Below are 57671 nucleotides of genomic sequence, written 5' to 3'. Positions count from 1 at the left end.
GCCAAGGCAAAAGCAGAGGAGATCGTGTCGGAAGCGCAGGAACGGGCCGACAACCTCTTGGCGACAGCACGTGCTGAGGCCGCAAAGGAAAAGGCTGCGACGGAAGACGGGCTTAAAGTCGCCGCACGTGATCTGGTCCTCAGCCTCAGAAATGAGCTGGGTGACCGCATTCAACAGGAAGCTGGAAGGTTGGTAGGCACCACCCTTGCCGATGAGGCTTTCTTACAAAAACTCATTCTCGCGATGGCCGGCAATGCCCGTGACAATGCGTCTGTCAGCGACACGGAACCGATGGAAATCGTGTTGCCTGAAAAGGTTGTCAGTTTTGAGGAGTTGAAGCAGTCACCCGAGGCGGTCGAGCCAGGAACGCTGACGCATTTTGTTCTGGTGCTTGCGGGCGATGCACTGCGTGCAGGCGTGACGTTTTCCACGGCACCTGGCTTCGACGGCATAAGAGTTAAGCTGACTGATCGCGATGTTTCCATTGACCTGACTGAAGAAGCGATTGCAACGCTGCTAAAACGTCACCTACAGCCGCGACTGCGGGCCGTGATGGAAGGGGTGCTGCGCTGACAATGACGTCCAATCCGCACCAATATATCTCGCTTGTCACCAGCTTTCCGCATCTCGGGAAACTGTTCTCGCTCAAGGACCTGCCGATTTCGGATTTCCGGCTGAAACAGCGCCTGACGATGCTGGAGCCGCAGCATGCGGCGTTATTGAAGGAAATGGTCGAGGTGACTGCCTGGGCAGGTGTCGCCAAATACGATCAGGATGCAGAAGTCATTCGCCGAGCAAATCGGATCATTGCGGACCTGAAAGACTATCCCGATCTGCAGCATCTTGTTGGTGCGCGTATGGAGACGCGGACATTGATTGCCGCTTTGCGCCGCCGCCGGAATGGACAGGAAAGCGCCGGAGATATCGAAAACTGGGGCATGGGTCGCTGGTGCATGTCAATAAAGTCGAACTGGAGCGACCCGGCTTTTGGTCTCGGACACTTCATGCCGTGGGTTTCCGAAGCCTATCGATTGATGCAGTCCGGCGACCATATTTCGATGGAGCGTCTGGTTCTAACAGAGGTGGTCCGGCAGCTCGATCACTATGGAACGATGCATGATTTCGACTTCGAAGCAGTCGGAATTTATGTGCTGCGCTGGGTAATTGTGGAACGGTGGTCACGCTACAACGAAGCCGATGCCCGTGATCGTCTGGAGGCTCTGGTCTCATTGGCTCTTGAAGGGCCAGACGCAAATATCAGCCCTCCGAAGCCGCAGGGATTTTTCTCCGACACTTTTTCACCTCTTGAGGGATCTTCGTCGTGACCAGTCATGTTCAACTCCCTGATCCGACAGCTGAGATCGTCGCGGTGCAAGACGATCTTGTGACACTGTCACCGATCGGAAACGCGCCTCTGATCAAGAATGAAGTCGTTTACATCGTTCCGCACGGTCCTGAACGGGATGGAAAACCGCGTGAGTATCTAAAAGCTGAGGTTCTGCGCGTTCGCGGCAAATCCGCCGAAGCACAGGTTTTTGAAAGCACATCCGGAGTTCGGGTTGGCGACAAGGTGATCCAGAGCGGTGAGATGCTGTCCGTTGCGCTCGGGCCTGGTCTTCTCAGCACCGTATTTGACGGATTGCAGAACCCGCTTGCCGATATTGCTGCCGAACATGGTTTTTTTCTGCCACGCGGTGTCCTGACAAACGCGCTTGATCAAAACCGAAAGTGGTCTTTTGAGCCCGCGGTCAAATCGGGAGACAAGGTCAAGGCTGGCGACACAATTGGAACAGTTCCAGAGGGACGTTTCCAACACAAGATAATGGCCCCTTTTACGCTTACCGGTACCTGGACGATTGATCGGATCCGGGAAGGTACTTTCACGATCAACGAAGTGATCGCAACCATCAAGAATGACAGAGGCGACACCCGGGACCTTCCCATGGTCCAGCATTGGCCGGTTCGGCGGGCGTTGCCTGAAGGTCTCGTGAAGGCAGGGCAAAGCGAAAGGCTTTATCCGAGTGAACCGCTGATCACCACCTTGCGCTTGATCGACACGTTCTTTCCGATTGCGCGTGGAGGAATGGGCTGCATTCCCGGGCCGTTCGGAGCCGGTAAAACGGTGCTTCAATCTCTGATTTCGCGGTTTTCAGCCGTCAATATCGTGATTGTCGTCGCCTGCGGCGAGCGTGCCGGCGAGGTCGTTGAAACCATTACCGAATTTCCGCATCAACCTGATCCCTCCGGTGACGGCACGCTGATGGACCGAACTGTCATCATCTGCAACACCTCCTCCATGCCGGTCGCTGCGCGTGAGGCATCGATTTATACCGGCATCACTCTTGGCGAATACTACCGCCAGATGGGCTATGATGTACTGTTGATTGCCGACAGCACCTCGCGCTGGGCGCAGGCAATGCGAGAGACTTCAGGTCGGTTGGAGGAGATCCCGGGTGAAGAAGCCTTTCCAGCTTACCTGGATTCTTCGATCAAGGGCGTCTATGAGCGCGCAGGCGTTTTGAAAACAGCCGCTGGCGAAACGGGCAGTCTCACCATGATCGGCACGGTTTCGCCTGCCGGCGGCAACTTTGAAGAACCGGTGACCCAGTCGACGCTCGGAACGGTAAAAACCTTCCTCGGATTGTCTTCCGAGCGCGCCTACAAACGGTTCTATCCGGCTGTCGACCCGCTTCTGTCATGGTCTCGCTATCACGTGCAGCTGGGCGACTGGTACCAGACCAATATCGGTCCGAACTGGGTGCCGCGCGTCGAAGAGATGATCGACCTGCTGCGCAAAGGTGATGAAATCACGCGTATGATGCAGGTAACCGGTGAAGAAGGGGTCTCCACCGAGGATTTTATCCTTCAGCAAAAGGCGCTCTTTCTCGACATGGTCTATTTGCAGCAAGATGCTTTCGATGATGTCGATGTGTCCGCCCCGCTTGACCGCCAGCAAGAGACTTTCGAACTGGTCTACAAGATCGCCAACACGGATTTTGCCTTCGAGGACAAGGACACGGTGCGCAAATTCTTCACCGAGCAGACGTCCCTCTTCAAGAACCTCAACTATTCAGCCGATGGCAGTCAGGAACGTAAGGACCTTGTTGAGAAGATAAAAAACAATGTCGCCGCTGCGCCGAGCCATATGACCGGTTAAGTCATTCCTAGTCGTCAAAGACGCTGAGGATCTGGTCCAAGGGTTTCTTCAGTTTTGCCGCAGCGGGCACGGTCGCATCTTCTGCAGGATGTCCGGCCGCAAGGATCATGACTGGTTTTTCAGCCTCGGGTCGTTGGAGAATTTCATTCAGGAACTTCATTGGGTTGGGCGTGTGGGTCAATGTCGACAATCCGGCATGATGAAGCGCCGTGATCAGAACGCCGGTCGCAATGCCGACGCTTTCTGGCACGTAGTAGTGCTTGTACCGGGTGCCATCGTCATAGGTTCCCCAACGCTGTGCAAAAACAACAATCAGCCAGGGAGCAATCTCCAGGTGAGGTTTGTCAGCATTGGTTCCGATCGGCTCAAGCGCCTTGATCCATTCATCCCCGGCACCGCCGGCATAAAACTTCTTCTCTTCTTCTTCGGCAGCTTCGCGGATCTTGCGCTTCAAGGCAGGATTGGCAATTGCAACGAAATGCCAGGGTTGATGGTTCGCACCACTTGGCGCGGTTCCGGCAGCGCGGATGCAGGTTTCAATGACGGCTCGTTCGACCGGACGGTCGGAAAAATGCCGGATCGTGTGACGCGTGCGCACATCTTCAAGAAACGCATCAGCCCTTGCCTGCATTTCTGCATCGGTGAACTGCCGCCGGTCGGGCAAGGGAAGCGGTCGATAATTAAGTGCAGATTTGGCAATCATGTAGCGTCTATCCGGTTTCGCCGCCGAGACCACGCTGAATTGCGTTTGTTTCCGGCAGTCGGTCCTGTCAAAAGCGAACAATGGATCGTCTTCCGGTGCGTTAGGCAACCAAAAATCCCATTTTTCGGCTCCGCAACCTGAATACGCGCTCAAATTGGCGCTTATGTCTGCTTGATTAAAAAATAACCTTGACCAGAGACGGGGCAGCTTTCTAGATTTTCTTGACCAAATGGTCAGTGACCTGTGGACGAGAAGGTAAGCGCCCCGTCGCAGACAACACGGCCAGATTGCTGGCACCCAATTAGGCGGCTTTAAAACACTCGCCGGTTGGTTCAGCATAGAGTGGTGAATTCCAGAGAAGGGACCCGTCCATGTGACGAGGCCCGTAACCAGTAGGGGAATGGCAATGAAGGCATTGAAGAATCTGGCGCTTGTGTCCGTCTTGGGCGCGAGCCTGGTTTCGGGCGCGGCACATGCCGCGGACGAACTGACGTTGCAGTTGAAATGGGTCACACAGGGACAATTCGCCGGCTACTACGTCGCCAAGGACAAGGGCTTTTATGAAGAAGAAGGCCTGGATGTAACGATCAAGCCGGGTGGTCCAGACATCGCACCGCCTCAGGTTATTGCCGGTGGTGGTGCTGACGTGATCATCGACTGGATGCCGTCCGCTTTGGCGTCCCGCGAAAAAGGTGTGCCGCTGGTCAACATTGCACAGCCTTTCAAGAAGTCCGGAATGATGCTGACTTGCCGCAAGGACACCGGCATCACTTCGCCGGAAGACTTCAAGGGCAAGACACTGGGCGTATGGTTCTTCGGCAACGAATACCCGTTTCTGTCCTGGATGAGCCAGTTGGGCATTCCAACGGATGGTAGCGACGGCGGAGTGACGGTTCTCAAGCAGGGCTTCAACGTTGATCCGCTGCTCCAGAAGCAGGCCGATTGCATCTCCACCATGACTTACAATGAATATTGGCAGGTCATAGACGCAGGCATTCCGGAAGATGAACTGATTGTCTTCAAATATGAAGACCAGGGTGTCGCAACCCTCGAGGACGGTCTCTACGTACTGGAGTCCAGCCTGGATGATCCGGCCATGGTCGACAAACTGGCACGGTTCGTCAAAGCAACCATGAAAGGCTGGGAGTATTCCGCAGCAAACCCGGAAGAAGCTGCTGAAATCGTGCTTGAAAACGACGCCACGGGCGCACAGACGGAAAAGCACCAGATCCGCATGGTTGGCGAGATCAACAAGCTGGTTGATGGAGCCGATGGCAAGCTCGACATGGAAGCTTACAATCGTACGGTCAAGTCGCTGCTTTCAGGTGGTTCAGACCCGGTTATCACGAAAGAACCGGAAGGTGCCACTTCAACTGCGGTAACAGACAAGCTCTAGAGCTTCAACTGCTCTTAAATTGGCATACGGAAAGGCCGCCCATCGGGCGGCCTTTTTTAGTCAGCCAAGACCTCCCCACAGATTTCTGTGGTCTGAGATGTGAAGCTGAAACCTGACTTTTTCCAGACACTTTCCGGGTCGCCGCTGGAGAGGGAATTTTTGTCGTTTTGCGCCACGAAAAACGTTCTTTTCGGTAGAATCCCGACATATGCCGCCGCACCGAAGACGTTGATTGACGCCAACGCATCCTACAAATACATACTTAAGCACATAAGACTTGCTGCACAGGAGCGGTTTTTAGAAAAAATTTCTAAAGGCCAGAGGAGGGGACTTGGGCAGACACCAGCAGCCATCTGTGGAGACATCTCCACTTGTATCTGACGAAATTCGTCAGACCACCTGCTACATGTGCGCCTGCAGGTGCGGCATCAACGTCCACATGAAAGACGGCAAGGTTGCCTATATCGAGGGCAACAGAGATCACCCGGTCAACAAGGGCGTGCTGTGCGCCAAGGGTTCGTCCGGCATCATGCAGGTGAATGCGCCGTCGCGCCTGCGTGCACCCCTCAAGCGTAAGGGGCCAAGAGGGTCGGGTGAATTTGAGGAAATCAGCTGGGATGAGGCACTGGAAATTGCCACTGGCTGGCTGGCGCCCATCCGCAAGTCCGCACCTGAAAAACTTGCCTTTTTCACCGGGCGGGACCAGTCCCAGAGCTTTACCAGTTTCTGGGCGCAAAATTTCGGCACTCCCAACTATGCGGCGCATGGCGGTTTCTGTTCGGTGAACATGGCCGCAGGTGGCATCTACACAATGGGTGGTGCCTTTTGGGAATTCGGCCAACCCGATTGGGACAGGACAAAACTGTTTCTGTTGTTCGGTGTTGCCGAAGACCATGATTCCAATCCCATCAAAATGGGGCTTGGCAAGCTCAAGGCACATGGCGGCAAGGTCATAGGCATCAATCCGGTTCGGTCCGGCTACAACGCGATCGCCGACGAATGGGTCGGGATAACCCCGGGCACCGATGGTCTGTTCATCCTGTCGTTGGTTCACACGCTTCTTCAAAGCGGCAAGATCGATCTGGCATACCTGTCCCGCTTCACCAATGCGCCATGCCTGGTGAACAACGACCCGGCCTCACCTGAATTCGGGCTGCTGTTGCGGGATGAGGCCGGCAAAACACTTGTCATTGACCGCAACAGCGGCCAGCCGACGGCATTCGACCAAAGAGGCGTCAAACCGGATCTTGCGGCCCAGTATGAAAAGGATGGTCTGACACACAGGACAGTGTTCCAGCTACTTGCTGAGAAATATCTGGATGATGCCTACAGCCCTGAAGCTGTGGCCGAAAAATGTGGTGTGTCGGCACAGCGCATCCGCGCGATTGCTGCCGAATTGGCCCGCGTTGCCTTTGAAGAGGCGTTTGAGTTGGACCAGCCGTGGACAGACTTTCGTGGAGACCGTCACGAAAAGATGCCCGGCCGTCCGGTCAGTTTTCATGCCATGCGGGGGATCTCCGCTCATTCGAACGGTTTCCAGACTTGTCGGTCGCTGCATTTCCTACAGATCCTGCTCGGGACTGTGGAAGTGCCCGGTGGTTTCCGGTTCAAGCCGCCTTACCCGAAGCCGGTTACGGCACACCCGACGCCTCATTGCCATTCCAAACCGGATTGTCCGCTGGACGGGCCGCATCTGGGTTTTGTTCGGGGACCGGGTGATCTGGCGCTGAAGGAAGACGGCACGCCTGCGCGCATCGACAAGGCTTTTTCCTGGGAGAACCCGATGTCGGCCCACGGGCTGATGCACATGGTGATTTCCAACGCCCATGCGGGAGATCCTTATAGGATCGATACCCTGTTTCTTTATATGGCGAACATGTCCTGGAATTCCTCCATGAACACCAAGGGTGTCATGGAGATGCTGACCGACAAGGATGAGGACGGCAACTACGTTATCCCGCGGATAATCTATTCCGATGCCTATTCATCGGAAATGGTTGCCTATGCGGATCTCATTCTCCCGGACACGACCTATCTGGAACGCCACGACTGCATCAGCCTGCTGGATCGACCGATTTGTGAAGCCGACGCGGCTGCTGACGCCATCCGCTGGCCGGTGATTGAGCCGGACAGGGATGTCAGAGGTTTCCAGTCTGTGCTGGTCGACCTTGGTGTGCGGCTGAAACTTCCCGGCTTTGTCGAAGAAGATGGCAGTGCCAAATATCGCGACTATGCCGACTATATGGTCAATCACCAACGCCGGCCGGGCATTGGTCCATTGGCGGGATTCCGGGGTGATGGATCTGACAAAGGCAGAGGCGACGTCAATCCGGAACAACTTGACCGATACATCGAAAACGGTGGTTTTTTTGTCGAGCATGTTCCAGACGAAGCAGCCTTCTACAAACCCTGGAACGCGGCATATCAGGATTGGGCAGTCGAACTCGGTTTTTACGACAAACCTCAGCCCTATCTTTTTGAACTCTACTCCGAGCCCATGCGCCGCTTTCAGCTGGCAGCGGAGGGGCACGGTGACCGTCAACCGCCCGATCACCTGCGCGAGCGCATCAAGGAAACGTTCGAGCCGTTGCCTGTGTGGTATCCGCCGCTGGAAGATGTCCACGTGGATGAAGCTGATTACCCGGTCCATGCGCTCACGCAACGGCCAATGGCCATGTACCACTCCTGGGGCAGCCAAAATGCTTGGCTGAGACAAATCCATGGTCACAATCCGTTGTATGTGCCAACGAAAATCTGGGAAGAGCATGGCTTTCAGGATGGCGACTGGGCGCGGGTCACCTCGCTCCACGGCGAGATAGTGGTTCCAGTCGCCTTGATGGCGGCTCTAAACGAAAACACCGTCTGGACATGGAACGCCATTGGCAAACGCAAAGGCGCATGGGCGCTGGATGGCGATGCGCCTGAGGCCACCAAGGGTTTCTTGCTCAATCATCTCATCAATGAGCTGCTGCCGCCAAAGGGTGACGGACTGAGGTGGTCCAATTCGGATCCCATCACGGGACAGGCCGCCTGGTTTGACCTGCGGGTCCGAATTGAAAAAACAGGCCCACCGGACGAATGCAGCCCGGCGTTCCCTGAACTACGGTCGCCGGTTGGAAAAGGCCCGAAAACCGTTCGTCAGAAGGTGCGCCCATGACCACGTTGCCTGATCACACGGAAAAGAAACTCGGCCTTGTCATCGATCTCGACACATGCGTCGGCTGCCATGCTTGCGTAACGGCCTGCAAAGGCTGGAACACAGAAAACTATGGCGTCGCGTTGAGTGACAACGATGCTTATGGCGGCGATCCCGTCGGAACTTTTCTGAACCGTGTGCACGCCTTTGAGGTTCAACCGTCAAACGGTGCTGCGCAGACCATTCATTTTCCGAAATCCTGCCTTCATTGCGACGATGCGCCTTGCGTCACGGTCTGTCCGACAGGTGCCAGTTACAAGCGGGTGGAAGACGGGATCGTCCTTGTTGACGAAGATGCCTGTATTGGCTGCGGGTTGTGTGCTTGGGCTTGTCCCTATGGCGCGCGCGAGCTGGACCAGTCCGCTGGTGTAATGAAAAAATGCACCCTGTGTGTCGACCGGATCTACAATGAGAACTTGCCCGAGGAAGACCGGGTGCCTGCGTGTGTCAGAACCTGTCCGGCCGGGGCACGCCATTTCGGAGACTTCAGCGATCCTGAGAGCAATGTATCCCGCCTTACAGCAGAACGCGGGGGAATGGATCTGATGCCGGAGCAGGGCACCAAGCCGGTCAACAAGTACTTGCCGCCTCGGGCAAAAGACCGCCTGACCGCCGACACGACAGCTCCACAATTGAAACCAGTTGCCGACTCGCCCAAAGGGTTTTTGGCCTGGCTCGACAAGACCCTGGAGGCGCTCTGATGCATCCGGCACCCTCAGTTATCGTTTTTACCGTATTGTCGGGCCTTGGTTTTGGGTATCTTGCCTGGCTCGGGATCGGTCAACCCGCCGTAACGGGATGGACCGCGTTCTTTTGTTTTGCCATTGCGTATGCGCTTGCTGTTGGTGGATTGGTCGCGTCGACCTTTCACCTCGGCAATCCGCAGCGGGCGCTGAAAGCGTTTTCGCAGTGGCGCAGCAGTTGGCTGTCGCGTGAAGCCTGGCTCTCTGTTTCTGCACTTCTGGTGATGGGTCTTTATGGGTTTGCCGCGGTCTTTTTCGACCGATTGCTTGTCCCTGTGGGAATTCTTGGAGCTGCTTTGAGCTTAGCAACTGTCTATGCGACCAGCATGATCTACGCTCAGCTGGCCACAGTGCCGCGCTGGAACCACTGGCTGACACCTCTTCACATGGTAACTCTCTCATTGGCTGGAGGGGCCGTTCTGGCCGCCCAGTCGATGGCAGCACTGGTTCTGCTCGCCGTTGCGGGCGGCGTGCAGTTTTTATATTGGGTGCTTGGAGATCGCCGTTTTGCAGAACGTGGACACACGACTGAAACCGCAACGGGTCTAGGCGACCGTGGCAAGGTTCGCCTCTTCGAACCACCCCATACCGGCACCAATTACCTCCTGAAAGAAATGGTCTATGTGGTCGGTCGCAAGCATGCCCAGAAGCTGCGCGCAATCGCATTTCTTCTGAATTGCCTTTTACCGATTGTAATCATTGCGCTTTTGCCTGCCGGAGTTTTAAGCGCCGGGCTTGCAGTCCTTGCCTATCTTGCAGGAACGTTCGCATCCCGTTGGCTGTTCTTTGCCGAGGCTGAACACGTGGTTGGTCTTTACTACAGCCAGCGCTAAAGCGCCTTTTCGGTTTTACTTGCCCGTTGCACCGGCCTAAAACGCTAAACCGCGGTTCGGGAAAGGTGTGCAGATGAAAAAGGCGGTCGTCCTCGGCGCTTACGGCTTTATCGGTGCGGCTTGCGTCAGGGCCTTGCAGGCAGACGGTTATGCGGTCTGTGGTGTCGGGCGTTCTTTGGAAAGCGCAAAAAAGATCTTTCCTGACCTCGTCTGGATAATTCGAGATATTTCCCAAACGCTGGAATCCGATTGGAAAGAATTGCTGGGTGATGCCGATGTCGTCGTGAACGCCTCCGGTGCACTGCAGGATGGAACACGTGACAATCTCAATGCAATCCACGTAGGCGCGGTGGAACGGATCGTTTCAGCGCTCTCAGGAACGCATGCGACATTTGTCCAGATCTCCGCAGCGGGCGTTTCTGACGACGCGCCGACGGCGTTTTTCCGAACCAAAGCCCACGGTGATGCAGTTGTCATGGCCTCTGCAACAAACTGGATCATTTTGCGGCCCGTTCTGGTGCTCGGTTCTGAAGCGTATGGCGGGTCCGCTTTGCTGCGCGCATCAGCAGCAACACCTTGCATCGGTGGCCGGGTCTTTGCCGATGCGCCTATCCAGACCATTCATGTCGACGATTTGGCGGCCGCGGTTGCTCACGCTGCCGGTGGTAAACTGGGAACCCATTTTGTTGCGGATCTGGGCGAAACAGAAACCCACACCTTTGCGGAACTGACGCACAGGATCAGGTCCTGGCTTGGCTACCCAAAGTGGTCAGCGGAAATCGAAATACCTGAATGGCTGCTCAGGCTGGTTGGAACAGGTGCCGACCTGCTTGGCTGGCTTGGCTGGCGTTCGCCGCTTAGAACCAACGCCCTTCGTTCCTTGAAATCAGGCATCACCGGAGATCCGTCGCATTGGCAGGAACGAGGTGGATTGGCAGTTAGAAGCCTTGAAGAGACCCTTGCAGCAATACCCGCAACGGCGCAGGAAAGAACCTTTTCGCGGATGTATCTTCTGCTGCCTCTGGCGATTGGCTGTTTGTCCGTTTTCTGGTTGTTGTCCGGACTGATCGGGATCTTGTCTTTCGAAAATGCGAAGTCCGTCCTGACAGAGCGCAATGTGTCATCCGGCATCGCCGCGGTTGCTGTGATCGGCGGCATTGTTGCGGATCTGGTGCTTGGTGCGGCTGTTCTTGTCAGGCGTTGGAGCCGGAAGGCATGTGCTGGCATGATACTGGTGTCAGGTGCTTATCTCTTATTCGGGTCATGGCTTGCCGCCGATTTATGGTCAGACCCTCTTGGCCCCTTTGTCAAAGTACTTCCGGCAATTTTGCTGGCAGTGTTCGTTGCGTTCCTTCTGGAGGACCGCTGATGTGGTACGAACTGCTGCGATACGCGCATGTGATGGGAGCTTGCGTGCTACTTGGCACTGGTGCCGGCATTGCGTTTTTCATGGTCATTTCCAACCGGTCGCGAGACCCTCGCCTGATTGCCCACGTTTCCGGCATCGTTGTGCTGGCAGATACGGTGTTTACGGCGACAGCTGCCGTGGCGCAGCCGATTACCGGATATCTGCTGACGCGCGAGGTCGGCTGGTCTCTGCTTGAAGGCTGGGTGCTGGTTTCACTCTGTCTTTATGTTTTTGTCGGCCTGTTCTGGTTGCCGGTGGTCTGGATCCAGATCAGAATGCACAGACTTGCAGTTGCCGCCGCTGAAGCCGGCACGAAATTGCCTGAGAGGTATCACCGGCTCTACCGGGTCTGGTTTGCATTTGGGTTTCCGGCCTTCTTCGCAGTAATGGCAATCGTGTGGCTCATGCTCACCAGGCCTGACCTTTCCCTGTAGCGCAGGCCGAAGTCTATTTTTCGGTGTCGTCAGGGCTTTTCCGCATCATCAACCAGACGATGAAGCCGATAAACGCAAATGTGCCGAGATTCAGAACGGTATCGAGAGGATCACCTGTCAGCATGTGTCTGTTCCTTTCGGCTGTCCTGCAACAGCGCCCGGATCAGGCAGGCAAGCAGAATGACAGTGATGAAGACAAAAGGCAGTGCGCCAAGTGCAATCAGGGTCCTGACCGCCGCCATCGAACCTGAAAGGATCATGGCTGCTCCTAGAACGCCCAGAAGCATGCCCCAGATAACCCGAACCTTTGCACTGGGATTCGGGTTTCCACCGGTCGAGAAAGTGCCCAGGACAAAGGCTGCGCTGACCACACTCGTTACGATGAACAGGAACGCCGCCAGGACTGTCGCAAGCGTTGTCAGCGTGGAAAAAGGCAAGCGGTCAAGCAGTGCGAAAGTCATGCGCTCAACGTTGGTCTGAGTGAGCGCCAGCAAGTTGCCCTGTCCATTGAGCGCATCGTAAATACCGATGCCTCCAAAAGCTCCGAACCATATGGTGGAAAAGAGTGTTGGGCCGATCAGAACACCGAGCACAAATTCCCTTATGGTGCGGCCCTTGGAAATTCTCGCGACAAAGACGCCGACAAACGGGCCCCAGGCAATCCACCAGACCATGTAGGTCAGTGTCCAGTCCCGGAACCATTTACTGGCTTCGTCCCCGTAGAACGTGAAGGTTTCCAGGCCACGGGGGATAACGACGGCGACATAGCTGCCGATCCCGCTGACAATCGAATTGAGCAGGAATTCCGAGGGACCCAGAACAATGGTGTAGACCACCAACCCGATCGCGAGCGCCATGGCAATGTTGGAAAGCCTCGCCATGCCGGCCCCAAGATCAACGAGCAGGGGCGGTATGTAAGCAGCGATCATCAGTACAAACACCGTGCCGATCATCAGCGGTGTAGCCGTATCATTTCCCATGAGCACGGTTGCGCCGTCGGCAACCTGAAAAACGCCCATAGCGACCGATCCCGCGACACCTATTGCGATCGCGGCAATGGCCATGAAGTCGGAAAACCAGCCAAGTGCACTCGCCCAGAATTCGCCCGGGAACAGGTTTTTCAGCGGGGCACTGACCATCATTGGCGTTCCGCGCCGATAGCTGAAATAGGCAATGGCAAGGGCTGTCGTGCCGTAGATGGCCCAGGCGTGAATTCCCCAGTTGAAATTGGCGGCAAGGAGCGCCTGCTCGGCGGCTATCGGTTGGGGTAAGACGTCTTTCACGAAATAGAAGTGGGTCAGCGGCTCAGCCACGGCCCAAAATAGAAGCCCGACACCCATTCCGGCTGCAAACAGCATGGCGATCCATGTGGGTGTTGAGTATTCCGGCCGGTCGGTGTCGGCCCCTAACCGGATGTCACCGAATTTCGTCAGCGTAAGCGCCAGGCAGAACAGCAGCATGATCGTCACTGACAGCATGACAAACCAGCCACGGCTGATGAAATACTGATTGACGATGCTTTCGGCGAAGACCAACAGGCTGTCGGGCGAGATAACGCCCCATATTCCGACGAATGCACAAAGGCTGATGGAAGTTGCCAGTAATATGCGGGAGTTTTTCATGCCGATTCCTCGCCTTGCGCTAACCTGCAAGCTAAACGGCTAACACCCGGAACGCAAAAGCGAATCGGCAAAAGCAAAGCGCAGGCAAGGGAGGAGCCTGCCTGCGCTTCGATTTGCCGCCTGGGACGATGTCCTATTCGGCGGCTTCTGTGACCGCCATCGGATTGTTCGGATGGGTGGTCCAGTTGGCGTAGTCCTTTTCGACCTTTTTCTTTGTGCGCGGATCAATGCTGCCGGGTTTCATCGCTTCCATGGTGATGCAGTCCTCGACGGGGCACACACTGACGCACAGATTACATCCGACGCATTCCTCGTCGATCACTTCAAACCTGCGCTCACCATTGACCATGTTTGTAATCGCCTGGTGGGAGGTGTCCTCGCAGGCAATGTGACAACGACCGCATTGGATACACAGATCCTGATCGATCTTGGCCTTGGCAATGTAGTTGAGGTTGAGATACTGCCAGTCGGAAACATTCGGCACCGCGCTGCCGATAAACTGATCGACGGATGTATATCCTTTTTGGTCCATCCAGTCGCTCAAACCGTCAATCATGTCTTCTACGACTTTGAAGCCGTAGGTCATGGCCGCTGTGCAAACTTGAACCGATCCGGCTCCAAGCGCCATAAACTCAGCAGCGTCACGCCAGGTCGTGACACCGCCGATCCCGGAAATCGGCAGGCCATGTGTGGACGGGTCTCGCGCGATTTCGGCAACCATGTTCAGAGCAATGGGTTTGACCGCCGGGCCGCAATAGCCGCCATGTGCGCCTTTGCCGTCGACAGTCGGTGCTGGCGACATCACATCAAGGTCCACGCCCATGATCGAATTGATGGTGTTGATCAGCGAGACGGCATCTGCGCCCCCGGCCTTGGCCGCCTGCGCAGGTTTGCGGATATCGGTGATGTTGGGCGTCAGCTTGACGATGCAGGGCATTCTGGAATGCTGCTTCACCCACCGGGTCACCATCTCGATATACTCAGGCACCTGGCCAACCGCCGAGCCCATACCACGCTCGCTCATGCCGTGCGGACAGCCGAAGTTGAGCTCAACACCATCCGCGCCGGTGTCCTCGACCTGCTTCAGGATGCTGATCCAGTTCTGCTCTTCGCAAGGAACCATCAACGACACGACAAGAGCCCTGTCGGGCCAGTCACGCTTTACCTGCTTGATTTCCCGCAGGTTGACCTCCAGCGGTCGGTCGGTGATCAGCTCGATGTTGTTCAATCCGATGAGCTGCCTGTCCTTGCCGTGAATGGCACCGTAGCGTGGGCCGTTGACATTGACGACGGCAGGGTCTTCGCCGAGCGTTTTCCAGACAACGCCACCCCATCCGGCCTTGAAAGCCCGGACAACGTTGTATTCCTTGTCGGTTGGTGGCGCTGATGCCAGCCAGAACGGGTTCGGCGATTTGATACCGATAAAGTCTGTACGCAAGTCAGCCATAATGGCTCTCCCTCAAATATGCGAATGCCGGCGCCGTTCAGGCGCTCAGGGCAGCGTTGATGCTTTCAGCAGCGATTTTGCCGTCTTCAACGGCCGTGACCGTGAGGTCTTCGCCGCCAGAGATGCAGTCACCCCCTGCCCACACATCCGCCAGACTCGTCTGTCGGTCGTCACCGACAACGATCCGGCCCTTCTCAAGGGTTATTGATCCGCCCAGATCCGTTTGAACCAATGTCTGTCCGACGGCCTTGAAAACCATGTCGGCGGGCAACGTGATTGTTTCGCCGGTGCCACCGAAGGAACCGTTCTGGTCCTGGGTCCGCTCCAGTTCGATAGCCGTGATCGCACCATTGGCACCGACTAGGGCCTTGGGTTGGGCCCAGGTCATGATCTTGACGCCGCTTGTCTGCGCAAGATGTTGCTCATATTCAGAGGCGTTCATCCGGTCCTGACCACGGCGATAAGCGATGGTCACGTCCTCAGCGCCAAGCAGCTTGGTCTGCACCGCGATATCGACAGCTGTCATTCCGCCGCCAATGACAACGACCCGGCGTCCAACGGGTAGTTTGGAGAGATCCTTGGCCTGACGAAGGTCCGCAATGTAGCTGACCGCGTCCATTGAACCGGATTTGTCTTCACCTTCAAGACCAAGAGAATTAACGCCGCCAAGGCCGATGCCCAGGAACACGGCATCATAGGAGGCGCGTAGTTCCGAAAGCTCGAGGTTCTCGCCGAGGCGCATCCCGGTCTTTAACTCGATACCGCCGATCGACAGAATGAATTCGACCTCCCGCGCGGCAAAGTTATCGACCGACTTATAGGAGGCGATGCCGAATTCGTTCAGGCCGCCTGCCTTTTCTCGCGCATCGAAAAGGGTCACATCGTGACCGTGAACCGCAAGCCTGTGGGCACAAGAAAGTCCGGCTGGACCAGCACCCACGACGGCGACTTTTTTTCCGGTGGCAGCGCCGCGGGTAAATGGCGTTGTGTCATTTTCAGCCATGTAGTGGTCGGTTGCGTAGCGCTGAAGCTGGCCGATCTTGACCGGCTTGCCTTCTGCGACTTCGCGCACACAAACTTGTTCACACAGCGTTTCAGTCGGACAAACGCGCGCGCACATGCCACCAAGGATATTCTGGTCGAAAATGGTTTTCGCCGAACCCGTCGGATTTCCGGTGGAAATCTGTCGAATGAATTGCGGAATGTCGATGCTAGTCGGACAGGCCTGCATGCAGGGGGCATCGTAGCAAAAATAGCAGCGATCGGCTTCGACCTGGGCTTCATGCGGTTCCAGCAGCGGATGCAGGTCGCTGAAGTTTTCTGCGTAAACGTCCTCAGGCAAGCGCCCGGTGGTGATGTCCGGGCCGGCTTTGGTCTGGGTCATGGAGATCTCCGGAAGGTTGGCGATCAAATTTCAAAGGGGCCTTCTTCGTTGTTTGAGAAGGCTTAGAACTCCATTGGAAAAAAATTTGAACAATTAGTCAAATATTTTTAGAACGATTAAAAACTTGAAGATAAAATTCAGCAATAAAGTTGCCGAAATTACAGTATCTTAGATCAAATTCAGTGCATGACTAAAAATGCGTCATTTGGCCTCTTGGTGCCAAGATGCACGTTTATTGTTTGGGGATTTTGGAAAAAGCGTGCCCAAAACCGCACGGCACAACAGATTTGTCTGCAGCAAAGGGGTCAATTTTCAAAGGACAAGATCCAGGCTGCAAAGCGCTGCTGCCTCAATCGGACAAGTCGAATTTCGCTATCGCTTCAGTTCAGCTCTTGGGAAGCACCGAACGGTCCTTGCCATTCGATACTTTTGAGCTGCTTGTTCAGCGTCGTGGCCAGACTGGTGAAGCCGAGGACGACCAGTGTGATTGGCCAGAACACGGAAGTCACCAGAACGCCGAGAAGGCGACTGGGAGTGCTCAGTCTATTGCCCAGAAGCTCAGCTGAAGAAACAATCAGAAACAGCAGTGTGACGGCACCATATAAAATGGTTCCGGCGAAAAACCCGACCATCATTTGCAAGTCCCACCTTTAGCTATGCAATACCGCGTCCCATGCCCTGTCGCGATATCCTACCCAAACTCATCACACGCGCAATATTTGGTGTAAATGTGGCAGTCTCGCCTAAAGGTTGGATAAGTCGAATACCTTTGGTTCGCTCTGGTTTGCGGGGATAACTGCCCCCAGATGACGCTAGCGCCAATGCCAAACGGGAAAGCGGAAGATCTCAAAGCACGTCAAAAGGTCTATTCCGGATACCATAACTTGGCCTTCTCGGCGCCACGCTCGATGATGACGTGCCCGTTGGCGAAGACCCGATAACCGTGGCTCCAATCACCATCCGGCCATTTGATCCGGACATTGGCGCGTTCTGCAACACCAAGCCCAAAATGTACAAAGCCCATCTGGCCAGATGCATGACCTGCCCCGATCTGTATATCTTTGACCACAGTCCGGTTGCCGGTCTTGACACTGATCTTGGCACCAACGGCCCTTGCGTTCGGCTGCCCGGGCTGCCGAATGTCGACGGCGAGCCAGTTTCCAAGCGGCTTGGGAGTGTCGACTGAGCCCTGACCCAGATTGCGGAACAAGCTAACGGGTGCCGCACGGTTCACGACAATCAGGTCGAGCAAGCCGTCGGAATTGAAATCGGCCAGGCCTGCCCCGCGGCCTCTTCGGTCAAGGCCGATGCCCGCTTGATCGCCGACCTCGGTGAATTTGCCGTCCCATTGGCCAATCAGCAGATTGTCCGGGTCATAGGCAGCGAAGTCAGGCATGGCCTCGACGTTGCCCTTGGCAATGTAAAGATCCCAGAGCCCGTCATTGTTGACGTCCTGAAACTCCGAATGCCAACCGGTAGATGGTTTCAGGTCGTCTCCCGCATAGGGCCTGTGGGCAGTCACCCCAAGGTCGAAGGCGATATCCTGGTAAACGGGAACGGTTTCGTCGTCTTCGCCATCGAGTTTCTGCAGCTTGGTGTCACCCATGCTTGTCAGGGCATATTCCGGGAACCCATCTACGTCCAGGTCGATGGACGCAATGCCCATGCCCCAGATTTTCAGATGCTGCCATCCGTCTGCCCGCCGGAACGGCCGTGGAGGCCGTCCGGGAGGCACCGACCAGAGCTGCTCTTCACCGCCTCGGTAATAGTGTCGGTCGTTCGATATTCTCAACGCGGGTTCGCCGGATCGGTTCCAGTCGGTAAAGAGAATTGAAAGTGTGCAGAAGCCGGGCGAAAGGCGATTGGCCTCAGAGTATTTCACGCTGCCATCAGCTGCGCTTTCCGGTCGAAAGAGAAAGTTGTCGTGGCAGGTTCCCCAGGGCGACCCCGGAGCAGACCGATCCACATAGTTGCCAAAAGCAAGAGTTGGAAAGTCCTGTTCTGCTTCGTAGGTGGCCGAGAAGGCAGTTGTCCATTCGCGCCCACCGTCAAAACCAAGGGCCCTGTTTGCAACCTCGAACCGGCAGTCGCCCTTGCCCTCCAGGAGCAGGTTTTCACCAAGTCGAAGCAGGACAAGGTCCAAAGTGTCGTCATTGTTGAAATCGAGCGGATAGGCACCGAGCACTTTGCTCGCCTGCTTGGCGGTCAAGCCGCTTTTAACCGGAACAAACTTCAAGGCTCCGGCGGTCTGACTTTCATTTCGAAACAGTGCAGCTGGATTTTTGCCCCCGGCGATAAATAGATCAGGGCTACGGTCACCGTTGCAGTCGAAAATGGCCGTGCCGCCACCGACAAAAAACTCCCACGCGCCGTCATAGGTGTGGTCGATACCGGCCGACTGTGCTTCTTCTGAAAAGACTGGAACGGGCGCAAGAGATGATGGGCGTTCTTCTGCGCCAGCTCCGATGAATGATCCGGAAGCCGCGTTTGCCAGAGCGCAGAGCGCAAGAGAAAGGCTCAATCGGGTCATTCGGCGATCTCCAGACTGCGCAGGAATGCAATTACAGCCTGCCGCTCGGCCTCCTCAAGGGTCTCATAGCTCTTCCGGCTTTCTGTGGCCTCGCCGCCATGGGCGCGGATCACTTCGTTCAGCGTCGTCAGATCACCGCGGTGTCCATATGGTGCCGTGCTGCCTATGCCCCAAAGTTCGGCGGTAATGAAGACATCCCGCGCAACGAAACGCTGCGCAAGAAGTTCGTTGCCAAACGTGTCGTTGGCCGCGTCCGCGATCTTATGACGTTTCAAATCGCCGTAAAGTGGCACCAGAACACGACCGTTTTCATCCCTTGGCAACGCCTGAACCCAGTCCAGAGTGGCCAGATCAAGCGCAAGCGGCGTCGCCATATCGCTTTGTCTCAGTGTCCCGGCAGTATCGATTGGTCCCGGATCATGAAATACAAGGCTATCGAGCGGTAAAGCGGGAATATGGCAGGAGGCACATCCGATATCTGCAAAGACCTTTTCACCTTTGTCGGCTGCCTCTTGCCAGACATCCGGCAGGTTTTCCTTGCGAGTTGGTGCTGGCAGCGTTGCCTGGAAAGCAACCAGGGCTGATATCTGTCCAGGCGACATTTCGTCAGCAAAGCCGTCCAGGTCGTGATCGTCCGTGCCCGTCCAGGTGCTACCGAAACGCTCACTTGGCTGTATCCCGTGGTGAGCGTTCATGGCGTTCACCGTAAACTGCCGGAGAGACGAGAATACCCCCTTCTGGCTGAAGGGCCGAAGGGTCAGATCATCGTCGATGCCTTCAAGGCCGGAAACATCCAGTGTGCCGTCAGGAAATGCGGTCAACGTGCCGAAGGTGACGCCCTTGGATACAAGGTCGATCTCCTCGGCTTGCCCGCTTTTGCGGGCCTCTGCCAGAACAGACTTTCTTTGAGCCCGCAATTCTGCGGTCATTTCACGCGCAAGCAGCTCAATCAGTCCCGCACCCTGCAACGCATTGGTGTTGCGTTCGTTGGAAAACTGCGGGTCGATCGTATCGAAGTCAGCGCTTTCAAAGCCCTCCGATACAAAGACATTTGCGGTAAATGACCCGGCACCGCCCGTCACCGGCTCATTGTGGCAGGAGGCACAGGCATTGGCGTCGGGCCCAGCCAAACGCTGAAACGCCAAATGCGAGCGCCTGCGCACCTTGGTTGGAACAATCGCGCCGGTGGCGTCCGGGCGTCCTGCGCCGTCAAGCGTGGTGAATTTGGCGGAAAACAGGCTTTCACCCAGGGGCAGCAGTATCTCAAGAGGATCCCGACCGGATGCGGCCAGTGCATCGATATCGACATCCTCCTGAATTGCCCTTTCGCTCCACGGCAGAACATCGGGGTCCGCGACCGCAGTGCTGGCCATCATGGTCGTCAGAACGGTTGCCGGTAGTGTGAGCTTTTTGGCGTACGTCATGCGGACACCTTCTTCCCAGAACTTGCCGCACGCTCTCCTGGCAGCGAATCTGTCCCCAGAAAGTCCTTGTCGAGCCGTTCCATGGACTGAGCGATAAGGCCACTGCGGATAAAATCTTCATTCCAGGGCATGACGTCGAGCGAAAAGTTGTTCCTCAGATCGGCCACAAGTGCTTCCTCGAGCCCTTCCCACATGCCCTTTTCCATGAATGAAAACGCACGCATTGCCGCACCGGTCAGAACCACCCGTTTCGGATCGATCATGGCAATCACCCGGGCAAGACCGTAACCCAGAACGCGGCCAGCCTCATGAAAGGCTGTGCGGGCGTCGTCGTCTCCAGAACTTGCGAGCTCTATCAGCCTTGCAAGACCACTGACGCCTGCATCAATGGTGATCGGATCGGTGGTTTCCGGCATGTGGGACGCTGCGCGAACCAGCGCATAGTCGGAAAGGTAGGCCTCAAGGCATCCCCTTTTGCCGCACCGGCAAAGAGCACCGCCCGGAATGTGGTTGGCGTGGCCGAATTCGGCCGCGGTGCCGCTTGCGCCGGAAAACAGCTGATTGTTGAGGTAGAGCCCCATTCCGACACCGTAGTCCAGCATGATCACCGCAAATGTGCCGCTATAGCGGTTGGGATCGGACCAGTGGAGCGCTTCGGTGATCATGTTGGTGTCGTTGGAGATGTAGCAGTCGGCACCAAAGGCTGTGCGCAGGGGGTCGACCACGGGGATTTTTCTACCCGCGAATGCAGGGCTCCACGACACAATTCCGCTTTCTGTTTCCACAACCCCTTGGGCGGCAACTCCGATTTCCCTGACACGCGACGGGCCGACACCGGCCTCCTGCAGAAAATCTCTGATGGCATCCACAAGCGTCTTGGGGAAACTCTGCGCGTCTGCGGTCTCACTGTCGAAATAGGCACGTTTGTCTTGCGTGACTTCTCCGGCAAAATTGACCAGAGACATGTCGATATGGTTCACCGACAAGCGCACGCCTACGGTGTAAACCGCATCGGGATTGAGTTTCAGCAAGGTGCGTGGACGGCCACGCGCCTGATGTGTTTTGGGCTCCTCACTTTCCAGACTGAGGATCAATCCCTGGTCCAGCAAGTCAGAGGTAATGGCCGTGACAGTCGCCGGACTGAGGCGTGTCATATGGCCGAGATCGATCCGTGCCATGGGACCGTTCCGGCGCAGGGCCTGAAGTACAATACTACGATTTTGCCGCCGGATCTGATCCCGGTCCGCCTTGCGTGTCATGCTCGCTCAGCTCTTCCCAAGGTGTTTCCTCTGCCCGGGTTTCTCCCGGTTTTTCTGCCCTCATGCGTCATTTTTTGATCTCTCGGAGCAGAGTTTTGCAAAACCATGTTGACAGGAGCGGCGCTTTACTGCAACTTTTTTTCGGACACCAAAAAAAATAACAACAAGGTTGTCCTAAATGAAGACGCCACAATCGGCGTTAGCGACATTGACGCATTTTAGGCGTGGCCGACCGACGTGGGCCGTGCCAACTGGAGGAAACATCGCGATGCGTAAAATCACCACTTTGCTGGCGGGCGCTCTGCTGTCCGCGACCGCTCTGACTGCCGCCAATGCAGACGACGTTGTTGTCGGCGTGAGCTGGTCCAACTTCCAGGAAGAGCGCTGGAAAACAGACGAAGCAGCCATCAAGGGCGCTTTGGATGCTGCTGGCGCGAAATACATCTCCGCCGATGCGCAGAGCTCTTCCGCAAAGCAGCTGTCTGACGTTGAAGCCCTGATTGCTCAGGGCGCGACCGCACTGATCATCCTGGCTCAGGATGCGCAGGCGATCGGCCCGGCTGTTCAGGCTGCAGCTGACGAAGGTATCCCGGTCGTGGGCTATGACCGCCTGATCGACGACCCGCGCGCTTTTTATCTGACTTTCGACAACGTCGAAGTTGGCCGTATGCAGGCTGCTGAAGTTCTGGCTGCTGCGCCGAAAGGCAACTACGTCATGATCAAGGGCTCCCCGACTGACCCGAATGCAGACTTCCTCCGCGGTGGTCAGCAGGAAGTTCTGCAGGCAGCTATCGACTCCGGCGACGTGAAGATCGTTGGCGAGGCCTACACCGACGGTTGGCTTCCGGCGAATGCTCAGCGGAACATGGAACAGATCCTAACGGCAAACGACAACAAGGTTGACGCCGTTGTTGCTTCCAATGACGGCACCGCAGGTGGTGTTGTCGCAGCTCTGACAGCTCAGGGCATGGAAGGCATCCCGGTCTCCGGTCAGGACGGCGACCACGCTGCACTGAACCGTGTTGCCAAGGGCACTCAAACGGTTTCCGTTTGGAAAGACGCTCGTGAGCTCGGCAAGGCTGCCGGTGAAATCGCAGTGTCGCTCGCAAACGGCACCGAAATGAGCGGTGTTGACGGTGCTGCCGCTTGGTCGTCTCCGTCCGGTTCCGAGCTGACAGCCAAATTCCTGGCTCCGCTGCCGATCACCAAGGACAACTTGAGCGCTGTTGTAGATGCAGGCTGGATCACCAAGGACGACCTCTGCCAGGGCGTTTCCGGTGGCCCGGCACCTTGTAACTAATAACAGTACGCCAAACGCGCGGCCCCGGTTAAACTAACCGGGGCCTCTTCACAGGGATCGCTTGAAACAGAGCATTCCACGGGATGGGCCACCCGATGCGAAAGCGTAATGGGCTCCAAGCAGGAGTAACCTCTATGTCCGACACTGCACTGTCGGGGTCCAAAGGCCCGACAGCACGAAACATCTTTGCCGCGTTGCAGCTCGATACTCGGCTGCTTGGCATGATCGGCGCGTTCATTGTCCTTTGTTTAGCGTTCAATGTGTTCACGGACGGCCGGTTTCTTACACCGCGTAACATCTTCAACCTGACGATCCAGACCGTATCCGTGGCCATCATGGCAACCGGCATGGTGTTCGTCATCGTCACCCGACACATCGATTTGTCCGTCGGCTCCCTGCTTGCAACCGTCGCGGCGGTCATGGCGGTCGTGCAGACAGACATCCTGCCGCCAATCCTCGGGCTGGGTCATCCAGGTATCTGGATCCTGGCGATCCTGATCGGCGTGGTCGTCGGTGCCACCATCGGTGCCTTTCAGGGATGGATGATCGGTTATCTGGGCATCCCGGCTTTCATCGTCACGCTCGGCGGCCTTCTGGTCTGGCGAAATGTGGCATGGTTCATCACCTCCGGCCAGACAATCGGTCCGCTCGATGAAACCTTCACGATGATCGGCGGCATCGGCGGCACGATGGGCGAAACCGCATCGTGGATCTTCGGACTGTTGGCCGTTGCTGCTGCAATTTGGCTGCAGGTGGCATCCAGGCGCCGCAAGTCCGCGCACGGATTTCCGGTGAAGCCCGCATGGGCCGAAGCCACGATGGGGGCGATCACAACGATTGCGATCCTCGGGTTCGTCTGGATCCTGAATTCCTACGACATTCCAAAGGCGCGCCTGAAGCGGATCTTCGAAGCCAATGGCGAGACCCTCCCTGAAGGGCTCACAATGGGCTACGGCATCCCCTATTCGGTGCTGCTTTTGATCGTGGTTGCGGTGGTGATGACCATCGTTGCGCGTCGAACCCGGCTCGGACGCTATATCTTTGCAACGGGTGGAAACCCGGATGCAGCCGAGTTGTCGGGCATCAACACCCGGTTCCTGACAGTCAAGGTCTTCGCACTTATGGGCGGTCTTGCTGCTCTGGCAGGTGCGGTTGCAGCAGCACGCCTCGGCTTTTCGACCAACGATATCGGCACGCTCGATGAGCTTCGTGTCATTGCAGCAGCCGTAATTGGTGGAACCGCGCTGGCGGGTGGTGTCGGGACGATCTACGGCGCGATCCTGGGGGCATTGATCATGCAATCATTGCAATCTGGAATGGCCATGGTCGGCGTCGATGCACCGCTTCAGAACATCGTGGTCGGAACCGTCCTGGTTCTCGCGGTTCTGGTCGACATCATCTATCGCAAGCGCACGGGGGACTGATCAATGGACGCACCTCTCGTAGAACTGAAAGACATGTGCATCTCCTTTGGCGGTGTGCGCGCTGTGGACCATGTGTCTGTCGATCTTTACCCGGGCGAAGTCGTTGGTCTTCTGGGCCACAACGGCGCCGGCAAGTCCACACTGATCAAGATGCTGTCGGGTGCTTACAAGTCCGACAGCGGCGAGATCCGCATCAATGGCAAGGAAGTTCATATTCATTCGCCGCGGGACGCGCGCGCGCAAAACATCGAGACCATCTACCAGACGCTGGCTTTGGCGGACAATCTCGATGCAGCGTCGAACATGTTCCTCGGCCGTGAACTGACATCGCCGCTCGGCTTTGTCGATGACGATGCGATGGAAGCCGAAACCCGCAAGATCATGGGGCGTCTCAACCCGAATTTCAAAAAGTTCCATGCGCCGGTGAAGGCTCTTTCTGGCGGTCAGCGTCAGTCTGTGGCAATTGCCCGTGCGGTCTACTTCAACGCCAAGATCCTGATCATGGACGAACCGACGGCAGCGCTCGGTGTTCATGAAACGCAAATGGTTGCGGAGTTGATCCAGGAACTGAAGAAGCAGGGTCTGGGCATCTTCCTGATCAGCCACGACATTCATGATGTCTTTCAGCTGTGTGACCGGATTGCCGTCATGAAAAACGGCCAACTGGTCGGGACAGCCAAAACGACGGATGTCACCGATGACGACGTGCTTGGCATGATCATCCTCGGCAAATGCCCCTCCGGCGCGACACCGGGCCCTGGTGCCCTTGTCGATGACACGGTGGTCGGATAAACCAACAGGACCCGCGATCATTGTGTCGCGGGTCCATGGTCTTCGCGCATGCGCCGGTCACTCCGGTCGGCCAGGCGCGAGATACGTCGTGCCGATACCCGGTCCGGGGATTCGGCCTTCTTTTTGATGCAGTTTGAGGAACGCACCTCATGTATATCGGTCTCGATATCGGCACAAGCTCGGTCAAAGCCATTCTTCTTGATGAGGACCAGTCTCTGGTTGCCTCGGCAACGTCGGACCTGACCGTTGGGCGTCCGCATCCCGGTTGGTCGGAGCAGGACCCGGACAGCTGGTGGACAGCGTGTGAAAACGTTCTTGATGCTTTGAAGGCTGAAGCTCCAGGGGCGCTGGCTGCAGTGAAGGGCATCGGCCTTTCCGGTCATATGCACGGGGCAACTTTGCTGGATGACGCCGGCAAACCGCTCAGGCCCTGCATCCTCTGGAACGATGGCCGTTCAAGCAAGCAGTGTGCAGAACTGCAGGACGCTGAGCCGAAATTTTTGTCGCTTGGCGGCAACCTGGTCATGCCGGGCTTTACCGCACCGAAACTTCAATGGGTGCGTGAAAACGAACCTGAGATCTTTGCACGAACCGCCAAAGTGCTGCTGCCGAAAGACTATGTCCGGTTCAGGCTGACCGGTGAATACGCGGGGGACATGTCGGACAGCGCAGGGACGCTTTGGCTGGATGTTGCAAAGCGGGATTGGAGCGACGACCTTCTTGCAGCAACAGGTCTGACACGCGCTCACATGCCACGGCTTGTGGAAGGCTCATCACCATCCGGCGTGCTGAAGCCGGATCTTTGCGCCCGCTGGGGTATTGAAAAAGCTCCTGTCGTCGCGGGCGGTGGTGGCGACAACGCAGCCTCCGCATGTGGAGTAGGGGCCGTCGAACCAGGGTCGGCCTTTGTATCGCTGGGGACGTCGGGCGTTCTCTTCGTTACAAATGACCGGTTTTCACCAAATGTTGCAGGCGCAGTTCACGCGTTTTGCCACGCCGTACCGGACACGTGGCACCAGATGGGGGTGATCCTGTCGGCAACCGACAGTCTGAATTGGCTGGCGGGTGTCTTGAAAAAGACACCAGCGGCACTGACCGGTGAACTTTCGAAAGTGTCGGCGCCTTCGGCGGTTTCATTCCTGCCCTATTTGGGCGGTGAGCGGACGCCGCACAATGACGTCGACATCCGCGCGGGGTTTTTCGGGATCTCGCATGACACCGGCGATGCAGAACTGACCCATGCAGTGCTCGATGGTGTTGCCTTCGCTTTGAAGGATTGCCTTGAGGCCTTGAGTGTCGCTGGCACGCGTGTCGACCGGCTGCTGGCGGTGGGCGGTGGATCGCGCTCCGACACCTGGCTGGAAATCATTGCCAGCCTGTTGAACGTGACCGTGGACGTTCCGGTCGACGGAGATTTTGGCGGATCGCTCGGGGCTGCACGCCTTGGCCAAGCAGCTGCTCTTGGGACGACGGAGGGTATTTTTTCAAAACCATCCATCAAGGCCAGCATAGAGCCCCGACCCGCGCTGACAGAATCATACGCTGAGGCCTACGGGCGCTGGCGCAAGCTTTATCCGGCTCTGAAGCAGTCCGGTTTCTGAAATTCCAAGGAGATTAGATTATGAGCACTGGGTTTTTTGGCGATTTGCAGCCGATTCAATATGCCGGTCCGTCGAGCCGCGATCCGCTGACATACCGCCATTACAACAAGGACGAAATTGTTCTGGGCAAGCGCATGGAAGACCATTTGCGCCTCGCGGTTTGCTACTGGCACAATTTCTGTTGGCCCGGGTCCGATCCATTCGGCGGCGAAACCTTCATGAGATCCTGGATGGCTGCCGGCGGCGACCCGATGGATCAGGCCCGGCTGAAGGCTGATGTTGCGTTTGAGATGTTCCAGATCCTGGGCATGCCGTTCTTCACATTCCATGACCGGGATATCGCTCCTGAAGGCAAGACGCTCGCCGAGAGCAATGCCAACGTAAACGCGATTGCCGATATCTTTGAAAAGAAAATGGCCGATACCGGCATCGGCCTGTTGTGGGGAACGGCGAACATGTTCTCCAACCGCAGGTTCATGAGCGGCGCTGCCACGAACCCGGACCCGGATGTCTTCGCTTACGCGGCGGCGCAGGTGAAGAACGCCATGGACGTAACCCAACGCCTCAACGGTGCCAACTATGTCCTTTGGGGTGGGCGCGAGGGCTATGAAACCCTGCTCAACACCAACATCAAGCAAGAGCTTGATCAGCTCGGCCGGTTCCTCAACATGGTGGTCGAGTACAAACACAAGATCGGCTTCAAAGGCGCTATCCTGATTGAACCAAAACCTCAGGAACCGTCCAAACACCAGTACGACTATGATGTCGCGACCGTCTATGGCTTCCTGAAGGCCTATGGGCTGGAAAACGAAGTCAAGATGAACATCGAACAGGGCCATGCGATTCTGGCCGGTCATTCCTTCGAACACGAACTGCATATGGCGCGTTCTCTCGGCATTTTCGGATCCGTGGATATGAACCGGAACGATTATCAGTGTGGCTGGGACACCGATCATTTCGGCATGAACGTTCCTGAGCTGGCACTGGCCTATTATGAAATCCTGTTGGCCGGCGGGTTTACCAGCGGCGGTACGAATTTCGATGCCAAACTGCGACGTCAGTCGCTTGATCCGGTTGATTTGATCCAGGCGCATGTCGGCTCTGCAGACGCAATTGCGCGTGGCTTGAAGGCGGCAGCCGAAATGATCGAGGACGGCCGGATGAAAGGCTTCGTCGATGACCGCTATGCCGGTTGGCAAAAGCCGGAAAACGCCGAAATACTTAAGGGCGGTTCTTCTCTTGAAACTCTGGCTGAAAGGGTGCACACCAGCGATCTGGAACCTCAGCCGAAATCCGGCAAGCAGGAATATCTGGAAAGCCTCGCCAATCTGTTTGTCTAAGAGGACGGCACATTTCTGCGCTGGTCAGTCGGTCCGGCCAGCGCAGTCTTCAACAGGCGACCGCTGACGGCGGCAACGTTCGGAACAATATCGAACGTCTTCCCACGTCTTCACCCATTTTCTGCGCCACGAGAACGGACGACCGCAGAAAGCGCATAGCTTTTCGGGCAGGTCGCCTTTCCTGCGCATCTTCATGCACCGTCTCCAAAGAGGTCCGATTGCCTCGGATCCTTCCGGCGGGTGTTGCGGCGGCGCGCACTCTGTCCGCGCATTGGAATGCCGCTTTTTCGACTGCCATGTTTCGATTGGATATCGGCGGCCTTTCCCCGAAAGGCATAGCCCTTGCGAACGGCCCAGACTTTTTCCCGTGCTTCCTTTGCTGCGCTCAGGTGATCAACCACAGGAAACGGATATGTTTTGTCGAGCACCTTGGATGCGTTGTCCGCTTTCCAGGGCTCATGAACAAAGGCTGGGTCAATTTGGGCCAGTTCAGGCACCCAGCGTCGAACAAAGTCGCCGGTGGGATCCTGATCTTGTCCCTGTTTCACCGGATTGTAGATCCTGATCGTATTGATGCCGGTCGTCCCGGATTGCATCTGCACTTGCGGCCAGTGGATGCCCGGCTCGTAGTCTGTAAACAGTCTGGCGAGATGGAGCCCCGGAGCTCTCCAGTCAAGCCAAAGATGATAACTGGCAACTGCCATCAGCATGGCTCGCATGCGGAAATTCATCCAGCCGGTTTGATGAAGCGCACGCATGCATGCGTCGACAAAAGGTAGGCCGGTTTCACCGGTTTGCCAGGCCCTCAGACGTGTCTGGTCCGGCTCCCTTGACCTCAGTCCGTCATAGGCGCGATGCAGGTTGTCAAATTCCAGACGCGGCTCGTCTTCCAGTTTCTGCATGAAGTGGCAATGCCAGTGGAGGCGTCCGGAAAAGGAGCGCATGGCACCCTGCCACGTGCTTTTGCCAGGTTCGTTTGAGTGCTTCAGGTTGCGCTGTCGATCCCATGTTGCCTGTGCGACTTCACGCATGGAAAGCGTTCCGAACGCAAGGTGCGGGGACAGGCGGGAGCAAGCATCAAAGGCCTTGACCGGTGTCGCCATTGCAGCGCGATAGGGTTTTCCGCGCTTGAAAAGGAAGCTCTCCAGTGTGTCCAGAGCAGCCTTTCTACCGCCAATTTGTCGTCCTTTGCACGGGTCTGGCGAAAGGCCTATCTCACTTGCTGTCGGCACATGTCCGGGATCAATGCCGGACAAGGTTTTGAGACAGGGCGTTTCAATAGGCTCGACGGCCATGAAAGTGTCCCAGCGATTTGCCCATCCGTCTCTGGACTCAAGGCGGCGAATGACACCGGTTTGTCGACATTCAGTCCAGACGATCCCGTTTGTGCGGCACCAGTCAGCAACCTGTTTATCCCTCTGATAGGTCCAGCCGTTTCCCGTCTCCTCGTGAGACCAAAGACCCGCGATTGATGTCTGTTGCAAAAGTCGGTTCAAAACATCAGTCACGGCGCCAACGCGAACGATCAACGGCTGGCCTTGCAACGCAAGATCTTCCTTAAGGCCTTCAAGGCATTCCTGTAGAAATGAATACTGCCGTGCGGAAAAATCCGGCTGGGTCCAAAGTGAAGGCTCAACGACATATAGCGGCAGGACCTGGCCTCTCAGCGCAGCACGTTTTAGCGGTTCATGATCCAGTATTCGCAGATCTCTTTTGAACCAGACAACTTGAACTGAAGGTGACACTGTTGAGCAGACCCGACGATTGACCTTGTTATCTTTACGCCGCGCACTGCATTCGGATTTGCGGAGCGTGTCCCTACATCCGGTCGAGCATCTGAGTGCCGTCGGGGTCCGACAGGGAATGCAGGCGATTGGCAGCATGGCGTGCAAATCTGTGAGTGACTGATTTACGCGTCGCGGCAGCGAGTTTGTGTTCAGGCGCATTGCGCAGGATTTCGGCGCCATAGCCGTCGGAAACAATCAGCCCCGCTTCATCCGGAAAAATGTCCAGCGGGACGTCAGGATGAGTTGCGAAAAAAAGACGGTCGCAGTGCTCCCGATAGTCTGGCCATTTGCTGTCTGCTCGGAAGTCGGCGATCGAGGATTTGACTTCGACAATCCATATTTCGTGTTTTGGTCCGAGCGCAATCAGATCAGCGCGACGGGAAGAGGCAAGCGTGACTTCTGCAAGCGAAGCGAAGTTGAGCTGCCGGAGCAAACGCGCCGTCCCGCGCCAAACCTTTAGCGCTGTGTCGGACTGACGCCCGTCTTTCAATGGATCGTCGAGTTGTAGCCTGCCTGGGGATTGCCCAATATCGTTATTCATTCTAATTTTGTTCCATGTTTGTTCGATTTTTTCAAGGGTCATTGAGAAGTTGCACAAACGATGGAGTTGACCTGACGTGAGAAATTGCGTGTCCTAGAAGTCGTTTCGGGCGGCACACACACGGAGGTGTCGACCGATTGGATATGCCAAACCGGGAGGGAACTGGCGCTTGCGAAAACTATTGAATGTTGTCTTTCTGGCGAGCCTGTTTGCTGCCCTCTCGTCTGCAGCGCATGCAGGCAAGGGAGATCGTCTTTTCCAGGTGCCCAAATCCGCCCCGCTTTTGCAGGGCAAGACGCTTGACTTGAGATTTGCTGAATTTGCCCAGGGGATCTGGGTTCGTGAACTGGAAAATTGCCCTGTGCCGCGTGTTGACCGAAGCGAACCGGGATCCGCCCTGGTGATCTATCGGGGATTGCTGGAAACGCCGGGCAGGATTTGCCAGGTCTATGGGGCCGAGCGCGCCGGTCGCATGACACAACGTGCCGCAATCAACTGCCTTTTGAACGATGGTGGTGAATCCATCGAGCTGGTGACCGTCCAGCCACGTGGCACGGATGGGTTGCTCGTACAGGAAGGCGAAAAAGTGCCTGTTCACTTCAGATTTTGCCGTAAGATCATCCCGATCCTGCAGTCTCAAAAAAGCAACTGACCCTGAAACTAGATCTCGGGTCCCGACCAGACGGCTGATCGAGCCGGTTTCTTGGGCGTGCGCGATTCCGCGATATGAGCCGTCAAAGGATCGAGCGCGCACAGGGCGTCGTATTGGCTCAAGAACACCTGACCAGTCAGGTGATCCAGAAAATCGGTGCGCTTCAATCGATCCATGACCGGACCTTTGACTTCCGACAGATGAAACGTGACGTCCGAATCCGAGAGCCTGAGGTTGATTTCTTCAAGGCTTTCAAGCGCGCTGGCATCAACGGCATTTACTGCGGGACACATCAGAACCACATGATCGATATCCGGGTTTTCTGCCACAAGGGCATAGACCCGATCCTCCAGATACCGTGAATTGGCGAAAAAGAGGCTTTCATCGACCCGCAATGTCAGAACGCTGTCTCCGGTAATCACCTTGTGTCGGTCAACATTGCGAAAGTGTTCGGTGCCTGGAACGATTCCGACAATCGCAGTGTGGGGCCGGCTGGAACGATAAAGATAAAGCGCTATCGACAGGCCGACGCCTGTCACCACGCCCTGTTCGACACCAAAAAACAGAGTGACAAGGATGGTGGCCGCCATGGCTGCGAAGTCGCTCTTGGAATAGGCGTAGGTGCGTCGAATGGCACCAAAATCAACAAGCGATAGAACGGCGACGATGATTGTGGCTGCAAGCGTGGCCTGTGGCAGAAAGGTCAAAAGCGGCGTCAGAAACAGCGTCGCAAGCGCGATGCCGACGGCCGTGAATGCGCCGGCTGCAGGTGTTGCGGCACCAGCATCGAAATTGACCACCGAGCGCGCGAAACCGCCGGTGACCGGGTAGCCGCCGGAGACCGCTGAAGCAATGTTGGACGCACCAAGGCCGACCAGTTCCTGATCCGGTTCGATACGTTGGCGTTTCTTGGCCGCAAGGGTCTGTGCGACAGAAACCGACTCCACGAAACCGATGACCGAAATCAGGAGCGCAGGCCCGGCCATGGCCAGCCAAAGGTCGCTGTCAAAGGATGGCAGTTGCGGTACCGGCAAACCGGAGGGAATATCGCCAACAATCCTGACACCGCGCTCACCCAATTCAAACGCCGCAGATAGGATCGTCGTTGCAGCAACCGCTGCCACTGGCCCGGCCTTGGTCAGGATGTCGGCCAGAAAAGGCTTCAGCCCAATACCGAGCAACATCTTTTTCAGGCTTTTCCTGACCCAGAACAGAAACCCAGTCGCGCTGAACCCGATGGCGAAAGTGATCCAGTTGACCTCATTGAGGTGAGACACAATCGACAGAACAATGTCGTATAACGTGTGGCCATGTGCTGGAACACCGAGAAGATGTTTCAGCTGGCTGGAAGCAATCAGAAGGCCTGAGGCGGTTATGAAGCCCGAGATGACCGGGTGACTGAGGAGGTTGGCCAGAAATCCGAGGCGAAACAGCCCCATGAGCACAAGCATCAGACCCGAGACAAACGCCAGCACGATAGCCGCGCCCAGATATTCCGGCGTACCCTGCTGAGCAAATTCACCCACCGCGGAAGCAGTCATGAGCGACACGACGGCAACGGGGCCGACGGCCAATGCCCGGCTGGTGCCGAAAATTGCATAGGCGACCAAAGGAAGAATGGAAGCGTAGAGCCCGACCTCCGGCGGAAGTCCCGCGAGCAGCGCATAGGCCAACGACTGCGGGATCAGCATGATCGTCACGATCACCGCGGCAACCAAGTCGCTGGTCGCCGTCTCCCTGTCGTAGCGGCTGCCCCAGTCAAGTATGGGCAAATAACGCTGAAACCGGATCATCTTGTGCCTTTTCGAGTGCAAAACGAGCCGGAAATCCGGCTCGAAGGAGGTTGGGAAAGAACTCTTCGACTGCGGTCAGGCAGCACTGACCTTTTCAGGTTTTGCCATCCATTCCTTGCCACGCAACATGGCGCGCCAATAGACGGGTGGCAAAATGCGTTCTTTCAAGAGCCATGCAGTCCGCGTTGGCCTGGTCCCGTCCACCAGCCAACGCGGAAAGCTCGGCAACAGCGTTCCGCCATAACCGAACTCGGCAAGTACAATCTTGCCGCGCTCAACCGTTAGCGGACAGGATCCATAACCGTCATACTGTGCCGTGGCGCTATGGCCTTGTATGTCGGAAACGATGTTCTCCGCCACAACGGGTGCCTGCTTGCGCGCAGCTGCAGCGGTTTTGGCATTTGGTGCATTCATGACATCACCCAGAGACCAGATATTCTCAAACGTCTTGTGCCTGAGTGTCGACTGGTCGACGTCAATCCAGCCTGCCGCGTCGGCGAGAGGTGATACCCGGACAAAATCCGGTGCGACTTGGGGTGGGGTCACATGGATCATGTCAAACTCGACATCAATCTGCCTGGGCACCGCATCGGGGACCTTGACCTCGAAAACAGCTTTCTTGGAGGGTCCGTCGATGGCAATCAGGTTGTGAAAGAAATTCAGGTCAGCGCCGTAAAGCTCTATGTATTCCATCAAGGCGGGAACGTAGTCTTTGACCCCGAACAGTGCACCACCGGCATTCATGAACTGAATATCGATCTTGCCGAGCCGTCCTGACTTGTTCCAGTGATCTGCTGACAGATACATCGCCTTTTGCGGCGCACCGGCACATTTGATCGGCATGGGTGGCTGTGTGAAGACGGCACGGCCTTCCTTCATTTTTTGAACCAGTTGCCAGGTGTAAGGGGCCATGTCGTAGCGATAATTCGATGTGACACCGTTCTTGCCGAGCGTGTCGACCAGCCCTTCGACCTTGTGCCAATCGAGTTTGAGTCCTGGGCAAACCACAAGGCGGCCGTATTTCACAACGCGGCAACCATCGAGAAGGATGGCATTGTCTTTCGGTTCGAAAGCGGCAACCGCCGACTTGATCCAGTGCACGCCTTTCGGAATGAGTGAGCCCATGGTCCGGGCCGTATCGGAAGCGTGAAAAATACCGCCACCGACCATGGTCCATCCGGGCTGGTAATAGTGCACATCAGCCGGATCAATTATGGCGATGTCCAGATCGGATTTTCTGGAGAGGAGGCTGGAAGCAACCGAAATGCCCGCCGCTCCGCCGCCGACAACCACGACATCGAACCTGGCATCTTCCACTGCATCCGTCGGCGTCCGTCCGCCATTGGCGATCCGACGCACAACACCCGCCATGTCGTAACCGGCTGCCTTTGTCTGGGCCAGAATATCGGCCAATGGCAGCGTTTCAGCCTGCGACAAGGACCAAAGTGTTGCCGAGCGGGTCCCCGTGCGGCAATAGGCCAGAATCGGCTTTGGCAATTCCTCCATCAATTTGCCGAAGTCGTCCGCATCCTCGTCTCGCACCTTGCCCGCAACAATAGGCAGATAACGTGCCTCGAGACCGAGCTTCATCGCGGCGGCCTCGATTTCCTCAAAGACCGGTTGATCCGCGCCTTCCCCGTCGGGTCTGTTACAGATAACGGATCGAAATCCCTGCTGTGCGATTTCTGCCAGGTCTTGCGGGCGGATTTGCGGTGCTACCGAAATACGTTCATTGATGGGGTTCATGGATTGCCGCCTCCTGCCGGCACCGACTGAAAATCGTCAGCTCACATCAGCCCGCATCCCCACGTTCCGGGGAAGCAGGCTGGCACTTTGTTCTTTTCCGGTTTTCAAAGACCGTTTACGGGCACCTTCAGGAAGGTTTTGCCATTGTCTTCCGACGGGGGAAGCTGTCCGGCACGCATATTCACCTGAAGTGAGGGAATAATAAGCTTCGGCATGTCCAATACGGCGTCGCGTTCCGTCCGGAACTTGACGAATTCGGATTTCGACTTGCCGCCACCGACATGAATGTTGTGTTCTTTTTCGTCTCCAACGGTCGTTTCCCACTGGATGTCCCGGCCATTCGGGCCGTAGTCGTGACACATGAACAAACGCATCGCGTCCGGCAGAGCCAGCAGCTTTTGAATGGAATCGTAAAGCATTGCGGCATCGCCGCCGGGAAAGTCAGCGCGAGCGGATCCACCATCCGGCATGAACAGCGTGTCGCCAACAAAGGCCGCGTCGCCCATGACGTGAACCATGCAGGCGGGCGTATGGCCGGGCGTGTAAATCACGAACGCAGTAAGTTCACCGATCTGATAGGTATCGCCGTCCTTGAACAGCTTGTCGAACTGGCTTCCGTCACGCTGGAACTCGGTGCCTTCGTTGAACACCTTTCCGAAGGTTTCCTGAACCACCGTGATTTTTTCACCGATACCCAACTTTCCGCCGAGCTTTTGCTGAATGTAGGGAGCGGCTGAAAGATGATCCGCGTGTACGTGCGTCTCGATCAACCATTCCAGTTTCAGGTCTTTTTCCTGGATATAGGCGATGATCTCGTCGGCATGATCGTATGTGATGCGCCCCGCCGCGTAGTCGATATCCATAACGCTGTCGACAACGGCGCAGGCATTGGTGGCCGGGTCCTTGACCACATAGCTGATCGTATTTGTGGCCGGGTCAAAGAAAGCTTTGACTTCCGGTTTGCTGGTCATGTCGACCGGGTAATTCGATGTGCTCATCTTCATCTCCCTATATCTTGGTGCTGCCTGGATCAGGCTTGCGCCGTGTCTGATCGATAACGTGTTGAGATTGCCCATCTTGCTGCCAGCATGCCTGCGATGATCGCAGCGAATGTCAGCAAGGGTTCCATCAGTCCAATTCCCAGGACCGGCACCAGACCGCCGGGGCAGAATCCGCTCAATCCCCAGCCAATTCCGAAAATTGCCGAGCCACCGACAAGTCTGGTGTCCAGATCCTGGTTTGTTGGAAGCGCGAATGCCTGGGCCAGAAGCGGTTGTTGCATGCGGAAAATCAGCCGATAGCCGATAGCTGTCACAAGCAGGGCGCCCCCCATCACGAAGGCAAGGCTCGGATCCCAGGTTCCGGCGACATCGAAGAAGTTCAGAACCTTGGCCGGGTTGCCCATCCCGGAAATCAGAATGCCGCATCCGAAGAGGAGGCCGAAAGCGAATGCAAAGAGAAGTCTCATTTCGTCAGCCTCCGAAAACGTGTCTGGTCAGATAAACGGTGATTGCTGCTGTCATCATGAAGGTCATGGTCGCAACGATTGAACGGCCGGACAGCCTGGACATTCCGCACACACCGTGCCCGCTGGTGCACCCGGAACCGAATGTTGTGCCGACACCTGTCAGAAAGCCGCCGACGACCAAAAGCAGCGGAGAGGACGGTATTGAGATTTCCGGAAGCTGACCGCTGAGACCAAGAAAGATCAGAGGGCTTGCAACCATGCCCGCCAGAAAGGCCGCTCGCCACGCCCAATCCTGGTTGAGCTGCGTTGTCAGGAAACCGCTGACGATGCCATTGATGCCGGCAATTCGGCCGTGAACTGCCATAAGAGCAACAGCGGCAAGACCAATCAGGACGCCGCCGCCGAAGCTGAGTAGGGGTGTGAATTCGGTCATGATGAGCCTTTTGTTACTATATGTTCGAATATATGAATATAATAAGAAAGTAGCAAGGGCTTTCGGTATCAACCAACTGCGGACCTGGCGAAAAAGAACAATCTGGCGAGATGCAGGATTTTGCGGCAACCTACCGTGAATGCTGTTTAACGGCTGATGGACGACCTGGGGAAGGGGCGCAAATGAAGATCAATCTGGCTTTGTCAGCCGCATATATTCTTGTCTTGAGCTTGGCCGGTGGCAACATGGCCTTGGCCGCGGATGATGACATCAAGGTCTCTTTGAAGCTCTTCGGCAAGGAAGATATCGAACAGGGAATTGATCGTTGCCGTTTTTCGCTTTGGCAAGATGACAGGGACCCGGAAACTGACCGATACGCATTTCTGTTTCATGCCAACGCGATAAATGATGGATATCAGGGCCCGGCCCGTATCAAGGTAGGAGAAACTGTTCACGCGCTCTACCAGCTGGCAAAGGGTGGTGAGAGCATCAACGGTCTTTCTTCGCACTACCTCTATGCCACCGAAGACCGGGAAATCCGCGTGCATGTCGAGATTGGTGACGCGGGACTTTCTGGTGAACTTTATCGAATCAAAGATGCCGATATGACCGTCATTCAGAAAGGCAAGGTCCCGTTTGTTGCCAGCGCAAAAGGTCATCTGGGGTGTTTGCAGCCGCGCACGCAATCGGCCAAGGCAACGCCGGTTCGCGAACCTGAAACGCGCGTGCCGGGACCGCCGAATGGCATTCCGATCGGGCGTCAGACAATTCTGGATGACATGTCTCAATTGCCACCGGAAGCTGTTCAGCTTGTGCGTGAAAATGCCGGTGATGAATGCGATGTCGACGGGTTTCACGCCTGGGGTGGAGCACGGTATGTCATCAATGATTACTATCTACTCTGGGAAGTGCCCTGCATCTCGGCTGCCTATCAAGCCGCGACAGCGCTCGTGATCACGCAAAACCCGCCACAAGGCTGGGGCAATCTTCTGACCCTGCCCAATCCGCCTGGTGAAAACGGCGAAATCTATCAGGCCATGAATGCGGATATTCTCGGTCCGAAGGGGTTCATCCGCACGACCAGCCTCAATCGTGGTGTTGGCGATTGCGGCAGCTATCGTGTCCACCGGTTGATAGATGCACCGGGTGAGGTTCTGGAGCTCGAGCTTTTGGAATTCAGAGAGAAGTCCGACTGCGACGGTATAGAAATGGCTCCGAAGGACTGGCCGCTTATTTTTCAGGCGTACTGACACGCTTGGCCGAACCGGCTGGTTGTTCAGCCAGCACGACTTCGGTTCCGTCCACACGTTTGCGGGTCATTGCGCCCGACACCAGGAGCGCGGGATTGTCGGCAGGGTCCGGGATATGTAGATCGGTCCTAGGGCCTGAAAACTCACCCATCGGCCGCAAAATGTCTTCATGCACGACACTGCCGACGAACAACGGGCTGATTTGGCCTGCATCAAGAATTTCGTAGCGGCTTGGCCAGAGGCGAAGCACCCACCGGCCGCTTTCTGTTCCCGTGTCGTCATTGCGTATCAGAACAAGATCAGGCTGACGCCCATTCTGGGTCCGCGGCAGAATAGGGAGTGAGTCGGGTGGCGTCTTGCCTTCAACGAAACCGCCTGCGGTTGTCAGGGACCATTTTGGCGGTTGCTGCCAGCCATGCTTTTCTGCAGCAGTTGCGAAGGATCCCAGCGGACCCGAATACTGGATGACCAAGGGCTCTTCCCTGTCGCCGTTCAATTCGATCCGATTGGCTGGCAGGGCCATCCAGCCACCCTCACGCCAACTGGTGGCGGTCATGATTTCCTTGTGGTCGCGCGGTTGATAGGTAACAAGCGCCTGATCGAAGCTTGTCGACAGATGCCAACCGCCAAAAACCGTCAGTGTGAGAACCACGAGGGAGCCTATCGTCAACTGGCCGATTTTCTCATTGTGAATTGGTCCGAATACAAACGCGAACGCAGACACCATGGCTGTTCCGAACAGCAGGCCCGCCAACACATCGGACATCCAATGCGCGCCGAGATAGACGCGTGAAAAGCCGATCGTGATGACGAAGGCGGCGGTAATGGTGAATATGGCGGCTTTTGCCCATCGATTGAGGTCATGAGCGGCCAGGACGGCGCAAATGCCGAATAGAACGGCGTTGAGCGTGGCATGGCCGCTTGGAAAGCTGTAGGCGTCGGCCCCACTGTAGAGTTCGATCGGTCTTGAACGGTGCAAAAGCAGTTTGAACAAAGGCACGAACATCGCGGTGCCCGCCATTGCGATGACAAAACCGATGCCGCGCCGCCAGGCTTTTCGAACAAAGAGATATCCTGCGACGACAACCGCGACAGCTGTCACCACGATCCCGTCGCCGAGCGTCGTCATGAACACCATGATCTTGTCGCCGGCAGGCGTGCGTAGGCTGTCGAATAGGTTCAAAATCGCCAGGTCTGCGCGCACCAACGGCTCGCCTGGAGCAACTTCGCTCACGACCCAGAAAAATGCCGGCATGCTGATCAGCAGCAACAAGGCCGAAGCAAGCATGCCGCTTGACCGTGGGTGCGCTGGGTCAAAGTTTCGTGCGATCCATTGTGACACCGGGTTCCCGTGCCTTGCGAACCAGTTGACGATTGCCGCATGGGCATTGGGAAAAAGGGGCAGGATAATCAGGATCAACCAACGGCCCAGCATGACGGCCAGGAAAATGATCACCAGCAGGACACCGAGCACGAGCGCAAGACGACCGCTGATTTCACCGATCGCACTCAGAGCGGACCCTGCAATGATGCCGGGTCCCAGATGTGCTGCTGCCCAGGCAAATGCAGACGTGACGTTCACGACTGTAAAGCGGGAGAAATTCATGCCTGCCATTCCGGCAATGCCGGGAACCACCGATTTTACGCCCGGCACGAAGCGGCCGATGAAGACACTTTTGCCGCCATGCTGTTTGAAGAACGCCTCACCGCTGTCGAGCATGTGGGTATAATTTCGAAGCGGCCACATGCTTCTGATCTTGTCTTTGAACTTCCAGCCAATCCAATATGAAATGGCATCGCCTGCCGTCGCGCCGAGTGTTGTCCATATGAAGATCGGCACCGGATCCAGGTTGCCGAGCCCTATCAGCGTTCCAGCTCCCACCAGTACGACAGTCGTCGGCACGAACAAACCGATGATGAACAGCGCTTCACCCATGGCGGCCAGAAAACAGATTATGCCAGCCAGAGATGGGTTTTCAGCTATGAACGTCAGAACTGGATCAAGAAATTCGGTCACAGAAATCTGTCTGTTGGATCAGGTATCAAAATCAATTGCAGAAACTGCCCGACCTTGCTTTTCAGGCAGCATCAACTGTTGCTTCATATAAGCGCACATGCGTTCATCCAATAGCGAAAAATCGGTTTGTCATGTCGCGCGGCTGCTCTGACATGAAACAAAGTTATATACTTTCAGGTGCTCAACGATGCGTGCGCCATGCTTTTTCTGGAGGCTTTGATGTTTGAATCGGCACGTTTACCGCAGAAAATGACAAAGAAGACTTTCAAGAAAATGGAGCCGGAGATTCGCGAGGCCTTGCTGTCAGCTCAGCTGCCGGTTGTTGAAAAGCAGTCTTTTTCCACGCTGATTCTGGTCGATGGTCTGGACGGCGCAGGTAAGGGTGAGGCGGTCGCCAGGCTCTATGGTTGGATGGACGCACGTCACCTTGTTTGCAATGCTTACGGTGAGCCGATGGACGAAGCGCGATTGCGTCCGCCTCTTTGGCGGTACTGGCGCGATCTTCCGGCTAAGGGTGAAACAGCCATCGTCTTCGGCAGCTGGTACCAGTCGATCCTGCGCGATCTGATTTACAAGAAGATCGACGAAGACGCTTTCGAAAAGGCGCTGGTGCGAATCCGCCGCTTTGAAGAGATGCTGTCAAACGAAGATGTGCTCATCCTCAAATTCTGGTTCTACCTGCCGAAAAAAGAGCAGGAAAAACGTCTCTCTTCGATTCCGAAAAAGCATGCTGCCCGTCATGTTCTCGCTGATTGGGCAGCGCTCAAGCACCACAAGAAAGCCAGTGAAGCAGGTGAAAAGATCATCCTTGAAACCTCTAAGGGATATGCACCCTGGTTCGTGATCCCCTCCCAAGATCCCGAATATCGGGATGTCGCCTTGGCTCAAACCGTTGCCCGGTCAATGAAGCTGAAAATCGAAGACGGTGAGCCCCGATCTGTGGCAGCTCCGCCGGTCGTCGGCGGCCTGACACGCGAAACAGCAGTCGACACAATTGACCTGACCGAATCGCTCGAAAAGGCCGAATATGTAGAACAGCGGGAACGCTACCAGAAGATCCTGTCGGAGCTTTCGGACCGCAAGGCAATGACCAAAACGGGCGTGGTTCTTGTCTTTCAAGGCAACGATGCAGCCGGCAAGGGCGGGGCCATCCGTCGTGTGATCCGTCCGCTGGACCCGCGTATCTACAAAGTCCATCCTATTTCGGCTCCCACCGATGAGGAAAAGGCGCGTCCTTATCTTTGGCGGTTCTGGCGTCGCTTGCCGCGCAAGGGTCATTTCGCGATCTTTGACCGGTCCTGGTACGAGCGCGTTCTGGTTGAACGCGTCGAGGGATTTGCCGGTCATGAGGACTGGTTGCGGGCCTACAATGAAATCAATGAATTCGAACAGGAGCTGACGGATTTCGGGTTTATCGTCTGCAAATTCTGGCTGGCGATCTCTGAGGATGAGCAGTTGCGCCGTTTCAAGGCGCGGGAAGATACGGCCTACAAGCAGCACAAGATCACCGACGAGGATTGGCGCAACAGATTGAAATGGGATCAATATGCGATTGCGGCAGGTGATATGGTCGACCGGACGTCCACGCACTATGCCCCTTGGACACTTGTCTCATCAGAAGACAAGCGCCACGCCCGGGTTAAAGTTCTCAAGACAATTTGTGAACGGCTGGAAGACCGGCTTGAGGCCTGACCAGCTGGGCGTGCGTTGCATTTGGGAATTTTGGTAGACCAGCAGGGGAACGATCGAACTGCACGAATAGGGTCAAAGCGACTGCGCCAGATAGTCCATGGCTGCCTGTGCGCCACCTTTGCCGTGCGGCATTCCAAGTCTTTGGAAACCGAGTTCCACAGCCGAAAGTGTGCCAAGCAGCATGACCGCATTGACATGACCCATATGCGCGATCCGGATGCCTTTCCCGGACAAGTCTCCTATGGTGCCGCCAACAGTCACACCGCAGACCTCCTTGGTGAAATCGCGCAACGCGGCTGCATTTCCTTCACCAATCTTCAGCACCGTGACGCTGTTGGAGCGGGCATGCGGCTCGCTGACGTTGAAGCTGACGACGCCACCTTCCGACCACACCTCAATCGCTCGGCGCGTCGCTTCACCTAGAAGTGCATGCCTGCGCCAGGCTTTTTCCAGACCTTCTTCAAAAAGGAGCTCCAGAGCCTTTCGGAATCCGAACAGGAGGTGCTCTGGTGGGGTGCCGCAGTATTTCTGGTAGTGTTCTGCTCCCTGACGGAATGTCCAGTCAGTGTAGTTTGTCCTTAGGTCCGCGGTCTTGTGCGCCTCGTCTGCTTTCGGACCAGCGGCAACAAAGGAGAGCCCGGGAGGGCACATCAGACCTTTTTGGGATCCGGTGAGTGCCACATCGACGCCCCAGGCATCCATTTCAAACGGCATGCAGCCAAGCGATGCAATGGTATCGACCATGAAAAGAGCGGGGTGTCCGGCGGCATCAATTGCTTGCCTCAGTGCCGCGATGTCATTCCAGACACCAGACGCTGTGTCGACTTGCACCACCAGTACGGCCCGAATTTCGTGCGACTTGTCCATGGCAAGACGGTCCTCAAGGCGTTTGGGATCGACGCTCTTCTCCCAAGACCCCGGCAGGACTTCGACATTCAGCCCATTGATCTGCCCGGCCTCGCCCCAGCCGAGTGCAAAACGGCCGGACTCCAGAACCAATACCTTGTCGCCCCGACGAAGTGTGTTGCACAGGGCAGCATCCCAGGCTCCATGGCCGTTGGAAGCGTAAATGTAGGTCTTGCCATTGGTTCGGAATGTTTCCTTGAGCTTGGCAAGGCAATAATCTGTGGTTTCCAACAGAGGACCTTCGTAAATGTCCACGGCGGGGCGGTGCATGGCGCGCAGCACCTCGTCGGGCACATTCGTTGGACCGGGGATCATCAAAAACTCTTTGCCATTGCGCAGCGTCACGGGGAGATCCTTGTTTTTCCAGTGGAGATCAGAACGGACTTGTCGGAGGGATTGGTATGTAGCCGGATGCCAAAATTGTCGCTACGGACCGATCCGTCAAGACTGCAACACCTCTGGGACTGAACGTCGAATGTCGGCTCAATCGCTACCTTGCTGCAATTGCGAACAAGAGGATGGAGCAATTGTGATAGGAGCATCTCGACGGAGCAATTTGCGTCCGCGAGCGCCGCCAGGGGTTAACACACTGAAAAAACAATTGATTAGATAGCTGGTTGAAATAATGAAAGAGGCTGCGCCCTGCGGTTGAACAGAAAACACCTTGTCTCCGCAAAGCAATTTCTTCAAGTTACAACCGGTCGGTATCGTCAGTTAGGCGTTGCAGCATGATCCTGGTGAATGAAGGTGAAAGCCCTGTTATTCTGTGCCTGCCTCACAGCGGTACGGACATGCCCGAAGCTGTGTCAAAACGGCTGAATGCAACTGGACGCCTGCAGGCCGATTTGTCCTGGCAGCTGGACCGCGTTTTTGACTTTCACCATATCTTGAACGTAACGGTGATCCGTTCGACTGTGTCTCGATATGTGATCGATCTGGACAAGCCCGTTGGAAATGGTGACGGCGAACATTGTCCCGTCACGACACTTGATGGAAAACGGATTTATCAGGAAGGCGAGGAGCCTGGTCCAACCGAGATTGAGCAACGTGAACTGTTGTTTTATGATCCGTTCCACAAGGCTTTGAGACACCAACTGGATCGGTTGACTAAGAAGCATGGCAAGGTCATTCTTCTGGATTGCCAATCCATGCGCTCCCATATCAAGGGTGTTACCGGCAAAGGTCTGCCGCTGGTCAGCGTCGGCAGCATGGACGGCAAATCGACCGACCCCGACCTGCGCAATCTTCTGGTGGGGTCGTTTCAAGGGCTTCCAGGCTTCACAATCAGCGTTGACGAACACGCAAAAGGTGGCTTGATAACGCGCACTTTAGGGCAGCCGGATCGTGGTGTGCACGCCATGTCGCTCCTTCTGGCGCAACGGGCCTACCTGCGACATGAATCGCCGCCATTTGAACCTGACAAGACCCGCGTTGAACGTTTGCGTGAAGTACTCCAGGACATGTTAACCAGACTGATCGACTGGACAGCACTTCCGGACAAAAATGGGAATGAGGCAAGTTCCGGCGAAGTCAGCCAAGAACCGGAGGCTGACAGCGATCCATCTGGCGAGATGTCTGACGATGAGGTCGTTGCACCAAATGCTGAAGAGACGGAGCATCGTCAGGAAGCAGAAATCGAGGTGGATCCGGTAGATGCCTCGCAGTCGACTTCAAATGACAGTGGCGAACCGGAAAGCGGCGTATCCGACGAACTGCCGGAAAAACCGCTTCTGGTTGCTGAATAGCACCGTCACTCCGCCAAACGATTGAGGCAGACCAACGAACCATCGCCGTTGCACTGATCAGCGCCTTTCCGGCTCTCAATCGTTGCATGCTTCAGCTCGCATCCTTGAGTGAAGGGGAATGAAGCATTCCTCGAAGCAATCTGCGTATCGGAGCATCCGGCAAGACGCCGATGGCAAAGTTTAGATGTTCGACGTCGTTAGAAGAAAGCCTGCAGGCCGGTCTGTGCCCGACCGAGGATCAGCGCATGGATGTCATGCGTTCCTTCATAGGTGTTCACCGTTTCCAGGTTCTGTGCATGGCGCATGACATGATACTCTTCCTGGATACCGTTGCCGCCGTGCATGTCGCGAGCCTGACGGGCAATATCCAGCGCCTTGCCGCAATTGTTGCGCTTGATGAGCGAGATCATCTCCGGAGCAACATTGCCAGCGTCGAACAGACGACCGACGCGGAGAGCTGCCTGAAGGCCGAGCGTTATCTCGGTCTGCATATCCGCTAGTTTTTTCTGAAAAAGCTGTGTCTGGGCCAGCGGTCTGCCAAACTGTTCCCTGTCGAGGCCATATTGCAGGGCACGGGTCCAACAGTCTTCAGCTGCGCCCATGGAACCCCACGCAATGCCGTAGCGAGCCCGATTCAAGCAACCAAACGGCCCTTTCAGACCCGAAACATTCGGCAACAGGGCATCTTCGCCAACGTCTACGCCGTCCATGACGATTTCGCCCGTGATCGAAGCGCGCAGGGAGAGTTTGCCGCCGACTTTCGGAGCGCTGAGGCCTTTCGTGCCCTTGTCGAGCACAAACCCGCGGATGGCGCCGTCATGCGCTTCAGACTTTGCCCACACAACAAAGACATCGGCGATCGGAGCGTTGGAGATCCACATTTTGGTGCCAGTCAACCGGTAACCGCCATCTGTCTTTTCCGCACGCGTGCGCATACCGGCAGGGTCTGAACCGGCGTCAGGTTCGGTTAGGCCGAAACATCCAACATATTCGCCGGTGGCAAGCTTTGGCAGGTATTTCTGCCGCTGTTCTTCCGAACCATAAGCGTAGATTGGATACATGACCAACGATGATTGAACGCTCATCATGGATCGGTAACCGCTGTCGACACGTTCAATTTCCCGCGCGACAACACCATAAGAAACGTAAGATGCCCCTGCGCAACCGTAGTCTTCCGGTAACGTTACGCCGAGCAGGCCAAGTTCACCCATTTCATTGAAGATTTCCCGGTCGGTCTTTTCTTCCCGGTAGGCCTCAATGATGCGCGGCTGAAGTTTGTCTTGCGCAAAGGCGCGCGCCGTGTCCTGGATCAGCTGTTCATCTTCGTTTAGCTGGCTTCTCAGCTGGAACGGATCCTGCCAATCGAATGTGCCGCCGCCTGCTGGCGAGGATTTAATTTGAGCCGGTGCATTCATGACTGTGTTCTCCCGCGGGGCTGTCGAGGCTGCTGAATTCGGTGTCTCGTACCGGTGTTCATTCTGTTTCCTCTGGTTTTAGTGCAGTTTCGTTTGCAGAAAAGCGAAACCTGCTCCATCATTCATGACAAAATGGAATGATCTGAAGGCAATTGCTATGCGCCGTGCATTCGTCCCGCCTGCCGATACGCTGATCGCCTTCGAATGCGCAGCTCGACATTTGAGTTTCACGCGTGCCGCAGAAGAGCTGCACCTGACACAGGGCGCGATCTCAAAACAGGTGCGCCAACTGGAAGACAGACTTGGCGTGGAGCTGTTTCGCCGTGTGCGGCAGCGCATAGTGCTGACTGACGCCGGCCGGCTTTATCTGCACGACATCCGCGGCGCCCTGGAGCAGATGACTGCTGCCACGCGCCAGGTCATGTCCTATGCCGGTAGCGCAGACGTCCTGAACCTTGCCGTTCTGCCGACCTTCGGCACACGATGGCTTGCTCCCCGGCTCGCAGGCTTTGCGCGCCGTTATCCGGATGCCGGATTGAACTTGAGTGTTCGCCTGCAGCCTTTCGATTTTGGTGAAGAACCGTTCGATGGAGCAATTCATCATGGAGATCCGGTCTGGGCCGGAGCGATCGCCGAACACTTGTTCGACGAAGAGGTTATTCCGGTCGCGTCCCGGGCATTTCGGGACAGGCACGAGATTCGGTCGCCCATGGACCTTGTCCGCGTGCCGCGACTGCAACTGGCGACGAGACCGTTTGCCTGGAGGCAATGGTTCGACCTTGCCGGTGTGGAAACCGATGCAGCGTTCCAAGGCGCGCGTTTCGAACAGTTTGTCATGATCTCGGAGGCCGCCATCCATCATGCGGGTGCTGCGCTCATTCCCCGCTTTTTCGTCGAGGCGGAACTCTCTTCCGGCCGTCTGGTGCGCCTGTTCGACCTTTCTGTGCAGCAACAAAGCGCTTATTATTTTGTCTATCCGGAAGGGCGCACCATGCGACCGGTTGTTTCCGCATTTCGCCAATGGTTGATGGAAGAAGCCCGTGCTGCGCGTACCGCACGGGACACCATGCTCCCTGGTTGACCTTCAAAGACGGCTATGCTTGCGAATGTTCCGGGCACGACGTTGCCGCCGCGTCTCAACGGTCGGAGTGCTGCACCTTGAAACTGGACTGCCGCTTGATCTGGCTCGAAACATCTCCACATGCGCCGTGCAATCGGTTATCTGAACCGGATCTGAAGACATCACCGCGAACACCCGGGCAGAAAGGACAGAACCTTGGACAAACAGCATCTGCGTCTGATCCTAAACGGTAAATCTGCTGGCCGGAGCGACGTACGTTCTGCTGTTGAGGCGGTGCGGGCCATGGGACACGTGGTATCCGTTCGGGTCACCTTCGAAGCCGGAGATATCACCCGGTTGGCTCAGGAAGCCCTCAGGGATCATGAAGATCAAAAGATCGACACACTGGTCAGTGGTGGCGGCGATGGAACGCTTCACGAGGTCGTGGATGCCGTTCTGCACAGCGTGCCGGTGGGTGAAAGCCCCCCTTTCGCCTTTGCCGTTTTGCCACTTGGTACCGCCAATGATTTTGCACGGCACATTCGCCTTGACCCTTCAGACATCACTTCCTGTCTGCGATTTGCCGCAAGGGCCAGCGCCAAACCGATGGATATCGGAGAGGTCAACGGTTGTTCCTTCGTCAATATGGCAACTGGAGGGTTCGGCACGCAGGTCACGGCACAGACCGATCCCAACCTGAAGCGCGTGCTGGGCGGGGCTGCCTATCTATTTACCGGTCTCAACCGCTTTTCCGAGCTTGCAGCCTGTCAGGCACGGATCGAGGCAGAAGGGTTTGAGTGGGAAGGCGCTTTTCTTGCGCTTGCCATCGGCAACGGCCGCCGCGCCGGAGGCGGCATTCGCCTCTGCCCCCGTGCCAAACTGGATGACGGTTTCCTCGACCTGACAATCCTGCCTTTCCCAAAATCGGGAAAGGCCATCGACCTCCTCCAAACTCTCCTCGACAGAGGAGCTGACGATCTGACGCATGGTCTAATCATGCGAAGAGTTCGCCATGTTCAGATCGAAACCGAAAAATCGGTCCAGTTCAATCTCGACGGCGAACCCAGAAATGGACAGTCCTGGCAGATTGCGATAAGGCATCACTGCATCGACATGCGGCGGTGAGGTTCTGATGCTTGACGAGTTAACTTACCCGTTTTAGCCAGCCATCCGGTGCAGCTGAAATCAGGAGCTTGTTGTTGATTTCCTGGTCGATCGCGAATTCCGGATGGGATTTCAGGAATTCGTGAACAGCAGTCTTGGCATTGTTGCCGGGTGCCCATGGCCTGTCCGGGAACGTATCCTCCGGCAGATCCTCGATCACAGTGTCAAAGACAAGGCAATAACTGTCCTTGGACGCGAGCGCGGCATAAGCGTTAAGTTCTGCCAAGACGTGTTCGTGGGTGTGATTGCTGTCTAGGCACACCAGTATGCGTTCGTAGTCCCTGGCGTAATCATGCACCCGCTTGATCATTTCGTCGGCGACCGAAGATCCTTCGAACATATCGATCTTGGCCGACATTGGATGGCTGGTCAGGGCGTCGCGGTTGTGAGCACGGATGTCGATATCGATGCCGAGCACACGACGTCGTGCCGTCTTTGGATCCACCACACCACCGCTTTTGACCGCATCACAATAGTCGAGCATGGCCAACAGCGATGCACTCATGATCAGCGAGCCGCCATGTGCGATGCCAGTCTCGATGATCAGGTCTGGCTTCGTTTCCCAGACGATTTCCTGAAACACCGCCATGTCGGTCGGCAGCTGGATAATCGGTCGACCACCCCAAGCGAAGTTGTACATGTACTTTTGGTCGAAAGCAGTCTTCATCCAATCCCTGGACTGGGCTCGCCAGGCCTCCTGGTCGCGGTAAGTCGTGATGCGAGTTTCACGTTCGATCTCGAATTGCCGGATCGGGTCGTTGGAATTGGTCACAAAATTGCTCCTGATTGGGCCGCGCTCCCGTCACCGGCCGCGCGCAGCAGCTGCGGCAGATCGTCAAGCAAGGGACGCGGGTTAAAGCCGAATTCTTTTTTTAGTCTGGAAATGTTGATCTTGGGAAAGACCCTGCGCGCGCCGCCTGGCAAAAAGGTGCAATCTAGACCTTCTCCCAAAACGGTCCTGGCGATTTCAATGTGGCTGAGCGGGTGACCGCTGGCAACATTATAGATCCTGTGAATGCCACTGCGCGCGATCTTCTCAGCCATTTTGACGACGTCGGAGACGGCAACATAGTCCTTGGACGAATCTGAGCTTTCCTGAATGGAGGCCTTGCCAGACAGAGACAGGTCTTCAAGTAGAGACCCCAGAAACGTCGCTCTGCTTTGGTTCGGGCCATAAACGTTGGACAACCGGATCACCTTGACAGAGGGTCGTTCGAGCGAGAGACAAAGGGCTTCACCCAGCATCTTGGACAGATCGTAGGTCGTGTTCGCAGAAGGGCAGACTTTGATCAGCGCTTCCTCATGGGTTTCTTCAGGGCCCTCGGCTTTCGCATAGATCCGGGTACTGGAGAAATACACGAAGGACTCGAATTCGCAGGTTTCCAGAAACCTCGCCAAGACGCTCGCATGTGCATCGACTGTAGCCATCGGCTGTGCGCGGAAATTTCCGGTCATGCCGATGCAATAGAAAACCCGCCCGAGAGAGCCTTTCAGATTGGCTACCTCAGATCGGCCTGGTGTCGCGACGTCATAGCCGATACCCCGTAGATATTTCGTCAGATTGCTGCCGACAAACCCGCTTGAGCCGAGAACAGTTGCCTTCATGACCGCTTTCCCATCTGACGCCAGGGATTGCCGGCTATCACCGTATAGGCCGGGACGTTTCCTTTCACCACCGTCCCGGCGGCAATGACGCAGCCGGTGTTGACGACGGCTCCGTCCAGAAAAACGCAATTGGCTCCGATCCAGACATCGTCGCCGATGGTGATACCACCCCTGCTGGGCTGGAAGCCTTGATCGACAATTAGCCTTTCACGATCTTCAAAGGCATGATTGACGGGTGCAAAAGTGCAATTGGCCGCTACGGCCACGTTGTCGCCGATTGTCAGACCGTTGCCGGTATAGATCACACAACCCGAATTGAGGGTCACGCTTTCCCCGATGACCACATCTCCTGAGCCACCGGCTGGTTTGATCTTGACGAAACTGTCGACAACCGAACGTGCACCTATGCGAATGACGGTGCCGCGTACGCTGTCCTCTATGTCTGCCAGCGTGGAAATACGTGCGGTTGGATCGATCTGAAGTGTCATCGAGTCTCAGTGTCGGTAAATTGAAAAAACAACTTCAAAGCGCTCATCCGACAATATGGGTTTCGGGAACAAAGGTCACGAACTGAGTGCCTTTCTCCGTGAGCAGAGCGTTCTGTTTCCGGACTTCCTCGGCGATGTTCCATGGCAGAATGATAAGGTAGTCCGGCCTTTTGTCCGTCAGCACTTCGGGAGGCAGCACAGGAATGTGGCTCCCGGGCAGAAACTTGCCCTGTTTGGCCGGGGCAGCGTCGCACACAAACGGTAAAAGGTCTGGTCCAACGCCAGCAAAATTCAACAAAGTGTTGCCCTTGGCTGCCGCGCCATATCCGGCAACGCTCTTGCCTTCACGCTTGGCCTCGAGCAGGAAGGACAATGCCCGGTTCTTGACCTCTTCTGCACGACCCTGGAAATCGGCGTAATAGCCTGGGGTGTCCATGCCTCGCCGTTTTTCTTCCTCCAAAAGGCCTTCCACGGAGGCTGTAACGGTCCAGCTGCTCTCTGCTCGGCAGCCATAGACCCGAAGGCTGCCGCCATGGGTGGTCAGCTCTTCGACGTCAAACAGTTTCAGGCCCGCCGCTTCAAAGATACGTGCAACGGTTCCCAGCGACAGGTAAGAAAAATGCTCATGATAGACCGTATCAAACTGACTGAACTCAACCAGTCGCATCAGATGGGGAAATTCTAGAGTAACAACGCCTTCCGGCTTCAAAAGGCTAGCCAAGCCGCGGCTGAAGTCGTTGATTTCTGGTACATGCGCATAGACATTGTTTCCGATGATCAGATCGGCCCTCTTGCCAACCGCTGCAAGCTCTTGGGCTAAAGCTTCGCCAAAAAACCGTCGTTCCACCGGAATCCCGAGGGTTTCAGCTGCTTTCGCCGTAGATATCGTTGGCTCGATGCCCAGGCACGGAATGCCAGCCTGGACGAAATTTTTTAGCAGATAGCCGTCATTCGAAGCTACTTCGACAACAAAACTGTTCTGAGACAGATCAAGCCGTTGCCGGATCATTTCTACATAGGCGGCGGCGTGGGCAAGCCATCCTTTTGAAGTCGAAGAAAAATATGCATAGTCCTTGTCGAACAGGCTGTCGGCTGCTGTGTAGTCCTGCGTTTGTACCAGAAAACAGCTGTCGCAGACCATCAGGCGCAGCGGGTAGGTAGTCTCTGGTGCCCTCAGATCGCTGGCCTCGAGATAGGCATTTGATGGCGGGGCATAGCCAAGATCGAGAAATTGCCGGGTCAGTTCGGCTTCGCAGTGGCGGCAAGTCTGGGTCATGAGATTGGCTTTACCTTGGCAAGGGTCGGCAGCGTCTTGTCGCGTTCGGAGAGGCTGGTGACCTCCAGCGGCCATGCGATTCCGATTTGGTCATCGGCATGGTGAAGACCGCCTTCGTCGCCCGGGCTGTAGCTGTCGGAGTGGAAATACAGCAACTGTGCGTTCTCCGCCAGGGTCTGGAAGCCATGGGCAAAGCCTTTCGGAATATAGATCATCTCACCGCCATCTGCCGTCAGCGTGACTGAAGCCCAATTCCCATAAGTTTCAGAGCCCTGTCGTAAATCGACAATGACATCGAAGACAGAGCCGGCCATGCATTTGACCAGTTTCGCATCGGCTTTCGGAGGGCGTTGAAAGTGCATACCGCGCAGCGTACCCGATAATTTGCTGTGAGAGACGTTGCACTGGGACCAGATGCTTGTCAGCCCATGTCGCCGAAACTCTTCCTGGCAGAACATTCGAGCGAAGGAGCCGCGTTTATCGCCACGGCGCTCCAGGTCGATGCGATAAGCGCCATCGAGCGCAAGAGGTGTGAAAATCATCTGGCGGCCTCAAAGGCAACAATCTGAGCTTGTGTCAATTCTAGCGCATCTGCGCCCAACGCCACCTTTTGATACCAGCGCACCGTCTTGTCGATGGCGTCTTCAAACTGCCAGACGGGTGTCCAGCCAAGCTCGCTGCGGGCTTTGTTGATCGAAAGGTTGAGCCGTCCTGCTTCATGCACCGCATCGGGATCGGAGGCATCGATCCAGTGTCCGGGCCAATGGCGGATCATAGTGTCAGCCAGAGCGCCCACAGTGTGAATGTCAGCCGGTTCGGGACCGAAATTATAGCCTGTCTGAAAGGCCCCGTCAGTCGCCAGATCAACCTTCTCGGCAAGCGTCAGGTAGCCCTCCAATGGATCAAGCACATGTTGCCAAGGTCGGATCGAAGCCGGATTGCGAATTTCGATGGTCTTGCCGCTTTCGAGCGCGCGGATGATGTCCGGAACCAGCCGGTCTTCCGACCAGTCACCACCGCCAATGACATTGCCGGCGCGTGCTGTCGCGATCTTCAACTTATCGCCGCCGAAGGAACGGCGCCAGCTGGCCGAGACAAGCTCGCAGGCAGCCTTCGACGCCGAGTAAGGGTCATAACCACCAAGCGGATCGCTCTCGTGATAGGCGTAGTCCCGTTCGTTGTTTTCATAGACCTTGTCGGTGGTCACGATCACCGCAGTGACGTGCTTGTCCAGTTGACGCAAAGTATCAAGCAGATGCACGGTGCCCATAACATTGGTGGCCCAGTTGCCGACAGGGTCTCGGTAGGACCGTCGCACCAGAGCCTGGGCTGCCAGATGAAGCACGATTTCGGGGTCAAAGGATCGGATTTCGGCTGTCAAGGCCGCGGCATCGCGGATGTCGACAAAGGCACCCTGCATGCGCTCGTGCAGCTTGAGTTGCTGAAAAAGGCTCTTGTCGCCCTCTGGGGGTAGGGCAACTCCGAAGATCCGGGCGCCGCGAGCGAGCAGCATTTCACTAAGCCAGGCCCCTTTGAAACCGGTATGCCCTGTGATCAGAACCTTTTTGTTTTGCCAGAAACCCATTGCCGCCTACCAGACTTTCCAGGGTGCATTGCCGGTTTGCCAGAGTTGTTCCAGCTGGTTCTTTTCCCGGAGCGTGTCCATCGCCGCCCAAAACCCGTCATGCCGGTAAACGCCAAGCTGGCCATCCCTGGCCAAGCCCTGCAACGGTTCAGTCTCCCAAGGCATATCATCACTGGCAATCCGGTCGATCACCTCGGGTTCGCAAACAAAAAATCCGCCGTTGATCCACTGGCCGTCACCCTGAGGTTTCTCCAGGAAATTCGTCACCCGGTTGTCCTGGATGTCTAGAGCGCCAAATCGACCGGGTGGCTGAATGGCGGTCACTGTGGCATCCAGCCCGCTAACCTTGTGTTGCTCGACAAGTTGATCGATGCGAACATCGGCGACGCCGTCGCCATAGGTCAGGCAGAAGGTGTTGTCGATGTAATCCGACACGCGCTTGATACGGCCGCCGGTCATGGTGTTTTCGCCGGTATCCACCAAAGTCACCTTCCAAGGCTCAGCCTGTTGTCGATGAACTTCCATGCGGTTCTCGTCCATGTGGAAAGTAACGTCGGACATGTGCAGGAAGTAATTGGCGAAATACTCCTTGATCACATAACCCTTGTAGCCGCAGCAGATGATAAAGTCTGTAATACCGTTGGCGGCATAGATCTTCATGATGTGCCAGAGGATCGGTCGACCACCAATCTCGATCATTGGCTTGGGTTTCAGATGGGATTCTTCGCTGATCCGCGTCCCGAGACCTCCTGCCAGAATAACTGCTTTCATATCACACACCTGAATCGCCTGACGGGATCGGAGCCGAACTGCTGGTCGGTGACCGGGCTGCATAGGCACGAATGAGCCAAGCTTCTGCCACGGCTGACCCTCCGCATATCCGGACACGGTTAAGCCGCTACGTCTTGTTGTTTCGACGACTATCTAGCAAAGGCCACTCTGGCTGCAAACTGCTTTCAAGCTACTTTCTGAACCGAAGTGCTTTCAGTATGTGGTCTTCTAGGTCATAGCGAGTCTTGATACGGGATACGCGCCATAGCCTTCGGAACAATCTGATCCGGGTTGCAAGGGACACCCGCCGCAGTTTGCGGATCACTTTGTAGCAGCCGAGCGTGTAGTTCAGGCGCTGCCGGAGCTTATCGAAAAACGACTTTGCTCCATATTTTTCGAAAGACCCCGAGCCCTCCATGAAAACAAACTCGGCGTCTTCGACCCAGATCGCCAGGTCGCGCATGACGAATTCGGCAACCACATAGGACGCCACGCACCAGGCATGTGGATACCCGCTCCAGCGCCGGATCAGAATCTCGGCACCGCCATCAGCGCGCACCAAGCCGTAGCACCATTCAGACGGATAGGCGAGTGCGTACGGCACGATGCCGGCTGCAAGCGACTGGGGGTAACCGAAAATGATCGGGTCCGGGTGCAGGACACGTTCTCCGACTTCACTCACCCTGCGGACGGTTGGAGCCGCCAATAATTTGTCAGGATTTTGCTCCAACGCACTGATCAACAGAGACAAATAGTTGGGGCTCGACAGGTCGTCACAGGCGCGCAGACAGAAATAGTCGGAATGGTCCTGCCCATATTCCATGCAAAAAACGAAATTCTCCACGGCGGACAGGTGGGTTTCCTGGGTCAGAACCTCAAAACGCGGGTCTTGTTCGCAATAGGCACGTGCAATCTCGGCGGTGCCATCTGTCGATTTGTTGTCGACGATAACGGCCCGGAAATCTTGATAATCCTGATTGGCGATGCAATCGAGGCTGTTACGCATGGTCCGTTCGCCATTATAGATCGGGAACAGGACCAAGACCCTAGGTTTTGTCACCTTTGCCGTCCGTTCTGCTGATCGCAGCCAGGAGCGAAGTTGCCAGGCCACTCGAAGCCGGCGTTACTTAGACCCGCAAGCCTTGTCCGTCAACGCGCAAAGCTGGTTCTGGTGGTGACAGCTGAATTGGACAGTTCTCGCGGTTTCGGATATGGCAGCTGCGGTCGACAGGTGCGACGCAATTGCGGTCGGCAGGTTTTTGCCACCGGGTTCGGACAAGGACAGAATGGACGAATATCAGATCAGGAATTTTTTGAAATTCGCTCCGTCCCGATTGGGGCTGGCGCCGAAAATGCATCTGTTTATTCACATTCCTAAAAATGGTGGCATGGCTATTCGCGAAGCGCCGCAGTTGCAGGACAGGCTCGTGATCGCCAATCGCCGTCGTCTGAAAAGCAAGGCCTATGCGGACAAGCTGAAAGCCTTCATGGGTGAACGTGGTGGCAATCCGGGTTATGAACATGCAAGGCTACGTGATGTTGATCTTTCCGTGCGCCAGGCAGCGCGCGCCTTCGCAATTGTTCGCAATCCCTGGTCACGCACTGTTTCTAGATTCAAATTTGCTCTGCAAACAAGAACCTACAAAGATACATCGCCAGAGGCCACCGTGGCCGAATTCGAGACATTTCTGGAAGAACGGCACAAGTGGGGTGGCGTCGAATATTTTTGGCACCGGGCAGTGGCTGGCTGGTACGCTCAAGAAGACTACGTTCTTGATGAAAAAGGCCGCTTGGCGGCCGACATTTTGCGTCAAGAAAACCTGAGTGCCGAGATGCAGACCTATCTCGGGTTCGCAAGCGAGCTCAAGCGCCGGAACATCAGCACAAAGTCGCGCGCTGACTACCGCGATCTCTACACCGAGAAAACCATTCAGATCGTTGCCGATTGGTACGCAGCCGATATTGAGCGATTCGGCTTTGACTTCGACACACCGGCAACAAAGAGCGTCCTTTATGCCGAGACCTGATATTACTGAGAAGACACGTGTTTCCACGTCGCTCAGCCACCAGTTGCTGGACGCTTTCGGCACGCCGGTCGCGGATAAACTTGTCCTTCCGCGCGACGGCGTTGTAGCCGTGATTCTTGCTTACAATGAAGCTTTGAGGTTTCCGCATTTTCTGGATCATTATCGCACCTTAGGCGTGAGGCATTTTATTGTGATCGACAACGGCTCAGACGACGGTACGGGTGCGTTTCTTAACGGTCAGACGGATGTTAGCGTCGTTGAAACGCACAAGCCCTACCGGGACTACAAATCCGTCTGGCGGCAGCTCCTCTGTGACCGCTATCTTCAAGACCGCTGGGTGCTGTTCCCGGATGTCGATGAATTGCTGGTTTATCCAGGCTGGCCGGATCTTTCAATAAATGACCTGACGCTTTATCTCGACTCGGGAGGATACCAGGCTCTGTTCACGCCGATGGTCGACATGTATCCGGACGGACCATTGAACAATTTAACCTACAAGCCAGGCGAGCGCTTTCTGGATTGCTGCCCCTGGTTCGACGGCGATGGTTACCGTTACAATCCATTGAAAGGCTCTCACGGCAAGCGCTACAAGACGCCCGCGCGCCATGTATTCGGCGGCACACGCGAGCGTCTTTTCCACCAACATGCCAAACGGCCCACAACCGCACTCGACCGCTGGCTGTTGGGCTCTGTCTTCTCCTTGCGGGCCAAAGCAAGTGTTACGGCGTTTGGCCGTAAACTGGATCATCTGCTGTTCAAGCTCGTTAAAAATGCCTTGCCGAGCCCTGCGGCCGTTCAAAGCAAGATCCCGCTACTCAAATGGCAAGCCGGCATTTGTTTTTCCGGCGGCGTACACGGCATTGACAGGGAGGTCCCCGTCGCTCCTGACTGGGGCGTCTTGCTCCACTTCAAATATCTTGACGATTTCAAAAGCAAGGTCGCCGAGGCGATCACACGCAAGCAGCACACCGATAATGCTGGTCATTACCGGGACTATAATTCTCAAATTGAGAGCTTGATGGAAAAAGGTTTGCGTTCATTCTGCAGTCTCAGGTTCGACAGCGTGGAGACACTGATAGACTGCGGCCTCATGCGCGAAACACCTGCTCTAAGAAACTGGGTTTCTCGTTTGAATTAGTCGGTGGGACGCGTTTCTGGTTCTGGGTTGATTTGAGTGTGCAAAAACCGTATTTGCGACCGATTCATAACTCATAGAGCATGATAGGCATTCAACTCGCGACCGAATTGCCTTTCAGCTGGGCCATAATATTCCCTGAGGTTTGAATTCGGAAAGTCTTACAATCGACCACGAACCTTTGAGCAAGAAACAAAAAGTTTCAATGATTTTCCAAAAAAAAAGTCTCAAACTAACCACCGAACAAAGAAAAAGCAGATTTCTCACTTGGTTGACGCTGTCGAAGCGGCTAAATTCGTTGGAGTTGAAACGTGGCAAAATGACTTGATCATGAACTGCTTAAACTAATTCCAACCCTTAAAGTAACTTCCTTAAGTAGCGTTTGAAATCTGCTTCGAAGATTTCGACTGTTGCCACCAGAGCCGCTGTTAAGCTTATCAATTCTAATCAAGATGCAATGACGCAAAATGTGTAGTTTCCTCTTTTCCACTTTCGAGCCAACCACGGACGATTTTAATCGAATTATGGCGTTGCGTGGACCAGATTACACCGAAAGTAAAGTACTAAACAATTGCTTCTTTTGCCATAATTTGTTGTCGATGCGCGGGGACTACGTTAGTCAGCCGTATGTATCCGACGCAAATGATGTCGTGGTGATGTTCAATGGCGAAATCTACAGCTGTCCTGAAACCTATGAGAGCGAAGCGAATTATCTTTTTGACCTATACAAAGAAGTAGGTGCTGAGTGTTTTTCGCGCCTGGATGGTGAATTTGCTATTGTTATTGTGGACTTCGGGAAATCCGTGGTTCACGTTGCTCGAGACTGCTTTGGTACAAAACCACTGTTTTTTGGTTCCAGGAACGGACAATTCGGCTTTGCAAGTTATCGTGATGCTTTGGCTGCCCTAAATTTTGAAGGCATCAGAGCATTGAAACCAAATCACGCTATCGCATATCAGCTTGACGGACAGAGCATTCTCGAGCAGGAGATTTTTAGGTTCAATCTCGCCCAATACAAGACAGATATGTCGGATTGGGCTCGGGCGTTTGATCGCGCGGTCGAAAAGCGAGTGCGCCACGTAAAGGGTAAGGTATTCGTCGGACTTTCAAGCGGCTATGACA

General features: G+C 55.8%; 50 protein-coding genes (2 of these 50 running past the window's edge). 23 read left to right on the top strand and 27 right to left on the bottom strand.

What is annotated here, in order from left to right:
* The 3 genes in view from K1718_RS01065 to K1718_RS01055 are tightly spaced (at most 2 nt apart) and all read left to right on the top strand, a layout consistent with a single transcriptional unit that may run on beyond the window.
* Positions 1-573, top strand: the 3' portion of a protein-coding gene (locus K1718_RS01065; protein ID WP_152498991.1) for a hypothetical protein. It extends 129 nt beyond the left edge of the window; only the last 573 of its 702 coding nucleotides appear in the window; the start codon falls outside the window, past its left edge; it ends in the stop codon at positions 571-573.
* Between the two features lie 2 nt (positions 574-575).
* Entirely contained in the window at positions 576-1325 is a 750-nt protein-coding gene (locus K1718_RS01060) for a hypothetical protein (RefSeq protein ID WP_265680020.1), read from the top strand.
* Positions 1322-3157 (top strand): V-type ATP synthase subunit A, encoded by a 1836-nt coding sequence (locus tag K1718_RS01055; RefSeq protein WP_265680021.1) that lies wholly within the window; start codon positions 1322-1324, stop codon positions 3155-3157. Before K1718_RS01060 ends, K1718_RS01055 begins: the two co-directional genes overlap by 4 nt.
* A 7-nt stretch (positions 3158-3164) precedes the next feature.
* Here the strand turns inward: K1718_RS01055 and K1718_RS01050 are convergent, their stop codons facing one another.
* The gene (locus tag K1718_RS01050; protein ID WP_265680022.1) at positions 3165-3860 is read right to left on the bottom strand and encodes a nitroreductase family protein; all 696 of its coding nucleotides are present in this window, start codon (positions 3858-3860) and stop codon (positions 3165-3167) included.
* A 400-nt stretch (positions 3861-4260) separates the two neighbouring features.
* On the opposite strand from K1718_RS01050, the gene K1718_RS01045 reads away from it, so the two are divergent.
* The 6 genes from K1718_RS01045 (at position 4261) to K1718_RS01020 (ending at position 11870) form a co-directional block, all read left to right on the top strand.
* Positions 4261-5256 carry an ABC transporter substrate-binding protein gene (locus K1718_RS01045; RefSeq protein ID WP_173005829.1) on the top strand — a complete coding sequence of 332 codons (996 nt, stop codon included), beginning with the start codon at positions 4261-4263 and terminating at the stop codon, positions 5254-5256.
* 406 nt (positions 5257-5662) lie between these two features.
* Positions 5663-8413 carry a molybdopterin oxidoreductase family protein gene (locus tag K1718_RS01040; protein ID WP_285806088.1) on the top strand — a complete coding sequence of 917 codons (2751 nt, stop codon included), beginning with the start codon at positions 5663-5665 and terminating at the stop codon, positions 8411-8413.
* Complete coding sequence (locus K1718_RS01035) at positions 8410-9153, top strand: 4Fe-4S dicluster domain-containing protein (protein WP_265680024.1); 744 nt, start codon at positions 8410-8412, stop codon at positions 9151-9153. The genes K1718_RS01040 and K1718_RS01035 overlap by 4 nt, the downstream gene beginning before the upstream one ends.
* Positions 9153-10028, top strand: coding sequence for a dimethyl sulfoxide reductase anchor subunit family protein (locus K1718_RS01030; protein ID WP_265680025.1), 876 nt, complete (start codon positions 9153-9155; stop codon positions 10026-10028). Before K1718_RS01035 ends, K1718_RS01030 begins: the two co-directional genes overlap by 1 nt.
* 73 nt (positions 10029-10101) lie before the next feature.
* Positions 10102-11397: an SDR family oxidoreductase gene (locus K1718_RS01025; RefSeq protein WP_265680026.1), complete on the top strand. Its 1296-nt coding sequence runs from the start codon at positions 10102-10104 to the stop codon at positions 11395-11397.
* Positions 11397-11870 (top strand): DUF2269 family protein, encoded by a 474-nt coding sequence (locus K1718_RS01020; protein ID WP_265680027.1) that lies wholly within the window; start codon positions 11397-11399, stop codon positions 11868-11870. The genes K1718_RS01025 and K1718_RS01020 overlap by 1 nt, the downstream gene beginning before the upstream one ends.
* A 110-nt stretch (positions 11871-11980) precedes the next feature.
* On the opposite strand, the gene K1718_RS01015 is transcribed toward K1718_RS01020, so the two are convergent.
* The 7 genes from K1718_RS01015 to K1718_RS00985 form a co-directional block, all read right to left on the bottom strand.
* Positions 11981-13492 (bottom strand): BCCT family transporter, encoded by a 1512-nt coding sequence (locus K1718_RS01015; RefSeq protein ID WP_265680028.1) that lies wholly within the window; start codon positions 13490-13492, stop codon positions 11981-11983.
* 133 nt (positions 13493-13625) lie between these two features.
* Positions 13626-14939, bottom strand: a complete 1314-nt coding sequence (gene preA / locus K1718_RS01010; RefSeq protein WP_265680029.1) for an NAD-dependent dihydropyrimidine dehydrogenase subunit PreA — start codon at positions 14937-14939, stop codon at positions 13626-13628.
* A gap of 37 nt (positions 14940-14976) precedes the next feature.
* Positions 14977-16323 (bottom strand): NAD(P)-dependent oxidoreductase, encoded by a 1347-nt coding sequence (locus K1718_RS01005; RefSeq protein WP_152498980.1) that lies wholly within the window; start codon positions 16321-16323, stop codon positions 14977-14979.
* A 380-nt stretch (positions 16324-16703) separates the two neighbouring features.
* Positions 16704-16958 (bottom strand): hypothetical protein, encoded by a 255-nt coding sequence (locus tag K1718_RS01000; RefSeq protein WP_152498979.1) that lies wholly within the window; start codon positions 16956-16958, stop codon positions 16704-16706.
* A gap of 230 nt (positions 16959-17188) precedes the next feature.
* On the bottom strand, positions 17189-18853 hold the full coding sequence (locus K1718_RS00995) for a CRTAC1 family protein (protein ID WP_265680030.1): 1665 nt from the start codon (positions 18851-18853) through the stop codon (positions 17189-17191).
* Entirely contained in the window at positions 18850-20277 is a 1428-nt protein-coding gene (locus K1718_RS00990) for a di-heme oxidoredictase family protein (RefSeq protein WP_265680031.1), read from the bottom strand. Before K1718_RS00990 ends, K1718_RS00995 begins: the two co-directional genes overlap by 4 nt.
* Positions 20274-21536 (bottom strand): ROK family transcriptional regulator, encoded by a 1263-nt coding sequence (locus K1718_RS00985; RefSeq protein WP_265680032.1) that lies wholly within the window; start codon positions 21534-21536, stop codon positions 20274-20276. The genes K1718_RS00990 and K1718_RS00985 overlap by 4 nt, the downstream gene beginning before the upstream one ends.
* Positions 21537-21804: 268 nt before the next feature.
* Between K1718_RS00985 and xylF the strand changes: the two genes are divergently transcribed.
* From xylF to xylA, 5 genes are all read left to right on the top strand, one after another.
* Positions 21805-22836 carry a D-xylose ABC transporter substrate-binding protein gene (xylF, locus tag K1718_RS00980; RefSeq protein ID WP_152498975.1) on the top strand — a complete coding sequence of 344 codons (1032 nt, stop codon included), beginning with the start codon at positions 21805-21807 and terminating at the stop codon, positions 22834-22836.
* 134 nt (positions 22837-22970) lie between these two features.
* A complete protein-coding gene (locus K1718_RS00975) occupies positions 22971-24260 on the top strand; it encodes a sugar ABC transporter permease (RefSeq protein ID WP_265680033.1) in 1290 nt (429 codons plus the stop codon).
* A gap of 3 nt (positions 24261-24263) precedes the next feature.
* On the top strand, positions 24264-25052 hold the full coding sequence (locus K1718_RS00970; protein WP_152498973.1) for an ATP-binding cassette domain-containing protein: 789 nt from the start codon (positions 24264-24266) through the stop codon (positions 25050-25052).
* A gap of 149 nt (positions 25053-25201) precedes the next feature.
* Positions 25202-26653: a xylulokinase gene (xylB, locus tag K1718_RS00965; protein WP_265680034.1), complete on the top strand. Its 1452-nt coding sequence runs from the start codon at positions 25202-25204 to the stop codon at positions 26651-26653.
* 20 nt (positions 26654-26673) lie between these two features.
* Positions 26674-27993 carry a xylose isomerase gene (gene xylA, locus K1718_RS00960; protein WP_265680035.1) on the top strand — a complete coding sequence of 440 codons (1320 nt, stop codon included), beginning with the start codon at positions 26674-26676 and terminating at the stop codon, positions 27991-27993.
* Positions 27994-28017: 24 nt separating this feature from the next.
* Here the strand turns inward: xylA and K1718_RS00955 are convergent, their stop codons facing one another.
* The 3 genes from K1718_RS00955 to K1718_RS00945 form a co-directional block, all read right to left on the bottom strand.
* Positions 28018-28182 (bottom strand): DUF2256 domain-containing protein, encoded by a 165-nt coding sequence (locus K1718_RS00955; protein ID WP_265682436.1) that lies wholly within the window; start codon positions 28180-28182, stop codon positions 28018-28020.
* Between the two features lie 2 nt (positions 28183-28184).
* On the bottom strand, positions 28185-29738 hold the full coding sequence (locus K1718_RS00950; protein WP_265680036.1) for an FAD-binding domain-containing protein: 1554 nt from the start codon (positions 29736-29738) through the stop codon (positions 28185-28187).
* Positions 29739-29811: 73 nt separating this feature from the next.
* Complete coding sequence (locus K1718_RS00945; RefSeq protein ID WP_265680037.1) at positions 29812-30321, bottom strand: MmcB family DNA repair protein; 510 nt, start codon at positions 30319-30321, stop codon at positions 29812-29814.
* A 169-nt stretch (positions 30322-30490) separates the two neighbouring features.
* Between K1718_RS00945 and K1718_RS00940 the strand changes: the two genes are divergently transcribed.
* On the top strand, positions 30491-30973 hold the full coding sequence (locus tag K1718_RS00940; protein WP_152498968.1) for a hypothetical protein: 483 nt from the start codon (positions 30491-30493) through the stop codon (positions 30971-30973).
* A gap of 8 nt (positions 30974-30981) precedes the next feature.
* On the opposite strand, the gene K1718_RS00935 is transcribed toward K1718_RS00940, so the two are convergent.
* The 5 genes from K1718_RS00935 to K1718_RS00915 all read right to left on the bottom strand — a co-directional run bounded on the left by K1718_RS00935 (position 30982) and on the right by K1718_RS00915 (position 36413).
* Positions 30982-32766 carry a SulP family inorganic anion transporter gene (locus K1718_RS00935; RefSeq protein ID WP_265680038.1) on the bottom strand — a complete coding sequence of 595 codons (1785 nt, stop codon included), beginning with the start codon at positions 32764-32766 and terminating at the stop codon, positions 30982-30984.
* A gap of 75 nt (positions 32767-32841) precedes the next feature.
* On the bottom strand, positions 32842-34512 hold the full coding sequence (locus tag K1718_RS00930) for a bifunctional protein tyrosine phosphatase family protein/NAD(P)/FAD-dependent oxidoreductase (protein ID WP_265680039.1): 1671 nt from the start codon (positions 34510-34512) through the stop codon (positions 32842-32844).
* A 104-nt stretch (positions 34513-34616) separates the two neighbouring features.
* Complete coding sequence (locus K1718_RS00925) at positions 34617-35510, bottom strand: MBL fold metallo-hydrolase (protein ID WP_152498966.1); 894 nt, start codon at positions 35508-35510, stop codon at positions 34617-34619.
* 32 nt (positions 35511-35542) lie between these two features.
* Positions 35543-35980: a DUF6691 family protein gene (locus K1718_RS00920; protein ID WP_265680040.1), complete on the bottom strand. Its 438-nt coding sequence runs from the start codon at positions 35978-35980 to the stop codon at positions 35543-35545.
* A gap of 4 nt (positions 35981-35984) precedes the next feature.
* Positions 35985-36413, bottom strand: coding sequence for a YeeE/YedE family protein (locus tag K1718_RS00915; protein ID WP_265680041.1), 429 nt, complete (start codon positions 36411-36413; stop codon positions 35985-35987).
* Between the two features lie 182 nt (positions 36414-36595).
* On the opposite strand from K1718_RS00915, the gene K1718_RS00910 reads away from it, so the two are divergent.
* The gene (locus K1718_RS00910) at positions 36596-37663 is read left to right on the top strand and encodes a DUF1176 domain-containing protein (protein ID WP_265680042.1); all 1068 of its coding nucleotides are present in this window, start codon (positions 36596-36598) and stop codon (positions 37661-37663) included.
* Here the strand turns inward: K1718_RS00910 and K1718_RS00905 are convergent.
* The gene (locus K1718_RS00905; protein ID WP_265680043.1) at positions 37644-39680 is read right to left on the bottom strand and encodes a bifunctional DedA family/phosphatase PAP2 family protein; all 2037 of its coding nucleotides are present in this window, start codon (positions 39678-39680) and stop codon (positions 37644-37646) included. The genes K1718_RS00910 and K1718_RS00905 overlap by 20 nt on opposite strands.
* Before the next feature lie 219 nt (positions 39681-39899).
* On the opposite strand from K1718_RS00905, the gene pap reads away from it, so the two are divergent.
* On the top strand, positions 39900-41372 hold the full coding sequence (gene pap / locus K1718_RS00900) for a polyphosphate:AMP phosphotransferase (RefSeq protein WP_265680044.1): 1473 nt from the start codon (positions 39900-39902) through the stop codon (positions 41370-41372).
* Positions 41373-41444: 72 nt separating this feature from the next.
* On the opposite strand, the gene K1718_RS00895 is transcribed toward pap, so the two are convergent.
* Positions 41445-42623, bottom strand: coding sequence for a pyridoxal-phosphate-dependent aminotransferase family protein (locus K1718_RS00895; protein WP_265680045.1), 1179 nt, complete (start codon positions 42621-42623; stop codon positions 41445-41447).
* Between the two features lie 383 nt (positions 42624-43006).
* Between K1718_RS00895 and K1718_RS00890 the strand changes: the two genes are divergently transcribed.
* Entirely contained in the window at positions 43007-44023 is a 1017-nt protein-coding gene (locus K1718_RS00890; RefSeq protein ID WP_265680046.1) for an N-formylglutamate amidohydrolase, read from the top strand.
* Positions 44024-44220: 197 nt separating this feature from the next.
* Here K1718_RS00890 and K1718_RS00885 read toward each other — a convergent pair whose 3' ends face one another.
* Complete coding sequence (locus tag K1718_RS00885; RefSeq protein ID WP_173005826.1) at positions 44221-45438, bottom strand: acyl-CoA dehydrogenase; 1218 nt, start codon at positions 45436-45438, stop codon at positions 44221-44223.
* Between the two features lie 157 nt (positions 45439-45595).
* On the opposite strand from K1718_RS00885, the gene K1718_RS00880 reads away from it, so the two are divergent.
* Both K1718_RS00880 and yegS read left to right on the top strand, forming a co-directional pair.
* A complete protein-coding gene (locus K1718_RS00880; RefSeq protein WP_265680047.1) occupies positions 45596-46519 on the top strand; it encodes a LysR substrate-binding domain-containing protein in 924 nt (307 codons plus the stop codon).
* Between the two features lie 195 nt (positions 46520-46714).
* Positions 46715-47623: a lipid kinase YegS gene (gene yegS / locus K1718_RS00875; RefSeq protein ID WP_265680048.1), complete on the top strand. Its 909-nt coding sequence runs from the start codon at positions 46715-46717 to the stop codon at positions 47621-47623.
* Between the two features lie 19 nt (positions 47624-47642).
* On the opposite strand, the gene K1718_RS00870 is transcribed toward yegS, so the two are convergent.
* The 8 genes from K1718_RS00870 to K1718_RS00835 all read right to left on the bottom strand — a co-directional run bounded on the left by K1718_RS00870 (position 47643) and on the right by K1718_RS00835 (position 54447).
* Positions 47643-48434: a cephalosporin hydroxylase family protein gene (locus K1718_RS00870; RefSeq protein ID WP_265680049.1), complete on the bottom strand. Its 792-nt coding sequence runs from the start codon at positions 48432-48434 to the stop codon at positions 47643-47645.
* Complete coding sequence (locus K1718_RS00865) at positions 48431-49267, bottom strand: NAD-dependent epimerase/dehydratase family protein (protein ID WP_265680050.1); 837 nt, start codon at positions 49265-49267, stop codon at positions 48431-48433. The genes K1718_RS00870 and K1718_RS00865 overlap by 4 nt, the downstream gene beginning before the upstream one ends.
* On the bottom strand, positions 49264-49755 hold the full coding sequence (locus K1718_RS00860) for an acyltransferase (protein ID WP_265680051.1): 492 nt from the start codon (positions 49753-49755) through the stop codon (positions 49264-49266). Before K1718_RS00860 ends, K1718_RS00865 begins: the two co-directional genes overlap by 4 nt.
* Positions 49756-49798: 43 nt before the next feature.
* Entirely contained in the window at positions 49799-51031 is a 1233-nt protein-coding gene (locus K1718_RS00855; RefSeq protein WP_265680052.1) for a class I SAM-dependent methyltransferase, read from the bottom strand.
* Positions 51028-51573: a dTDP-4-dehydrorhamnose 3,5-epimerase gene (gene rfbC / locus K1718_RS00850; RefSeq protein WP_265680053.1), complete on the bottom strand. Its 546-nt coding sequence runs from the start codon at positions 51571-51573 to the stop codon at positions 51028-51030. The genes K1718_RS00855 and rfbC overlap by 4 nt, the downstream gene beginning before the upstream one ends.
* The gene (gene rfbG / locus K1718_RS00845; protein ID WP_265680054.1) at positions 51570-52616 is read right to left on the bottom strand and encodes a CDP-glucose 4,6-dehydratase; all 1047 of its coding nucleotides are present in this window, start codon (positions 52614-52616) and stop codon (positions 51570-51572) included. Before rfbG ends, rfbC begins: the two co-directional genes overlap by 4 nt.
* Before the next feature lie 6 nt (positions 52617-52622).
* Complete coding sequence (rfbF, locus tag K1718_RS00840) at positions 52623-53387, bottom strand: glucose-1-phosphate cytidylyltransferase (protein ID WP_265680055.1); 765 nt, start codon at positions 53385-53387, stop codon at positions 52623-52625.
* Between the two features lie 190 nt (positions 53388-53577).
* A complete protein-coding gene (locus K1718_RS00835; protein WP_265680056.1) occupies positions 53578-54447 on the bottom strand; it encodes a glycosyltransferase family 2 protein in 870 nt (289 codons plus the stop codon).
* 292 nt (positions 54448-54739) lie between these two features.
* Between K1718_RS00835 and K1718_RS00830 the strand changes: the two genes are divergently transcribed.
* The 3 genes from K1718_RS00830 to K1718_RS00820 form a co-directional block, all read left to right on the top strand.
* Positions 54740-55414, top strand: a complete 675-nt coding sequence (locus K1718_RS00830; protein ID WP_265680057.1) for a sulfotransferase family protein — start codon at positions 54740-54742, stop codon at positions 55412-55414.
* Positions 55401-56552 (top strand): glycosyltransferase family 2 protein, encoded by a 1152-nt coding sequence (locus K1718_RS00825; RefSeq protein ID WP_265680058.1) that lies wholly within the window; start codon positions 55401-55403, stop codon positions 56550-56552. The genes K1718_RS00830 and K1718_RS00825 overlap by 14 nt, the downstream gene beginning before the upstream one ends.
* A gap of 464 nt (positions 56553-57016) precedes the next feature.
* A protein-coding gene (locus K1718_RS00820) for an asparagine synthetase B family protein (RefSeq protein ID WP_265680059.1) crosses the window boundary here: on the top strand, positions 57017-57671 show its beginning. 746 nt of this gene lie beyond the right edge of the window; only the first 655 of its 1401 coding nucleotides appear in the window; its start codon is at positions 57017-57019; the stop codon falls past the right edge of the window.

It is taken from the genome of Roseibium porphyridii (assembly GCF_026191725.2).
GTDB classification, from domain to species: Bacteria; Pseudomonadota; Alphaproteobacteria; order Rhizobiales; family Stappiaceae; genus Roseibium; species Roseibium porphyridii.
The sequence above is the reverse complement of the archived record's forward strand: the minus strand, read 5'-3'. Positions and strand labels throughout refer to the sequence as shown.

Coding starts and splice junctions, on each gene's coding strand:
- K1718_RS01060 (WP_265680020.1), top strand. CDS start 576: ATGACGTCCAATCCGCACCAATATATCTCGCTTGTCACCAGCTTTCCG.
- K1718_RS00885 (WP_173005826.1), bottom strand. CDS start 45,438: ATGAATGCACCGGCTCAAATTAAATCCTCGCCAGCAGGCGGCGGCACA.
- K1718_RS01015 (WP_265680028.1), bottom strand. CDS start 13,492: ATGAAAAACTCCCGCATATTACTGGCAACTTCCATCAGCCTTTGTGCA.
- K1718_RS01025 (WP_265680026.1), top strand. CDS start 10,102: ATGAAAAAGGCGGTCGTCCTCGGCGCTTACGGCTTTATCGGTGCGGCT.
- K1718_RS00880 (WP_265680047.1), top strand. CDS start 45,596: ATGCGCCGTGCATTCGTCCCGCCTGCCGATACGCTGATCGCCTTCGAA.
- K1718_RS00930 (WP_265680039.1), bottom strand. CDS start 34,512: ATGAACCCCATCAATGAACGTATTTCGGTAGCACCGCAAATCCGCCCG.
- K1718_RS00975 (WP_265680033.1), top strand. CDS start 22,971: ATGTCCGACACTGCACTGTCGGGGTCCAAAGGCCCGACAGCACGAAAC.
- K1718_RS00945 (WP_265680037.1), bottom strand. CDS start 30,321: ATGAATAACGATATTGGGCAATCCCCAGGCAGGCTACAACTCGACGAT.
- rfbF (WP_265680055.1), bottom strand. CDS start 53,387: ATGAAAGCAGTTATTCTGGCAGGAGGTCTCGGGACGCGGATCAGCGAA.
- K1718_RS01005 (WP_152498980.1), bottom strand. CDS start 16,323: ATGACCCAGACCAAAGCCGGCCCGGACATCACCACCGGGCGCTTGCCT.
- K1718_RS00990 (WP_265680031.1), bottom strand. CDS start 20,277: ATGACGTACGCCAAAAAGCTCACACTACCGGCAACCGTTCTGACGACC.
- preA (WP_265680029.1), bottom strand. CDS start 14,939: ATGGCTGACTTGCGTACAGACTTTATCGGTATCAAATCGCCGAACCCG.
- K1718_RS01040 (WP_285806088.1), top strand. CDS start 5,663: ATGTGCGCCTGCAGGTGCGGCATCAACGTCCACATGAAAGACGGCAAG.
- K1718_RS00860 (WP_265680051.1), bottom strand. CDS start 49,755: ATGACACTTCAGATCGATCCAACCGCACGTATTTCCACGCTGGCAGAC.
- K1718_RS00920 (WP_265680040.1), bottom strand. CDS start 35,980: ATGAGACTTCTCTTTGCATTCGCTTTCGGCCTCCTCTTCGGATGCGGC.
- K1718_RS00890 (WP_265680046.1), top strand. CDS start 43,007: ATGATCCTGGTGAATGAAGGTGAAAGCCCTGTTATTCTGTGCCTGCCT.
- rfbC (WP_265680053.1), bottom strand. CDS start 51,573: ATGATTTTCACACCTCTTGCGCTCGATGGCGCTTATCGCATCGACCTG.
- K1718_RS00910 (WP_265680042.1), top strand. CDS start 36,596: ATGAAGATCAATCTGGCTTTGTCAGCCGCATATATTCTTGTCTTGAGC.
- K1718_RS00985 (WP_265680032.1), bottom strand. CDS start 21,536: ATGACACGCAAGGCGGACCGGGATCAGATCCGGCGGCAAAATCGTAGT.
- K1718_RS00925 (WP_152498966.1), bottom strand. CDS start 35,510: ATGAGCACATCGAATTACCCGGTCGACATGACCAGCAAACCGGAAGTC.
- K1718_RS00955 (WP_265682436.1), bottom strand. CDS start 28,182: ATGCGCAGGAAAGGCGACCTGCCCGAAAAGCTATGCGCTTTCTGCGGT.
- K1718_RS00970 (WP_152498973.1), top strand. CDS start 24,264: ATGGACGCACCTCTCGTAGAACTGAAAGACATGTGCATCTCCTTTGGC.
- K1718_RS00935 (WP_265680038.1), bottom strand. CDS start 32,766: ATGATCCGGTTTCAGCGTTATTTGCCCATACTTGACTGGGGCAGCCGC.
- K1718_RS01020 (WP_265680027.1), top strand. CDS start 11,397: ATGTGGTACGAACTGCTGCGATACGCGCATGTGATGGGAGCTTGCGTG.
- xylB (WP_265680034.1), top strand. CDS start 25,202: ATGTATATCGGTCTCGATATCGGCACAAGCTCGGTCAAAGCCATTCTT.
- K1718_RS01050 (WP_265680022.1), bottom strand. CDS start 3,860: ATGATTGCCAAATCTGCACTTAATTATCGACCGCTTCCCTTGCCCGAC.
- K1718_RS01035 (WP_265680024.1), top strand. CDS start 8,410: ATGACCACGTTGCCTGATCACACGGAAAAGAAACTCGGCCTTGTCATC.
- rfbG (WP_265680054.1), bottom strand. CDS start 52,616: ATGGGTTTCTGGCAAAACAAAAAGGTTCTGATCACAGGGCATACCGGT.
- K1718_RS00995 (WP_265680030.1), bottom strand. CDS start 18,853: ATGACCCGATTGAGCCTTTCTCTTGCGCTCTGCGCTCTGGCAAACGCG.
- K1718_RS00830 (WP_265680057.1), top strand. CDS start 54,740: ATGCATCTGTTTATTCACATTCCTAAAAATGGTGGCATGGCTATTCGC.
- K1718_RS00915 (WP_265680041.1), bottom strand. CDS start 36,413: ATGACCGAATTCACACCCCTACTCAGCTTCGGCGGCGGCGTCCTGATT.
- K1718_RS00855 (WP_265680052.1), bottom strand. CDS start 51,031: ATGACCCAGACTTGCCGCCACTGCGAAGCCGAACTGACCCGGCAATTT.
- xylF (WP_152498975.1), top strand. CDS start 21,805: ATGCGTAAAATCACCACTTTGCTGGCGGGCGCTCTGCTGTCCGCGACC.
- K1718_RS01000 (WP_152498979.1), bottom strand. CDS start 16,958: ATGATGGTCGGGTTTTTCGCCGGAACCATTTTATATGGTGCCGTCACA.
- K1718_RS01030 (WP_265680025.1), top strand. CDS start 9,153: ATGCATCCGGCACCCTCAGTTATCGTTTTTACCGTATTGTCGGGCCTT.
- K1718_RS00825 (WP_265680058.1), top strand. CDS start 55,401: ATGCCGAGACCTGATATTACTGAGAAGACACGTGTTTCCACGTCGCTC.
- K1718_RS00865 (WP_265680050.1), bottom strand. CDS start 49,267: ATGAAGGCAACTGTTCTCGGCTCAAGCGGGTTTGTCGGCAGCAATCTG.
- K1718_RS01045 (WP_173005829.1), top strand. CDS start 4,261: ATGGCAATGAAGGCATTGAAGAATCTGGCGCTTGTGTCCGTCTTGGGC.
- pap (WP_265680044.1), top strand. CDS start 39,900: ATGTTTGAATCGGCACGTTTACCGCAGAAAATGACAAAGAAGACTTTC.
- xylA (WP_265680035.1), top strand. CDS start 26,674: ATGAGCACTGGGTTTTTTGGCGATTTGCAGCCGATTCAATATGCCGGT.